Source organism: Rhizobium sp. Leaf384, from assembly GCF_001424065.1.
GTDB lineage: Bacteria > Pseudomonadota > Alphaproteobacteria > Rhizobiales > Rhizobiaceae > Ferranicluibacter.
Genome location: NZ_LMQE01000009.1, coordinates 1 through 57671 on the forward strand (window position 1 = coordinate 1; position 57671 = coordinate 57671).

Below are 57671 nucleotides of genomic sequence, written 5' to 3' on the forward strand. Positions count from 1 at the left end.
GGTTATAGGGCTACCAGGTCATTCTCGTCAACAGCCTCATTCGGAAAAATTCGAGAAAAACGACAAGTCACGGAAAGATAACGGGAATTCCGAGCCCCCCCCCCGCAAACGCGCCGAACCGAAACGAAGACGACGCCCGGAGCAGGCGCTCGGGCGTCGTTTCTGTCGTCGTGACGTTTGGCGTTGCACCGCGGTCCAGGGTCGGGCCGCGGAGCGAGGCGCTTGCCGCTTCAGGCCGCCTGCTTGGCGGCGTTCAGCGGGATCTCGACATCGATCTCCAGGATCGACATGTGCTCGTCCCGGTCCATCTTCACATGCACCTTGTCGCTGTCGATCTGCACGTGCTTTGCGATGACGGCGAGGATTTCCTCGCGCAGGATGGCGACCAGGTCGGAGCCGGCGGCACCGCGTTCGTGCGCGAGCAGAACCTGCAGCCGCTCGCGCGCCATGGGCGCGGACCTCTGTTTGGTGAAAAGACGGAAAATGCTCATGCGGCCCTCCGTGCGAAGATCTTGCCGAACAGGCCACGCTTCTCACCGGGGATCGTCACCGGCAGGGTTTCCCCGGCCAGCCGACGGGCGGCATCGAAATAGGCCATGGCCGGCGGGCACCGCACATCGGCGAGCGTAACCGGCGCGCCGATATTGGAGGCACGCAGCACATCCATGCTTTCGGGGATGATGCCGAGCAGCGGGATCGACAGGATCTCCAGCACGTCCTCGACCTTCAGCATGTCGCCACGCTCGGCGCGGACCGGGTCGTAACGCGTGAGAAGCAGGTGCTTCTCCATGCGTTCGCCGTTTTCGGCCTTCAGCGTTTTGGAGTCGAGCAGACCGATGATGCGATCGCTGTCGCGCACCGACGAGACTTCCGGATTGGTCACGACCACGGCGACATCCGCATGGCGCATGGCGAGCGTCGCGCCGCGCTCGATGCCGGCCGGGCTGTCGCAGATGATCCAGTCGAAATGCTGCTTCAGCTCGGCAATGACGCGTTCGACGCCGTCTTCCGTCAGATTGTCCTTGTCGCGCGTCTGCGACGCGGGCAGCAGGAACAGGGTCTCGAGCCGCTTGTCCCGGATCAGCGCCTGCGGCAGCTTTGCGTCACCCTGGATGACATTGATCAGATCGTAGACGACGCGGCGCTCGGCGCCCATCACCAGATCGAGATTGCGCAGCCCGACATCGAAGTCGACCACGACAACCTTTTCGTTCCTCTGAGCCAGGGCGGCACCGAGGGCGGCCGTGGACGTGGTCTTGCCGACCCCACCCTTGCCTGACGTAACGACGATGACTTTCCCCATCTTGCTCTCCTGTTTTGGCCGTTTGCGGCTCACTTGAGTTTCTCTGCCATGATCGCATCGTCCTCCAGCCACAGCTGGACGGGCTGTCCGCGGAAGCCGGGGGCCATGTCTTCGGCCATTTTGTAGACGCCGTCGATCGCGACCAGTTCGGCCTCGAGCTTCCGGCAGAAGATCCGTGCGGCCGCATTGCCGACGGCGCCCGCCATGGCGCGGCCACGCAGCGCGCCGTAGATATGGATCGAGCCGCCAGCGATGATTTCGGCACCCGAGGCCACCGAACCGACCACGGTCACATCGCCCTCGGTAAAGACGACGGATTGCCCGGACCTGACCGGCTCCCGAATGACGAGCGATTGCAGCGCCGGGCGGGGCTCGTCCGCGCGCGCCTCGGTGGAGTCCGGCACCGGATCGCCGGACGTTTCGGCGTCCGTCGGATCGCTGGTCGCGACCTCGAAGTCGGAAGCCGGGCGTCCGCCCTTCAAGGCCGGCGGCATCCCCGGCGCGATCGCGGACGGACGCGCGCCTTCGATGCCCATGATGCTGACATTGCGCCGCGTAAGTTCGTCGACGAGCGCTTTCAGCTGTGCCCGGTCGAGCTTGAGGTCCGCGACATCGAGGACAGCCGGCCGGCCGAAGAAGAAGCCTGCAGAACGCGCGGCGAGGTCATCCAGCCGGATCAGCCACGCGTCGAGCGGCAGGTCCGGTGAGAGAACGACCGCGAGAAAGGAGCGGCCCTTGATACGGATCGAGCGGGCGTCTGTGGGCACTGTGTCCATCTGGGTTAAGGATTCGTTTACGATGTTTAACGCTGGGTCGGTTAATGAAAGGTTAACAGGACTGGCCTTGCCCAAGGCTTGCGGACGGATCGACAGCGGTCAAAACCGTCTCTTTTAGGAGCGCTGCAAGCCGTCACGGGGTGCAGTCGGGAACATCCCGCGCCGCGGCACGTTCCAGTGCCACGAAAATGTAAAGGATGGAGGATTGATGGTCACGTCAGAGATTGCGACACAGGATCAGGCCGCAGGCCCCCTGACGAACGGCGCCCTCGACCTGCCCGCCCTGACGATCGATGACTACAATATCGAGATTCGCGACAAGGATGGCTTTATCGGCGACAAGGCGACGAAAGCCGAGTTCCGCGCCAAGCTGGACGCCTGGCGCAAGGTCATGCGCGCGGTCGACATCGACCCGATCGGAAAGGTGCCGACGGCCGATCTTCCGAAGCGCGAGATCGACGGCTTTCTTAAAGGCAAGAACGCCCAAGCATCAGCCCTGGTCTGGAGCGCGGTCGAGGATTTCGCGCAGGAGTTCGCGGATGTCGTCACGCGTTTTCTGAAACAGAAGCACTGGTCCGGAACCGAACGAATTGCTGTCGGCGGCGGCTTCCGGCAGAGCCGGTCGGGCGAACTGGCCATTGCGCGCACCGAGATGCTGCTTGCCGAGCGCGGCGTCCATGTTCACCTGGTTCCGATCGTCCATCATTCCGACGACGCAGGCCTGATCGGCGCGGTACATCTGATGCCGGCCTGGATGCTAAAGGGGCACAAGGCGATCTTCGCCGTGGATATCGGCGGGACGAACATGCGGGCGGGCGTGGTCGATCTCGGAAAGGCGAAGTCCGACAACAGGCATTATCTTGAGGAGGCTGCCGTCTGGCAGTCGGAGATCTGGCGGCACGCCGACGATCGCCCGAGCCGGAGCGCAGCCGTCGAGCGGCTCATCGGGATGCTCAAGGACCTGATCGCCCGTGCCAAGGCGGAAAACCTGGCGCCGGCACCCTTGATCGGTATCGGTTGCCCGGGGATCATCAAGGCGGACGGGTCCATCGAGCGCGGAGGACAGAATCTTCCCGGCGGCAATTGGGAAAGCGACAGCTTCAACCTCCCGGCGGCCATCAAGAAAGCCATTCCCGAGATCGACGGCCATCAGACCGTGGTGATGATGCACAATGATGCGGTCGTCCAGGGCCTTTCCCAGATCCCCTTCATGACAGATATTTCCAAATGGGCCGTGCTCACCATCGGCACCGGGCTCGGCAATGCGCATTTCGTCAACAAGGCGAAGGCGAAGGCCTGAAGGAAGATAGTCCGGTGTCGCATTTGTGAAGCGACGCTTCCTCCGTTCCCGTCTACCGTTTAAGAGACAGGACGAGAGGGAGATGCCGCGATGACGCGCCTGACAGCCAAGGATTTCGACCAGGAGCTCCTGGAACTCTACGATTACTATGCTCATGGAAAGATCTCCAAGCGCGAGTTTCTCGACCGCGCCGCCAAATTCGCGATCGGCGGACTGACGGCTGCGGCGATCCTTTCCTCCATGAGCCCGGATTATGCGCTTGCGCAGCAGGTCGCCTTCACCGATCCCGATATCCTTGCCGAATACATCACCTATCCATCGCCCCGGGGACACGGAGAGGTGCGCGGCTACCTCGTCAAGCCGGCGAAACCGCAGGGACGCGTTGCTGCGGTGGTCGTGGTCCATGAGAACCGCGGCCTCAATCCCTATATCGAAGACGTGGCGCGTCGGGTTGCAAAGGCAGGCTTCATAGCCCTGGCGCCCGATGGCCTGAGTTCCGTCGGCGGCTATCCCGGGAATGACGAGAAGGGCCGCGAGTTGCAGAAGACCGTCGACCCGACGAAGCTGATGAACGATTTTTTCGCGGCCGTGGAATTCCTGATGAAGCATAACGCCGCGACCGGGAAGGTCGGAATGACAGGCTTCTGCTATGGCGGCGGCGTCTCCAATGCCGCGGCGGTTGCCTATCCCGAGCTGGCGGCGGCCGTGCCGTTTTACGGTCGGCAGCCGAAGTCCGAGGATGTGCCCAAGATCCAGGCGCCGCTCCTTCTGCATTTTGGGGAGCTGGACAAAGGGGTCAACGAAGGCTGGCCCGCTTACGAGGCCGCCTTGAAGGCAGCCGGCAAGACCTATGAGGCGCATATTTATCCCGGTGCCAACCATGGATTCCATAACGACTCGACGCCGCGTTACGACGAAGCGGCCGCAAAGCTCGCCTGGGATCGGACGATTGCCTGGTTCAACCGATATCTCGCATGAGCCGTGGACGATCATGCCCGGAGCCGAAGGTCAAATACCAACTTTTCGACCGGCGCCCTTTCGACCGGCGCGGGTTCCGGGCAAGCCGCTGGCTTCCGGAACGCCCCCCCCTCGCCGGCACAGGCGGGATGCTCCGGGGACACCGGCGTCAGAATTTCTGGGTCAGCGACACCTTGAAGGTGCGTCCGGCTTCCGAATAGAACGCGGATGCGTTGGCGATGGCCTTGACCTCGAGAGCGTCGAGATAGGTCTTGTCGAACATATTGTAGATGCCACCCTGGAGACGCAGGCCGTTCGCCTGTGCGGGCTCCCACCAGCCCGTAAGGTTGACGACCCCGTAGCCGCCGGGACGGGTGCCAGCCGCCGAATCCGCATCGACGGCAGCCGCGGTGACAAGGCTGAGGTCCGTTCCCCAGATCTTGGTGTTGTATCCCAGGCCAAGAATTGCCTTCAGGGGTGCGACGGAGGCGAGGAGCGCGTGCGTATCGAGATCGGTTCCGCGGGCATAGGCGAGCGATCCATGGAGATCGATGCCCGACGACAGGGTTTTTTGCGCACGAGCTTCGACGCCGGAAATGCGAACGCGCGCGCGATTGAAATATTCGATGGTGCCGACCCGATACCCCGCCTCGGGCGTTGTTTCCGTGTCGATGAAGTTCGTGTAGCGCGTGCTGTAGGCTGAAACGCGCCCGCCGAAATCCTCATCGCCAAAGCTGGCGCCGGCTTCGAAACCGAAGCTTGTCTCCGGATCAAGATCCGGATTGCCGATCTGCCGGTAGAGCGGGGCATTGTCGTAATTGCTGTAGAGCTGGGCGACGTTCGGTGCCTTGAACGCGGTCGCCACCTGGGCGTAGAGCTCGATGTCCGGACGGACCTGCCAAGCCGCGCGCAATTTGGGCGAGAGGCGGACATCGCTCTGTCCGTCGGGCAGATCAGGGCTGCTGCCGATGCTGGTATAGGTCGCGGTCTCCTGCGGATCGTAACGGTACCCGTCGAGGCGTAGGCCGGGTGTCAGGGAGATGTCGCTCTGGCCGATCCCGATGGTGTCCTCGGCAAACAGGCCCACGATCATGCTGTCGGTATCGGGCATGTCAGAGCGGTTGTTGTGAAAGTTTGCGCAGGGAGGGGCAAAGACGATGTCGCAGCTATCGTCGCCCTTCTGGTACTGGGTTGTCCGGGTCAGGTCGAGATTGCCGCCGAAGGTCAGCTGGTGGCTGAACGCGCCGGTATCAAAGCTCGATCGCGCATAGGCGCTCGCGCCATAGGAGCGCGCTTCATTGGTGCTCGATCGCATGTAGAAGCCGGCCGGTGCGGTCAGCCGGGTGCCGTGGGTGCCTTCAACGCGCTCGGCGCGCTGGAGATAAACGGTCGCAAAGGCGCTGTCGATCCACCTTCCGTCGCTTTCGGCATCGAAGACATAGTCGAGCGATAACCGGTCCCGCTTCTTGTCGGAACTCCGGTCATAGTCATCTGGCTGGTAGGTCACGCCCTGGGTTTGACGCAAGTTGGTCGACGTGTTCTGGTCGTAATGCTCCGCCGTCCAACCGATCGTATGGCCGCCTTCGAGCGATTGGCGCATCTTGAAGAGAATGTTGCGTCGGTTGAGATCCTGCGGATCGGCCTCCGTGCGCGTCGGGCCGTAACCTCCGGTATCGCCACCTGTCTTTTCCTCATGTCCGTATTTGTAGGAACTCTGGAAGAGCACGGAGGTGTTGTCGAAGCGTTTGGCAACCGCTGCGGCCCCGGTCAGCGCGCGATCGGCGCCGTCATAGCCGAGCTTGGCCACACCGCCGACCGTCGCACCCGCAGCCATCAGGTCTTCCGGCTCCAGCGTATGCAGAATAACCGCGCCGCCGAGTGCTCCGGAGCCGGCCCGGCTCGAATCGGCACCGCGTAGAATGTCGATCGTACCAAGAGACGCGAAATCATAGGTATCGACCCCGCCAAGAGATCCGCGCACGCCGTCCGACAGGTAGGGAATGGGGATGCCGTCAATGGTCGTGCGGACGCGATCGTTTTCCAGACCGCGAATATTGACGCTCTTCGTTGCCGATACGAAACTGACGCCCGGCTCCGTGGTATCCCCGAGATCGTCGAGATCGTCGATATCTCTCCCGGAGATTTCCTCTTCCGTTGTCCGGGTTGCGAGCGGGGTGTCTTCCGGCGCGCCCTGCCGGACGCGTTTGCCCTTGACGACAATCGCAGGCAGCGCCGTCGGCTCTTGCAACGCGGTAGCGTCCTGCGCCATCCCCCCGTCTTGTGCGGCCACTTTGGTTGAGGGTGCCAGCGAACCGATGGCGATAAGGCAAGAGCAGGCAAGACGAAGGGACCGGACGCTCCGAATGATCATGTCGTTTCCTTTCAGCGGACACGGCAAGCCCATTCGCCGCAGGGTTTCCCGCGGAGATGATATGACATGGCCGACATGTTGAACCGGCAGACGAATGCCTGCCCCCTGCTATGACAGCTATAAAACATGACAATTAGAGTCAATATTAAAAGCTGATGTTCGATCCCTGGTTTCTGGGGGTGACAAAGGGCATGACGGCGGGAGAAAAGCCGGCCTCGACATGGACAAGGCTGTTCCGCCGACTACTTGGAGACCATGCGGTCGCGACATGTTCGACCTGCTGCTCGGCATGGGTCACAATTCTGACTGACGCACCGCCTGGAAGGAACGACACGCATGCCCCTGCCCCCGCTTTCGGATCGAACGGAGACGCTCGTCGTTCTCCAAGGCGTCTCGAAAAGCTATGGGACAGCCGAGGGCCCGCTCATGGTCCTGCAAGCGATAGACCTCACGCTGGACGCAGGGCAAAGCCTTGCGCTCACCGGTGAATCCGGCAGCGGCAAGAGCACGCTGCTGCATCTGGTCGCGGGCCTCGATCATCCCGACGACGGTCGGATCATGGTCGACGGACAGGAAATCGGCGGGCTCGACGACAAGGGGCGGGCCAGCCTGCGTCGGTCGACGGTCGGACTGGTGTTTCAGCAGTTCAACCTGATCCCATCCCTGACCGTTGCGGCAAATCTCGCATTTCATGCGCGCCTTGCTGGCCGGTTCGACGCGGCCTGGCAGCGGCAGCTGACGGAAAGGCTCGGGCTTGACCACCTCCTTGCCCGCTATCCCGAACAATTGTCAGGCGGCCAACAGCAACGCGTGGCGATCGGGCGTACGCTGGCCGCACGGCCGAAACTGGTGCTGGCGGACGAACCGACCGGCAATCTCGACGAAGCAACGGGCGATGCCGTGATGGCCCTCATGCTGTCGCTCGTGGCGGAAACGGGATCCTCGCTTCTGATGGTCACGCATTCCGACCGTCTGGCGCGACGCCTGGATCGCCGCATCCATCTGCGCTCGGGCTGCATCGACGCAACAACGGTTCCCACGGCATGATGCGCCGCACCGCGATGGCAGCGCTCTTGTCGCATTGGCGCAGACGGCCGATGCAGCTGGTCATGCTGCTCCTTGGTCTGTCGCTTGCGACCGCTCTCTGGTCCGGCGTTCAGGCGATTAATGCCGAGGCGCGCGCGAGCTATGATCGCGCAGCTGCGACGCTCGGACAGGACCGTCTTGACCGGATCGTCAGCGGCACGGGCGCGCCGATCACGCAATCCGACTATATCGCGCTGCGCCGCGCGGGATGGCTCGTTTCGCCGGTGGTCGATGGGACGCTCCGCCTCGGTCAAACGCGCCTCAACATCATCGGCATCGATCCTCTTACCATGCCGACCGAGGGGCTGAATGCGGATGTCGCGCGCGACGGAGATCTCGCAGCCTTCCTCACGCCTCCCGGTCTGCTCTACCTGTCTCCCGAAACGGCGGATAAGCTGTCCGGATCCGCCCTACCGCCGGTAAAGCGCACCTCTTCCCTCCCCGCCGGCATCGGCATGACCGATATCGGCGTTGCACAGCAGCTTCTCGGCAAGCCCGGCGAGATCAGCCAGTTGATCGTCGCGCCCGGTCAGCGACGGGATCTACGGGCGATCGGAGAGATCGCGCCGACATTGGTGGTCAAGGCACCGGATGCGCGAGGCGACCTCGCGCGCCTGACCGACAGCTTTCACCTCAACCTGACCGCCTTCGGATTTCTCGCTTTCGCGGTCGGCCTGTTCATCGTCTATTCCGCCATCGGACTGGCTTTCGAACAGCGACGGGCGACCTTCCGCACGCTCCGCTCGCTGGGCCTCCCGGCATCCACCCTGACAGGCCTTCTTCTGGCGGAGCTTGTGGGGTTCGCCATCGTCGCCGGCGTCGCTGGCGTTCTGCTCGGCTATCTCGTCGGTTCCATCCTTCTACCCGGTGTTGCCGCGACCCTGCAGGGACTCTACGGCGCGAGCGTTCCCGGCACGCTGTCGCTGCGACCACAATGGTGGGCGTCCGGTCTCGCGATCGCGCTGTTTGGCACGCTTGCAGCCGCGGCGCAGAGCCTCTGGCGCGTATGGCGCATGCCCCTCCTCGCACCGGCCCAGCCACGCGCGTGGGCGCGCGCATCCGAGTCCGGACTTCGGTTGCAGGCGGCAGCGGCCGCGACGCTGTTTGCCGCGACGATCGCGCTTGCAGGCTTTGGTTCGGGCCTGGTGGTCGGTTTTTCCGTGCTCGGGGGCCTGCTTCTCGGTGCCGCGCTGTTGTTGCCAGTCCTTCTCGCGCTGTTCCTCGCCCTCATGCAGTGGCTGGCCCGGCACCCTATCGCACAATGGTTCTGGGCGGATACCCGCCAGCAGCTGCCCGGCCTGTCGCTGGCCCTCATGGCGCTGCTCCTTGCCCTTTCCGCCAACATCGGCGTTGGCACCATGGTCTCGAGCTTCAGGCTGACCTTCACCGGCTGGCTCGATCAGCGGCTTGCGGCCGAGCTTTATGTGACCGCCCGTAGCGAGCCCGAAGCCGCAGCCCTGCGCGGATGGCTGAAGGGCCGGGTCGATGCGGTTCTGCCGATCTGGAGCGTTTCCGGAGACATCGCCGACGCACCGGTCGAGATCTACGGTGTCGCGGACGATCCGACATATCGTGAAAACTGGCCCCTGCTCGCCCGCACGCCGGAGACCTGGGATCGTGTGGCGAACGGCGCCGGGGCGCTGGTCAACGAACAACTGTCACGGCGGGACGGACTTGAGATCGGCGACAGCCTGATGCTTCCTGGCGGCTGGACCACGACGATTGCCGGCGTCTACTCCGACTACGGCAATCCCCTCCCTCAGGTGATGATCGGTCTTGATGCGCTGACCACCCACTATCCCGACGTCGCGCGCCTTCGCTACGGGATTCGGCTTCCCCCGGAAAACGTCGCCGCTTTCTCGGAGGCTTTGCGCGCGCGCTTCGACCTTCCGCCGGAGAACATCGTCGATCAGGGGAGCCTCAAGCGCCGTTCCCTCGCGGTTTTCGAGCAGACTTTTTCGGTCACCGCCGCCCTCAACGTTCTCACGCTCGGCGTGGCTGGTCTCGCCATGTTTGCCAGCTTGATGACGCTTTCCACAATGCGGCTGCCGCAGCTTGCGCCGATCTGGGCCATGGGACTGACCCGCCGCCAGCTTGTCGTTCTCGAACTCGCAAGAACACTGGTTCTGGCCGTGATCACCCTGATTGCAGCCTTGCCCGTTGGTCTCGGGCTCGCCTGGGTGCTGCTCTCGGTCGTCAACGTCGAAGCTTTCGGCTGGCAGCTTCCGATGCATGTCTTCCCCGCCGACTGGGTGCGGCTTGCGATACTTGCCCTTGGCGCGAGCCTTCTGTCGGCCCTCATTCCCTTGCGCCAGCTGGCCGCCACGGCGCCTTCCGACCTCCTGAAAGTCTTTGCCAATGAACGGTAGGCTCCCCACCGCCAACGTTACCATCCTGCTCCTGATGTCGGTTCTGCTCGGCTTCAGCCAGCCGATGCCGGCCGGCGCACAAGGTTTCGCGGGTCTCGGCACGACGGCCGAAGGCTTCGCCGTGCCAGAACCCGGCAAAAGCTTCGCGTTCCCGCGCGATCATGGCGCGCATCCCGATTTCCGCATCGAATGGTGGTACATCACGGCCAACCTCATGGGCGCCGACGGAAAGGCGTACGGGGTGCAGTGGACGCTCTTCCGGTCCGCGCTGCAGCCGGGGGACCGTGAGGGTTGGAACAGTCCGCAGATCTGGATGGGACATGCCGGTCTGACGACGCCGGACCGGCACTTCGTGGCGGAGCGCATTGCCCGAGGCGGCATCGGTCAGGCCGGCGTCACACCGGAGCCGTTCGACGCCTGGATCGACGACTGGCGCATGCAGGCTGCCGCACCGGCGAAAGGGTCGGAAACGAGCGGGCCGAGCGATGGAATTGCGAATGTCACGCTCAGGGCCACGGGAGCAGAATTCGGCTATGCGCTCGGCCTCACGGCGAAGGGTCCGATCGTGCTGCAGGGGCAAGGCGGATATTCGGTCAAGTCTGCCGCGGGACAGGCGAGCTACTATTATTCCCAACCCTTCTACACCGTCCGCGGCACGATTTCGTTGCCCGGCGGCGATGTCGCGGTCACCGGCCAGGCCTGGCTCGATCGGGAATGGTCGTCGCAGCCCTTGGCAGCGGACCAGACGGGCTGGGACTGGTTCTCGTTGCATTTCGACAGCGGCGAAAAGCTGATGGGCTTTCGTCTTCGCGACAGCGGCGCCGGCTACACATCCGCCACCTGGATCGCGGCAGACGGAACGCCCTCCCCCCTCCCCCCGGGGGCCCTGACGGTCGAGCCCCTCTCCTCTGCGCAGGTTGCGGGGCGGACGGTGCCTGTCGGATGGCGCCTGAGGCTTCCCGCCCGCGGTCTCGACATCACAACCACCGCCGTGAACCCGCAAGCGTGGATGGCGACACGGACGCCCTACTGGGAAGGCCCGATCAGCGTCTCCGGTAGCCATCAGGGGCGCGGCTATCTGGAGATGACCGGTTATTGACGGCAGACGCGGCGACGGGCAATGGACGACGTGGTGGATGTCGTCCTTGATTTCAGGGCATCCGCCGACGAATAGGATTAGACGTTTCAAGGCGTAACGGATAATTTACACGCAATGAACGCAGCGATTTCAGTCGAAAACAGTGCACAGCCGGATTTTCGTTCTCAGGACGCCGCAGGTAGACTCGACGTTGGCGCGCGCGCCGACGAGGAACGGATGAGACGATGACAACTGACCTGGGTTCGACGGCGATGACCGGCGTGAAGGGCCTCGACGACGTGCTGGCAGGCGGCCTCTCACGCCGGCACGTTTTTCTGCTGGAAGGCTCCCCTGGCACGGGCAAGACGACGATCTCCTTGCAGTTCCTGCTGGAGGGCGCGGCCCGCGGAGAGCGCTGTCTCTATATCACGCTGTCGGAAACGGAGGATGAACTCCGCAGCAGCGCCACCTCCCACGGCATGACGATCGGCGAGGACATCACGATTTTCGAACTCGTGCCGCCGGAAAGCCTGCTGGACTCCGAACAGCAGCAGAGCCTGCTTTACTCCTCCGATCTCGAACTCGGCGAAACGACCAAGCTGATCTTCGAAGCCTTCGAGCGCGTGCGCCCGAGCCGGGTCGTCATCGACAGTCTTTCGGAGATCCGTCTCCTGGCGCAGAGTTCCCTGCGCTACCGGCGCCAGATCCTTGCATTGAAGCACTATTTCTCGAAATCGGGCGCGACCGTTCTGCTTCTCGACGATCTTACCGCGGATGTCCTCGACAAGACGGTGCACAGCGTCGTCCATGGTGTCATTCATCTGGAGGAACTGTCCCCGAACTATGGCGCCGAACGTCGCCGCCTGCGCATCATCAAGTATCGCGGCAGGGCCTATCGCGGCGGCTACCACGACTACATCATCGAAACCGGCGGCGTCGTCGTGTTCCCCCGCCTGCGCGCGACGGAACACCGGACGGACTTCGCGCGGACCATGCTCAGCAGCGGCATTCCCGCCTTCGACGGCCTTCTCGGCGGCGGCATTACCCGCGGATCGAGCACGCTCCTCATCGGGCCGGCCGGCACGGGCAAAAGTCTCTTCGGTCTGCAGTTCGTGGACGCAGCGGTCAAGCGCGGCGAAACCGCGGCCATCTTCGTCTTCGACGAGGAACTGGGCCTGCTCTTTGCCCGCACGCGCAGCATGGGCATCGATCTGGAAGCGATGCGCGCTGCCGGACACCTCTACATCGAACAGCTGGATGCCGCAGAACTGTCGCCCGGCGAGTTCGCCCAGCGCGTTCGCGAAAGCGTGACCCGTTCCAACGCGAAAACGGTCCTCATCGACAGCGTCAACGGCTATCAGGCTGCGATGCCGGAGGAAAATGCGCTCATTCTCCACATTCACGAGCTTTTGCAATATCTCAACCGCCAGGGCGCAAACACCTTCCTGACCGTTGCCCAGCACGGCCTGGTCGGCGACATGAAGTCGCCCGTCGACGTCACGTACCTCGCGGATACCGTCATTCTGCTGCGCTATTTCGAGGCGATGGGAAAGGTGCGGCGGGCGGTCTCCGTCATCAAGAAACGGACAGGTCATCACGAGGACACCATCCGCGAATACCGGATCGGGTCGGATGGCTTGAGCCTTGGCGAGCCGCTGGTGGGCTTTCAGGGCGTGCTTCGCGGCGTGCCGGTTCTCGCCAGCGGGGGCCCGTCGCTGATGCCGCCTGCCGATGGGAGTGGCGACAATTACTGATCGCGTTGCGACCGTTCTCGTCCTCGCGCCTGCCGGGCGCGACGCCCAGATAGCAGCATCCCTGCTCGCGGAAGCGGGGATGACATGCCTGTCTGCAGAAAGCATGGCCCAGTTCGTCGAGCGGCTTGGCGAAAACATCGCCTTTGGCGTCCTCACCGAGGAAGCCCTTCGTTCGACGGATCTCAAGGCCCTTTCCGGCTGGATTTCGGCACAGCCGAGCTGGTCGGATCTTCCCTTTATCGTGCTCACACAGCGCGGCGGTGGACCCGAGCGCAATCCTGCGGCCGCCCGGCTCTCCGAGGTGCTCGGCAATGTCAGTTTCATCGAGCGGCCGTTCCATGCGACGACCTTCATCAGCGTCGCCCGAACGGCCATGCGTGGACGACGTCGGCAGTTCGACGCGCAACTTCGGATGCAGGCGCTGGACGACGGCGAGCGGCGATTGGCCACGGCACTCGAGGCCGGAAGGCTCGGCGCCTGGGAGTTCGACCTCGCCACGGAAGCGTTGACGACGTCCGTTACGTGCCGGTCGATTTTCGGGCGCGGCGCTGATGACACGCTGAGCTACGACGAGCTGATCTCGACCATCCACCCGGAAGATCGCGAGCGGATGATCGACGCGGTCCGGCATACGATCGAGACCGGGCAGGATTACGCGATCGAATACAAGGTCGTCTGGCCGGACGGGTCGCTGCACTGGGCGGAGATCCGGGCGCAGGTCTATCGCGATGGTCACGGCCGGCCGGTCAAGCTCGTCGGTGTCTCCGCCGATATCACGGAGCGGCGCCGGCTTGAGGAACAGCAGCGACAGATCAACGAGACGCTGGAAGACCGCGTGACGAAGCGGACGGCAGAACTCGAGGAAGCGCATGCCGCGGTCATGAGCGAGGTTGCGCAGCGCGAGAAAGCCGAGGAGCAACTGCGACAGGCGCTGAAGATGGAGGCCATTGGACAGTTGACGGGGGGTGTTGCGCACGATTTCAACAACCTGTTGATGGCGGTCCTCGGAAACCTCGAACTTCTGCGCAAGCATGTGGATGGCGACGCCAAGGCTGTTCGACTGATCGACGGTGCCGTCCAGGGCGCGCGCCGCGGCGCGTCGCTGACCCAGCGCCTGCTGGCCTTTGCGCGACGGCAGGACCTGCAGGTCGGGCCGGTGGACCTCCACAAGCTGGTGACGGAGATGGAAGATCTTCTGCGCCGTTCCGTCGGCTCCGCCATCACCTTGCAGAGCGAGATTACCGCAGATCTGCCGCCGGCAGAGGCAGACAGCAACCAGCTCGAACTTGCTCTCCTCAACCTCGTCGTCAATGCGCGCGACGCGATGCCGGACGGCGGAACCATCACCATCCGGCTCGACATGGAAGATCGCGCCGTTGCCACCGACGTGCTCTCGGCCGGTCGCTATCTCGTGCTTTCGGTTACCGACACCGGCACCGGGATGGATGCGGAAACGCTGCGCAAGGCCATCGATCCGTTCTTTTCCACCAAGGAACTCGGAAAAGGTACCGGCCTTGGTCTGTCGATGATCCATGGCCTCGCGATCCAGCTGAAGGGCGCGCTGCAGCTGTCGAGCCGGCCTGGCCAAGGCACGACGGCCGTCCTGCGCCTCCCGGTCGCAAAACCAAGCGAAGCGCGCGAAACGGCTTTTCCGCCGGAGGTTCCGTCTGTCGGGCCGTCGCAAGACTCAGGTTCGCTGCGAATCCTCATGGTCGACGACGATGCCCTGATCGCCATGAGCACCGTGGACATGCTGGAAGATCTTGGCCACAGCGTGGTCGAGGCCAATTCCGGTCGTCAGGCCCTCGGTATTCTGGAAGGTGACGACGCCTTCGACCTGATGATCACCGACTTCTCGATGCCGGGCATGAACGGGGCAGAACTGGCCAGGAAGGCACTGGCGATGCGGCCGCATCTGAAGATCCTCATTGCGACGGGATATGCGGAACTGCCTGCGGGAACGGAACTCAACATCCCCAGGCTCGGCAAGCCTTATTCGCAGGATCAGTTGGCAACCGAGATCGGAAAGATCGTCTGCCAATCCTGAAGCGGAAACGAAGCGGCTACCGCTTGATGCGCAGGATCGTCTCGATCTCCACCGTCATGCCGTTGGGCAGCGAGCCCATGCCGATCGCCGACCGCGCATGACGGCCGTCCTCGCCCATCACCTCGATCAGCAGGTCGGAAAACCCGTTGATGACGAACGGATGGTCGGTGAAATCCGGCGTGGCGTTGACCATTCCAAAAACCTTGATGACCTCGACCGCGTCGAGATCCCCCACCGCATGCTGTACCGTCGACAGAACCTGAAGCGCGACGATACGGGCGTGGCCTCGCGCCTCCTCGATCGAGACATCACGCCCGACTTTTCCCGTATGCCAGCCTCCGCCGGCCCGTGCCGCACCTTGCCCCGCCAGATACAGCATGTCGCCCGCTTTCTTAGCCGGCACATAATTACCGCCGGGTGCCAGCGGGGCAGGCAGTACCAGGCCTAGTTCCTCAAGTCGTCGGTAGCAGCTCATGGCCTCCCCTCCCCTCTCTAGACGCTGCTCAGAAGCAGGCTCGTCTCGCTGTTCGACACGCCCTCGATCATCCGGACCTCTCGAAGCACCCGGTCGAAATCCGACAAGGTGGCAGAACGCATGTTCGCCACCAGATCCCAATTTCCGTTGGTCGTATGGAGCGCGTAGATTTCGGGAATGCCCCGAAGGCGGCGGATCACCTGGGTCGTCGATTTTCCGACGACCTCGATCATCATCACGGCATGGATGGTCTGTGCATCGAAATCCTCGCGCAGGCGCACGGTGAAGCCAAGGAGGGTTCCGGTGTCCAGCAGGCGGTCCAGACGGTTCTGGACGGTGCCGCGTGCGACACCCAGCGCGTCCGACAGCTTGGATAGCGATGCCCGTCCATCCACCCTGAGATGGGCAATGATGCGCCGATCAAGATCGTCCGGCACGTAGATCGCCGTGGTCGCGTCCTTGGAATATCTCACAGATCACATTTCCATCTGCATGGGAAGTTGGCGGATTAGACATTGTTGATCGCACTTTGTCATCCCCTCTGTCGCTGACGCAAAGCGCCGCCGAACCACAAGGTCCGGCGGCGGGTCGTTACGCCCGATGGGATCGCAGGCCTATTCGGCGGGCTGAAGATGCGGGTGGTCCACCTCTGCCGACGTCTTCAGCGGTCGGTTTCCAGCCAGCCTGCGCACCAGCACATAGAAGACCGGGGTCATGAAGATCCCGAAGATCGTGACGCCGATCATGCCGGAAAAGACGGCGATCCCCATGGCGGCCCGCATTTCGGCCCCGGCCCCCGTGGAGATGACGAGCGGCACCACGCCCATGATGAACGCCATCGACGTCATCAGAATGGGGCGCAGACGCAGCCGGCTTGCTTCGACAGCCGCCTGCAGGGGCGTCCGCCCTTCGAACTCCAGCTCGCGCGCGAACTCGACGATCAGGATGGCGTTCTTTGCCGACAGTCCGACAAGGACGACGAGGCCGATCTGGGTAAAGATGTTGTTGTCGCCCCCTGTCAGCCACACCCCGGTGAGCGCGGCCAACACGCCCATCGGCACGATCATGATGATGGCAAGGGGCAGTGTGAGGCTCTCATATTGGGCCGCGAGCACGAGATAGACGAGAAGCAAAGCGAGCGGAAAGACCAGAAACCCGGAGCTGCCTGCCAGGATCTGCTGGTAGGTAAGATCGGTCCATTCGAAATCGATTCCGGAGGGCAGCGTTTCCCGCGCGATCTGCTCGATGGCGGCTTGCGCCTGACCGGACGAGAATCCCGGTGCCGGTGCGCCGTTGACATCCGCCGCGAGGAAACCGTTGTACCGGGTCGTTCGCTCCGGCCCCGTGGTGGCATCGACGTTCAGAAGCGCCGACAACGGGATCATCTGGCCCGTCTGCGAGCGGACCTTCAGCTGTCCGATATCCTCTGGCTTTGCCCGATATTTCGCATCCGCCTGGACACGTACGCTGTAGGTCCGTCCGAATGCATTGAAATCGTTGACATAAAGAGAGCCGAGATAGATCTGCAACGCATCGAAGACATCTGTGACCGACACACCGAGTTGTTCGGCCTTTGTACGGTCAAGGTCTGCAAAGAGCTGCGGAACGTTGATCTGGAAGCTGGAGAAGATGCCCGCCAGCTCCGGTGTCTGGTAGGCCTTGCCGATGAAGGCTTTGGTCGCCTCATCCAGGGCCTGATAGCCGTAGCCGGCGCGGTCCTCGATCTGCAGCTTGAAGCCGCCTGTGGATCCAAGACCGTTGACGGGCGGCGGCGGGAACATGGCGATGAAAGCATCCTGGATGCCGGCATATTTCTGGTTCAGCTGCATTGCGATGGCGCCGCCCGAAAGCTCCGGCGTCGTTCGTTTTTCGAAGTCATCCAGAATGGCGAAGACGATCCCGGCATTGGAGCCGATCGTAAACCCGTTGATCGACAGGCCGGGGAAGGCAATCGCATTCTTCACGCCTGGCTGCTGCAGCGCGATGTCGCTCATCTTTTTGATGACGCTCTCGGTTCTATCGAGGGTCGCACCATCGGGAAGTTGGGCGAAACCAATCAGATACTGCTTGTCCTGCGCCGGGACGAACCCGCCGGGAACCGCGTTAAACATGGCATAGGTCGCGCCGGCCAGCGCGAGATAGATAACCATGACCACGCTCTTGCGCGACAGAAGTCCACCAATGCTGCGGCCATACCCGTTGGACGCCGCACCGAAGGCACGGTTGAACCCCCGGAAGAACCAACCGAGCGCCTTGTCCATGGCGATCGTCAGAACGTCCTTCTTGGCATGATGCCCCTTGAGCAGCAGGGCGGCCAGCGCCGGTGACAGCGTCAGCGAGTTGATGGCGGAGATCACGGTGGAGATTGCGATGGTAAGCGCAAACTGACGGTAGAACTGCCCGGAAAGCCCCGTGATGAAGGCCAGCGGTACGAAGACGGCGACCAGCACCAAGGCAATCGCGATGATGGGTCCGGAGACCTCCTGCATCGCGCGATAGGTCGCTTCGCGCGGTGCGAGGCCATTTTCGATGTTGCGCTCGACATTTTCCACAACGACGATCGCGTCGTCCACGACGATGCCGATGGCCAGGACGAGACCAAACAGGGTCAACGCGTTTACCGAGAAGCCGAAGACATACATCACGGCAAAGGTGCCGATGATGGAGACGGGAACGGCAATCAGGGGGATGATCGACGCGCGCCATGTCTGCAGGAACAGGATGACGACGATGACGACGAGGGCGATCGCCTCGAGCAAGGTATCGATCACCTTTTCGATAGACGCGCGAACGAACTCCGTCGTGTCATAAACGATCTCGAACCGAACGCCCTCGGGCATGGCTTTCGCCAGTTCCGCCATGGTCTCCCGAACGTTGTCGGAAATGGCGATGGCGTTGGAGCCCGGCGACTGGAAGACGGGCACAGCCACGGCAGGCTCCCCGTCCAGAAGCGAGCGCAGCGTATAATCGGCGGCGCCGAGCTCGATCCGGGCAACGTCCCGTAGCCGAGTTATCTCGCCATTGCTCCCGCTCTTCACGATGATATTGCCGAATTGCTCGGGCGTTTGCAGACGTCCCTGCGCGTTTACGGAAAGCTGCAGGTCCGTGCCTGGAAGCGTTGGAGACGCCCCGATGATGCCGGCTGCAGCCTGCACGTTCTGCTGGCGGATGGCGGTGGTGATGTCGCTGGCGGCAAGCCCGTATTCGGCGGCCTTCTGGGGGTCGATCCAGACACGCATCGAGTAGTCGCCGGCACCGAAAACCTGAACCTGCCCCACGCCTTCGATACGCGCGAGCCGGTCCTTGATGTTGAGAACCGCGTAATTGCGGAGATAGGTGAGGTCGTAGCGACCGCCGGCAGACACCAGATTGACGACCATCATCAGGTCGGGCGAACTCTTGACTGTCGTGACGCCCAGCGCACGGACTTCTGCGGGCAGACGGGGTTCCGCTTGCGATACCCGGTTTTGGACGAGTTGCTGCGCCTTGTCGGGGTCGGTGCCGAGCTTGAACGTGACCGTCAGCGTCAGGACGCCATCAGCCGTTGCCTGGCTGGACATGTAGAGCATGTCTTCGACGCCATTAATCGACTCTTCCAAGGGGGTCGCGACGGTTTCCGCGATCACCTTCGGATTGGCGCCAGGATATGTCCCGCGGACGACGATCGATGGGGGGACGACATCCGGATATTCGGAAATCGGCAAGGCGCGCATGCCGATCAGGCCTGCGACGACGATAAGAACCGACAGGACGCCGGCAAACACCGGTCTGTCGACGAAAAACCTCGAAATGTTCATGTCATAACCCCTCTCCGGGACTGATCAGGAGACGAATGACCCTGCTCGCGGCAGGGAGACCGCAAGGTCGGGCAATGGTAAAAGCTGTGGGTTTGGGAGGCGACCGATGCCGATGAAACGAGTTGTCGCCTTCCATCAGCATCGGTCTTGCGAGACCGCGGCCGGTCTACTGCTGGGCGACCTTCGCTTCGGTCTGTGGATCGACCAATGCTCCGGGGCGAACCCGTTGAAGCCCGTTGACCACGATCCGGTCTCCTGCGGTGAGGCCCTTTTCAACGATACGCTGGCCATCGACGGCGGTTCCGAGCTCGATCTGGCGGTAGACGATCGTATTCTGAGGATCGACAACGAAGACGAACTTCTTGTCCTGGTCAGTTCCAACAGCCTTTTCGCTGATCATCAGGCGGTTTTCCGGTGCGGGATCACCCATGCGGATGCGCACAAACTGTCCTGGAAGCAGGCGGCCGCCGGGATTGTCAAACACGGCGCGAACACGCACTGTGCCGCTCTGTCCGTTGACCTCGTTGTCGATCCACTGGAGCTGGCCGTGCACGGCTGTCCCCTCCCCCGCTCCCGTAGCGAGTTCCACGGGTATGCGGGACAGGTCCGGCGCGCCTGACGTCTCCTGACCGAGTTGCGCGAGCGTCCGCCCGACCAGATCCTCGGTGACATCGAAACTCGCATAGATCGGATCAATCGAGACGAGCGTCGTCAGGACAGGCGAGCCCGATCCTGCTGCCACCAGATTGCCCTCGGTGATCTCGCGACGCCCGACCCGTCCGGAAATCGGCGCACGAACCTCGGTATAGCCAAGATCCAGTTGGGCAACGTGCAAGGAGGCTTTTGCCGACTGAAGGGCTGCCAATGCTTCCGCCTTTGCGCTGCGGCGCTGGGCAAGGTCGCTGTCGGAAAGCACGTTCTTGGTTGTCAGTCGCTCGCCGCGATCCAGCTCCGTGCTCGCATAGGCAAGCCGTGCTTCTGCCGACGCGACCTGGCCTTCCGCCTGCGCGACCGCCGCCTGATAGGGCTCCGGATCGATCGTCACGAGAAGATCTCCAGCCTTGACCAGAGCGCCTTCGCGAAACGCAACGGACTGTATCGCCCCGGCGACCCTCGGCCGGATCTGTACCCGGCCGACAGCCTCCAGCCGCCCGGAAAACGTCTGCCAGGTCGCGACATTGCGCGCTTCGACGGTCGCAACCGTCACAGGCACCGCCTGCGGAGCCGCTGCCGCAACAGGCTCGGCCGCCACTGCGCCCCCGGTTCGTTCGAAATAGAAGGCTGCCCCCGCAACGGACGCAGCAATGCTCAGGCCGGCGCCCATCAGGGCCCAGCGGTTTGTTCTTGCTGTCATGTTCAACTCCTTGGCCCCGGATGGCGCCGCTTTAAACTGTTGCCCGATCCCCCGATCGCAGCTCATTGACGAAACCCGAAAACTCGGCGCCCACAGCCTCGATCCACGGTCCCGCATATTTCCTGTAGAGTCCCGGCCATCCAAAGCCGACCGGGAGAACCTTTTCTCGGACTCGCACGCCGGCGTCTCGAAGGCGCCCTGCATAGGACCGGACTTCGTCGCGCAGCGGATCATCCTCCGACGTCATGAGAAGCGCCGGAGCCACCCGCATCAGCCGAGAACATTCGCACGGCGCCGCGTACGGGTGCTGCCCACCGCAAACGGCGCGCATATAGTGCTGCCATCCGTCCGCCCATCGCTCGCGCTGGCTGATATCTGCCTCTCGCATCGAAATCGACGTCATGCGCGGATCGATCATCGGTGACAGAAGCATCTGCCCAGCGAGGCGACCCGGAAAGCGATCGCGCGCCTTGAGCGCCACGCCAGCGGCAATATTTCCGCCGGCTTCATCGCCAACGACGAAGACCGGTGATTTCGCGGATCCTCCAAGCAGTCTGCGATGTTCGTCGATATAGCGAAGGACCGAACAGGCATGATCGAGAACCTCCGGGAAACAGAAGTCCGACGCACGTCCATATTCCGCGTCCACGACCACTGCCCCGCTCTCCGCGATCGCCCTGGGAATGGCTCGTTCCTCCTCCAGGCAGGTCGTGTCGAGAAACGCGCCACCCTGCAGACAGAGAACCAAAGGCTGTTGCTTGTTCGACGTGGAGCCCCTGTAAATGCGCGCACCAACGTCCAGACCGCCATCGGTCTGAATCTCGATCCTTTGTGAAGCGCTTTTCATCACGAATGCCGCCCTTCATAGAGCACCTTGCTCCTTCTGGTCTTTATCTAGTATTGTCCCGCAGCTCTGCACAAGCTACGCTAATCGGACATCAATGTTCCGGAATGTCGAACAATTGATCGTAGACTGGAGACCGAGTAATGGATCAGTTGACTGCAATGCGTGTTTTCGTTCGTGTCGTTGAGACCGGTAACTTTACACGTGCTGCGTCCACCTTGAGCATGCCGAAGACGACGGTGACGAACTATGTCCAGAGCCTCGAAGCTCGTCTTCAAGCGACACTTCTCAATCGGACGACGCGTCGGGTCATCGTCACAACGGATGGAGCCCTTTACTACGAGCGCGCCGTTCAAATCCTTTCCGAACTCGATGAACTGGACAGCAGTCTCAGCAACTCCCAATCCCAGCCAAGCGGACGGCTGCGCGTCGAGATGGCTGGTGCGTTTGCTGACCTGGTCGTGATCCCTGCCCTTTGCGACTTCTATCAGAGATATCCTCTGATCAAGCTGGATATCGGCGTCGGTGATCGGCTGGTTGATTATGTGGCCGAGAACGTCGACTGCGCCTTGCGTGGTGGCACGCCGGGTGACCAATCCTTGATCGCGCGCAAGGTTGGCGACATGACCATGAAGCTCTGTGCTGCTCCGCTCTATCTGGAGAAATTCGGCGAGCCTCATGAACCCGAAGATCTCACCCGTGCTCACGTTGCTGTCGGCTATCTCCTGGCGCAGTCCGGACGCATCATGGATCTCGAACTCGAAAACGCTGCGCGCGCGGTCGCGGTGACACCAAACTACATTCTGTCCGTTAACGATGCACGCTCCTACGTCAATGCAGCCATCGGCGGATTGGGCGTCGCGGCAGCCCCGGGCTTCATGATCGATGCGGCTCTGAGTGCTGGTACGCTGAGGCAGGTGTTGCCGGGGTGGAGGGTCAAGCCTATCCCGCTTTATGTCGTTTATCCTCCGCGACGGCACTTGAGCAACAAAGTTCGGGTCTTCGTCGACTGGTTGGCCAAACTCATGCAAACCTTGCCAGCTGACAGGGTTTTGAAGACGGGGAGGCTGTCTTAGCGTATCCGAGGTCAACTGCATGGCGCCAACACGACCGGCGCCGATTGCCCGCCTGCCCCGCGTCCCTTCAAAAGACCCATTACCATCTGCGACGACGAAAACTCTCCAGCCTTCGCCTTTTGCGTCAGATGGCGGAGATATCCACCAGGCGATCGAATATGGTCGCTCCGCTCGAGAATGCAGCTGATCGCCACCGCTGTTGGAACTGTGCCCATAGTTACACACGCATCTTCGTACGCTGACGGGCTGATACCAAACATGCGGCCAACCACATTTGCGGCTGACGCGAGATCTCGCCAGTCACGAATTTCACAGCGAGACGCATAGTCCGAGATAGACGGGCATGTCTTCAGCACGAGAGATAGTGACGTCGCTATTTCAGGCCGAAGCTGATCGACACCTCGCCTTTCGCTATCCTTTTTTCGTTTGGTCGATGCCTCAGAATCAAAAGAAGATTCAGATTCTGATATCTGTATGTGGCGCTCATTTTGGCAGGGATTGGCGCTCAGTTTCTCGGGATTCTTTTGTACATCCAAGGCTTTGATGATGTCATCACGTAAATGCCGGAGCTGGCCGTATGCGTCGACCACATTCTCCATGGTCACGTTTCGGGGAAGTGCGTCGATGATCGACCGGAAAGTCTCGTGATGAAGGTCCCAGTTTCCAGGCGTGCCGTCTGCCCTTGCAAGAGCAATCAGCTTTGCGATGTCCCGTCGGCAGATGGTGAGGTTTTCACGCATTTCCTGTAACTGCAGGCGCTCGATAAGCACGGCTTGCGCCATTGCCTCGATCTCCGATGAACGGGCGAGAAGAGGCGCAAGCGAGAATCCGAAGGCTTCCTTCAGCTCGCCATTGCGATGGCGGCGCGTGTAACGTTTTCCATTGGCGCTGTCTTTGCGCACGATCAGGCCCGCGTCGACTAAGAGCGCCAGATGCCGCCGGATGGTCTGCTCGGCCATTCCGTTGGCCCGCAGCGAGAGTTGCTGGTTGGACGGGAAGACGACAAGGCCTGTCTCTGCCGAGATCTCGTTCTTCGGGTAGAAGGAGAGGAGCGCGTTAAGGAGCGCAAGTGTTCGGTCAGAAATGCCGAACCGCGCTCGGGCTTCGCACAGGGCCCGATACAGCTTCCATTTATCGACCGTGTGCGAGATCTCGCTCGGTGCCGTGCTCTGTCCTGTGAGCATGGCACGCGTCATCGGCCGCCGCCCAAAGGGCGTCGTCACAAGATTCGTGTCCATTTTCGGTGCCTCCAAGTGTAGGGCAAACGATTCCGGTCACCAAAGCGGCGTTCTCACGTTGACAAGTGATTCGAAGGGAGCTATTCGTTTCTCTGCTACAAGACAACAAAGGCTCTCAGGTGGTTCGCCGCTTGGGGGCCTTTCGTTTAACCGATACAGCATCCTTTCCTATTTAATGTTTCGTTATCCCCTCAAACGGGGAAACCCTGTCATGTGACAGGGTTTTCAGGTGTCCGCGTCGTCCTTGCGCGCAAATCTCTCGACCAATCGCGGCATTTCAGCCTGCAGAAAAGCCGAGAAGGCTGCGCCTTTCGGGCCGACATGAACAATGCGTAATTCCTTTGCCGACACTTTTACCCGGGCGATGTCCCGTCCGTCGGCGTCTCTGAGCGAAAGGACCTCGGCGGCACCGTCGTCCGGCTCGGGTTCGCGCGTCTTCAAGGCCGTCAGCGCCAAACGAAAACGGTCGTCCGATCCGATAGCCGACATTCCGTCGGCCCGCAGACGTTTCTCCACCAGGGCCGACCCATTTCCGGATGCCGAGAACAGCTTGGCAAAGTCGCCCCATCGCGGACGACCGACCTTGGGCGCACGTCCAATGAGTTCAATGACGTCGAGCGGTACGGCGCGATAGACACCGCGCATCCGAGCAAGCTCCGCATCATCGATCGCCAGTGCCGATTTGATGTCTCTCGGCTTGATCTGGGCGTCGTCCATGCGCGCAGCAAACAATGCGCGCTCGATCCATGTGAGGTCCTGACGGGCAGCATTCTCGATGCCTTGTGACACGACGAGGTCGCGATCAGACATCTCGACGACCAGCGCGCGTACCGGCAAGCCGAGTTCCTTAGCCGCCTTAAGACGTCTGTGGCCGTAGATGACCTGGTATCGACCGGGTCGCTCGGGATGCGGCCTCACCTGGATCGGGATCTTCTGGCCTTCCGCCTCAAACGTGGCTTTGAAAGCGGCAAAATCCTGCCCATTGTCGTCTGCGAGCCGGTCCGGATAGGGCGACGGATCGATCAGGGAGGCGTCAAGCTCCAAACTGGAGCCGGCGCCGGACTCGACCAGCGCTTTCAGCCGGTCCCGTTCGTCGCGGAGTTCGCCGATGGAACGCTGAGCGGCCCCGATCACACCGGCCCCGACACGGGGGAGAGTGGGGGAGGGGGGCTGGACTGCCGCTGGCTGCGGTTCCGCAGGCTGCGGGTCGGAATCGACGGCTGCCGACAGGATCCCGAAATTTGCAATGATCGATTTTTTGGTCTTGCTCATGTCCTGCCCCAGCTCTGGCGGACAAGATCGAGAATGCTCTCGTTGACCGCATCCATGGCTTCCCGCGCGCGGCGATGCGTATCGCGTCCCACCTGTCCGATCTCCAGCTCGTAGAGGCTTCTCTTGGCGAGCCCTGCCGCTTCGACCGCCGTGCTTTCGACGGCCGTTGCAAGAAGAACATCCGAGCCGAAAAGGTGACGCAGCATTGCAACGACCTGCGACTGGGGCTGGTCGTTCGGGTCATGACGGGTGATCAGATAACGGAAGAAATCCTGGTTCAACTCGGCACCGTTCTCATTCAGCACCTGGATCAGATCGCCCATCATCAGCAGGAACTGGCTCATCGACGCGACATCCAGCATGGCCGGATGCACCGTCACGATCATGCCGGTCGCCGCATAAATGGCGCCGAGCGTCAGAAACCCGAGGGACGGTGGCGTATCGAGGACGACGACGTCATAGTCCGCCTCCACTTCGAGAAGCGCCATTTTCAATCTTTCGAAGAAGATTCCGCCTGCGCCGCCGCCGCGTTGCGCCAGCACGCGTGGCGTATCGTGTTCATACTCCATGACCTCGAGATTGCCGGGTATCAGGTCGATACCGTCGAAATAGGTCTTGCGAATGATGTCGCGGATCGGTCGACGCTGTTCGTCATAGCGCAGGGCAGCGTAGATCGTTTCGTTGGGGCCGACATCAACCTCGGGCTGGGCGCCGAACATGGCGGAAAGCGACGCCTGGGGATCGAGGTCGATCGCAAGAACGCGGTAGCCGTGAAGGGCGAGAAAATGCGCAAGATGCACACTCGTGGTGGTCTTTGCACTGCCGCCCTTGAAGTTCGAAATTGCCAGCACCTGGAGATGTTCGCCATCCCGCCTATGGGGCAGGAACCGCTGCGCATCCGATGGCTTCTGTCCGGCGAAGAAATTACGTAACTCGTTGATCTGATTGAGGGTATAGGCCCGATGGTTGTTCTCAAGGCGGCTCGGTACCGGCCCGCGACCTTCAATGGACAGGAGCTTCAGGGTCGAATCCGGTATAGAGGTCAGCTTTGAAACTTCGTTCGTCAGAAAGAAGCGGAGGTTTTTTTCGGCCTTCGGCGGGTACATCCGGGCGCGCAACTGCTGAAGCTGGTTGGACAGCATTCCGGCGTGGCGCATGATCTTGGCAGCAGCGTCCTCTTGCCCGGCGGTGTCGCGCCGCACGTCATCTCTTAGCGCCATTTGTCCCTCTTGTCGGCCAATATGCGTTTTAGCGGCCATCCGTCGCTAAGCTACGCCATGATTCTTGATCGCCGTCCAGCGAAATAGCGAGAACGGGTGGCACGTCGGCTAACGAAGCCTGGGGATAGCGGCCTGTAAACCCGGTTCAAATGAGACGGTTACGCCACTTGGAGCAACAATAGCCAGACACGGTCTGTCCGGGTTCCCGCCGCCCTGTTGGATATCAAACGCCCATGACACCGCCACTCGGACCCAAGACCGACCCGAATCATTTTTTTTGACCAATCGCTGCAAGCGGTTCGAATCGGGGCACATTTCGTGATAGCTAACATACAGAGGGCGAGAGAGGGAGCCACGTGGTGCTCGCCCGGCCCGCGAGAGATGGATGTGAAGCGAATGGACCCCGCTGCCCTTTCCCCTGTTGCCTTGCGCATGAATGCGGAACTTGCTGCCGCCGATCCCAGTCTGGTTCAAAATGCGGATCTGCTCGCGGCCGTTTTTGCGGGATGCGGAGATTGTATCAAGATCCTCGACCTCAATGGGCACCTCCAGTTCATGAGCGATGGCGGCAAGCAGGTGATGGAGGTCGATGATTTCGACACGATCCGGAGCTGCCCGTGGCCGGATTTCTGGTCCGGGGATGGAAACGCTGCCGCGAAGGCGGCGATCGCCTCGGCGCGAGAGGGCAGGCCATCCCGGTTTTCCGGATCGGCCGTAACCCTCAAGGGAAGCCCGCGGTATTGGGACGTTCAGGTTCTGCCCATCGTCGGGGCCGACGGTGTCCCAACCCATCTCCTGTCGATCTCGAGGGACATCACCGAGACTCGTCTCGCGCGGCAGGAGGCGAGCCACCTCTCGGCCGAGCTCCAGGTCGCGGCCGTGCGGGAAGCGGAAAGCATGCGTCGGCTCTTCGAAAGCGCGCCGAGCTTTCTCTGCACGCTTGAGGGACCCCACCACGTCGTGAAGATCGTCAACAACGCCTTTTCACGGCTGATCGGTCCGCGCCCCTCGGTGGGGCGTCCTTTCCGGTCCGTCTTGCCGGAGCTTGAGAGCCAGCAGGTTCTCACGCTGTTCGATCGCGTCTACGCCACGGGCGAGGCCCTGACAGGTCGCGGCGAACTGATCCGCCTGAAGCGTTTCGACGGCGAGGCCGAGGAGGACTTCTATCTGAACTTCGTCATCCAACCTGTTCGCGATCCGCAGGGTACGGTCACGGGCCTGTTCATCGAAGGACATGATGTCACCGATCTGAAACGCGCCGAGCTTGCGCTTCGCCAGCGGGAGCTGCAGCTGCAGCTCGCACTCGACTCTGCCGAAATGGGCGTTTGGGAAGCCGTGCTTGTCGACGGGCGGATCGTCTCGACGTCGGAGGATGCTCGAGCGTCGCTTCTTCTCGGGCGACTTTCCGGGGAACACCCTGCGTTTGAAACGTTTGCCGCCAGGGTGCACCCGAATGATCGACCGGCCTTCGATCGGGCCATCCGCCAGGCCATCGACCCCTTGGGGGAGGGGCACCTCGATGTGGAATATCGGCTCCTCTCCAGCGAAGACCGTCCCGAACGATGGATCCAGGCGCGGGCACAGGTCGTTTCCGACCCCCAAACGACACGCCTGATCGGCACCGTGCGCGATATCACGGCGATCAAGGATGCTGAGAGCCAGTACACGCTTCTCAACGGCGAGCTCCAGCATCGGATCAAGAACACTCTGGCGATGGTCAGTGCGATCGCATCACAGACCTTGAAGGGTGATGCCATCATGGAGCAGCGCGACACCTTCAACGCGCGCCTGCACACACTTGCGCATGCGCACGACCTTCTCATGGGAGAAGCCCAGGAGAAAGGCAGCATACGCGACGTCATCGAAACGGCTTTGGCGCCCCATCGTGCCGCTGCGGCACAGTTTGACGTTTCCGGTCCCGATCGGTTCTTGTCGCCGAAGCAGACACTGTCTCTCGCCCTTGCCATCCACGAGCTGGCGACCAACGCGGCAAAGTACGGCGCGCTTTCCATGCCGGACGGGAAGGTGCGGGTCACCTGGCAGGAGGATGCGCGGGGAGCGGCCGCCCAGGCATTTGCTCTGCGGTGGGAAGAGCAGGGCGGGCCGACCGTCGTTCAGCCCACCCGATCCGGATTTGGCTCTCGACTGATCACGCGCGTCCTCGCCGCAGACTTCAAAGGTGAGGTGAGGCTCGACTTTGCGCCAAGCGGATTGATCTGCACGCTGGTTTCACGGTTTCCGATCGCGCAGGGGTCGTGATGCGTATAAAAAAGACCGCCTGTCGTTCGACAGGCGGTCCATGACGGGTGTTCCTTAGCCGGCTTTAGACGCGAACGTCGTCCAGATCCCGCTTGGTGCCGGCAACGCCGCCGAACCATGCGGCAACTGCACCGAGGACCAGAGCGATGAAGCCGAGGATGGCGCCGGTCGAGACGGCAGCCGTCGCCGTCTGCGCAGCTTCGATGGCCTTCTGCTTGGCTGCTTCCATGTTCTGACGGTAGGTCTGCTCATACTGCTGAACCTGGGTGCGGGCCTGGTCGACCGGAATGTTCTGCGCACGAGCGAGAGCTTCGGCAGCCCGCGTGCGGGCTTCCTCGGCGGTTGCCTCGTCACCGGTGACAACAGCCTGAACGGCGGAGACGGCCGCGCTCTGCAGCGCCTGCGGGTCGTTGCCCGTCGTGTTGCGGATCTGCTGCTCGATGCCGGCCATCGGATTGGTGACATCGGCGAGTGCCGGTGCTGCGGTCGTGGCAGCCGTCGCTGCCGTGCGGCCAACGCCACCAACAACGCTCGAAAGGCCGCTAAAGGCACCGCCGACGATCGCGCCGACGGAGGTCGTCAGCAGGTAGAGAACGACGAGCGCCGTGACGGCCCAGGCTGTGACACCATGATAGCCACCGGTCGACTTGCTGGCGCGGCCTGAAAGACGGCTGGCGACATAACCACCGACAAAGGATGCAATGATGCCGGAGACGACAAACCAGGCACCGCCGGCCATTGAGAAGGTGCTCGCCTGCGGATTATCGTACTGGGCCGGATCGATGACGGCTGCGCCGATGCCGACGCCGAGGAGATTGAGAAGGAATTGAACGGCAAGTGCCAGTGCGACACCGGCGAAAATGGAACCCCAGGATACTTTGTGCAATGACGCAGTTACTGAAGGCACGCCACCGTAGACGGTTTCGGTCGGACGATAGGAAGAAGCTGGGATTGTCATACTGATCGGGTCCTCTAGAGCCTGTCGCAAACGTGCGAGCGGTCTGAGAACGTGGAGTTTCGTCATAAGTTCCAGACATTAGAAAAATATAATGAGGTCAAGTCTCTTCGGCTGCTCTAGGGTGGCTTCTAACGATGCCGACCACGCTGCCGTCGAGTTGGACCCGTTCTGCGTGGCGGCTTGATGACGCCGCAGAGCGGTCTATCTTCCTGTCAGCCTTGTAAGCCGAGCCCGAGGAATGAACGCATGCGTCCTGTCTGGATCTCTCTTTGTCTTGCAGCGCTTCTTCAAGCTTCTTGTGCCGATGCCGAGGATATCGATCATGGGCGTCGGATCTTCCAGACCTGCGCGTCCTGCCACGTCGTTGACGCGGAAACCAACAAATACGGTCCCTATCTCAAGGGCGTCGTCGGGCGGAAGGCCGGCGCTGTCCCGGACTTTCGATATTCCCAAGCGATGACGGATGCCGGAAATTCCGGTCTCGTCTGGGACGACGAAGCGCTGGCAGCGTTTCTCTACAGCCCGAAACGGAAGGTTCCCGGGACGAGCATGCGGTTCTGGGGCCTCTGGAGCGAGAGCGAGATCCGCGACGTCATCGCTTATCTCAAAACTTTTCCCTGAGGACCCTTTCCGCGAGGACGAGAGCGGACGGCATCACTCCGCGGCCAGCGCAGGGATGTCGCGGGCATCGTCCGGCCGATCCCCGGCGTCTTCCTCCTGCGTAGGCCCGGCCCGCTTGGGGTCGCGCCCGAAGAACAGGGCATAGGCAGCCGGCAGCACGAAGATGGTCAGGACGGTGGCAACAAGGATGCCGCCCATCATGGCGTAGGCGAGGGGACCCCAGAAGACCCCGCGCGAAATCGGGATGAGCGCGAGAACGGCGGTCAGTGCGGTCAGCATGATGGGCCGGAAACGCAGGACCGCGCCGCCGACAATCGCGTCCATCCTGTTCATCCCCGCGGCGATATCCTGGTCGATCTGATCGATGAGGATGATCGAGTTGCGGATAATGATCCCGAGAAGAGCGATCACGCCGAGAATGGCAACGAAGCCGAAAGGTGCGCCGCTGATCAGCAGGGCCGCGCTGGCACCGATGATCCCCAGCGGTCCGGTCGCAAGCACCAGCATCGCCTTCCCGAAGTGTTGCAGCTGGATCATCAGGAGAACGACGATGATCATCAGCATGATCGGAGCTTTCGCCGCAATCGACGCCTGGCTTTCCGCGGCATCTTCGGCACCGCCCTGGATATCCACCGTGTAGCCGGGTGCAAGACCATCGCGCAGATCTTGCATGCCCGCATACATCTGCATGACCACATCGTTCGGCTGCACGCCGTCCGGCAGGGTGCCGCGAACAGTGATCGTGGGCAACCGATCGCGCCGCCATTCGACGCCCTGCTCGAGAACCGGCACCACCTTGGCGATCTGTGACAGCGGGATGAAGCCGCCGAAATCGGTCGGAATGTAGACGGAATTCACCGCCGACAGCAGCTTGCGGCTCTCGTCCGGCTCGCGTGCAACGATCGATACGGTCTCCTCGCCGTTGCGGAAATCTCCAAGGGGCGCCCCGTTGGTCGTGGTCTGAAGCATCTGGCGAATGCGCTGTGAGGTCACGCCGAGCGCGCGGGCGCGATCCTGATCAACGATCAGGCGCATGGCCGGCACCGGCTCGAGCCAGTCGTCATGAACGGCACCGAGCATCGGATTGGCCAGGAAGCGCTTTTTGACCTCGTCCGCAATCCGCCGCACCTCGGCGCGATCCGAGCCGCTCACGCGCATCTGGACGGGCCATCCGGTCGGGGGGCCGAGGAAGAGGCGATCCACCTTCGAACGGATCGAGGGAAAGTCTTTCGCCAGCATGTCGCGAAGCTTCAGGATCAGCCTTTCACGCGCTGGCTCATCCTTGGCCATGACGAGGAGCTGGGCGAAATTCGGGTTGCGCAGCTGCTGGTCGAGCGGAAGGAAGAAGCGGGGCGCGCCTTCGCCGATATAGCTCGCGACGAAACGCTTGTCGGGGTCGTCCAGAAGGCGGGCTTCCAGCGCCTTGGTCTGCGTTTCGACCTCCTTGATGCTGGTGCCCTCCGGGAGCCAGAGATCCACCATGATCTCGGGCCGGGACGATTGCGGAAAGAAGTTCTGCGGGATGAACTGGAACGCCCAGAGGCTGGCCACGAAGGTGCCGAGCGTCAGCGCGATCACGATCAGGCGGTGACGCACGCTCCAGCCTACGGTCGCGCGCAGACGACGGTAGAACCGGGTGTCGAAGACATCATGGTGCCCGCCCGCGTGCGGGCGCTGCTTCAGGATCATGTAGCCGAGCCAGGGTGTAAAATAGACCGCGACGAACCAGGACACCACGAGCGCGATGCCGACGACGTAGAAGAGCGAGCGGACGTATTCACCGGCTGTCGAGGCGGCAAATCCGACCGGAATGAAGCCCGCCGTCGTGATCAGGGTGCCGGTCAGCATGGGAAAGGCCGTCGAGGAATAGGCAAAGCTCGCGGCTTCGATCTTGACGAGCCCTTCGTCCAGTTTGCGCTCCATCAATTCGACGACGATCATGGCGTCGTCGACCAGGAGGCCGAGAGCAATGATGAGCGCGCCGAGGGAGATGCGCTGCAGATCGATGCCGATCTCGTACATGATGGCAAACGTGGCGGCGAGCACCAGAGGAATGGCGATCGCGATGACCAGCCCCGAGCGCCAGCCGATCGACAGGAACGAGACGACGAGGACGATGATCAGCGCTTCCGCGAGCGCCTTCATGAACTCGCCGACCGCTTCATTCACCACTTCCGGCTGATTGGAAATCTGTTCCACGTCGACGCCGTAGGGCAGCGCCTGCTCGAAGCGCGCATAGGTCGCCTCGACGGCCTTGCCGACATCGATGACGTTGAAGCCCTTCGCCATGACGACGCCGAGTTGCACGCTGTCCTGTCCGTTGACCCGGTATTTGCGCGAGAAAGGATCTTCCAGCCCGGACGTCACCTGAGCGATATCGCCAAGCCGCGTGACCTGGTTTCCGGCGCGCAGACGCAGGTTCTCGATGTCCTCGACCTTGCCAACGTCGCCTTCCACGGAGATGCGCACCGAGCGGTCGCCGGTATCGACGGTGCCGGCAGGGTCGATCGCATTCTGCCCGGCAAGCGTATCTCTGAGGTCGTTCAGCGTCAGCCCACGTTCGGCAAGCGCCTTCGACGACACGTCGATGAAGATCTTTTCCGGCTGGTCGCCGATGATCACCGCTTTTTCCACGCCGGGCGTGGAAAGCAGCATGTCACGTGCCTTGATCGCGTAACGTTTCAGCTCGGGATAGCTGTAGCCATTGCCCATCAAAGCGTGGAGCGTGATGAATGTATCGCCGAACTCGTCGTTGAAGAAAGGACCGACGATACCGGCGGGCAGCTCGGAGCGGATATCGCCGACCTTCTTGCGGACTTGATAGAACGCGTCGGCCACCTGCGCGGCATTCGTGTCGCCCTTCACCTGCAGTGTGATGATCGTGCTTCCGGCGCGGCTGTAGGAACGGACGAAATCGAGATGCGGGGTTTCCTGGAGCTTGCGCTCGATCTTGTTGACCACCTGATCCTGCATGTCCTCGATGGAGGCTCCCGGCCAGAGCGCCTGGATGACCATGACGCGGAAGGTAAAATCCGGGTCTTCCTTCTGGCCCATGTTCATCAGGCCGAACACGCCGGAAAGAATGATCAGTCCGAACAGGAACCGGGCGATGCTCGGATGCCCGATCGCCCAACGCGAGAGATTGAACCGTTGACGGCCATCGCCCGCGGGCGGCGGCGCAGCGGTGTTCCCGGATGTGGCCGTCTTCAGACCGGAATGTGGACCTTGGGGCGTCATGACGTCGTTCCGTTTCGGTAGGTGCGCGCGGAAATTGGGACGAGGCGCGCGTCGGCAGGGTTCGGGAGGGTCGATCACATTCCGGAAGGGTCAGCGGGTCGCCGAAGCCGCTCCGGCAAGGCTCGCCTCGCGCGGCAGGGCGTCATCCGGCAGTTTCACCTTCAGGTCCTCGCGCATGAACTGCGTGCCCGCCGTCACCACGATATCGCCGGGTTTCAGGCCGTCTGCGATGCGGACGGAAACGCCGTTGAAGTCGGCGATCGAAACCGGGCGCGCATGCACGGTTTCCTTTGCGGCATCGACAAGCCAGACCAGCGTTCGGTCGCCGTCCTTGGCAAGCGCGCTCAGCGGAAGGGAAGCGAGGGCAGGGCCCGTTTCCTGCGCCGCGGCAATCGACGCGGTCATGCCCAGACGCACGCGGTCGTTGTCCGGCAGGCTGACGCGGACGGCGAAGGTGCGGGATTGCAGATCGGCGCTGCCGGCGATTTCCCGGACTTTTCCGGGCAGGGTCAGGCCGGCGCTCGACCAGAGCGTGACGTCCACGGTCTTGCCAGGCGTGAAGGCGAAGATGTCCGTTTCAGGGACGGCGACCAGAACTTCTTTCTCCCCATCGGCCGCGACGGTCAGGATCGGCGTCCCAACCGCGACCACTTGTCCGACCTCGGCGCTGACGGCCGTGACGATCCCATCCCGGTCGGCGGCAAGAGAGCCGTAGGCGACCTGATTTCGTGCCTGCTCGAGCGTCGAACGTGCGGAATCGCGTGTGGAAACCGCCTGATCATAGGTCAACTGGGCCTGTTCGAGCTGAGACTTCGAGGAGACGTTGGACGCAAACAACTCGTTCGCACGCGTGCGGGCAAGGTTCGCCGTCTCGACCTGGCGCTCTGCGGCGGAGAGGCTGGCCTCGGCGGCGCGAACGGACAGCGTGAAGTCCGTGGTATCGAGCCGCGTGAGGATCTGCCCCTTCTTGACGTGATCGCCGACATCGACGTGGCGCTCCGTCACCTTTCCGGCAACGCGGAAGCCGAGGGCCGTTTCCGTGCGCGCTCGGACGGAGCCGGAGAAGTCCAGCGTGCGCATCGTCTGTTCGTGCGCCACCGTCATGACGCGAACCGGCCGGACGACCTCCGGCTTGACCTCGGCCTTCTCGTCGGAGCACGCCGCAAGGAACACGCTCGATGCGGCGAGAAGGGCAAGCACGAGCGCATGACGCACTGCGCGGGCGAATGGTCTCGACATGGTGATCGTCCTTGAGGGGGAGGGGCGCTTGGCCGGATGTTCCGTGCTGCGATGACCCAAAGAGAGGTTCATGGCTTCAGCGCCTCGATCGCGAAAGCCACCAGATCTTCCGGCTGGGCACGATTTTCCTTGGCGACGCATTGCGCGACCATCTGCGGATGGCAGAGCATGACGGTGGCGGCACCGAAGCATTTTGCCGCGACATGCGGATCCTGTTCGCGGAATTCGCCGGACGCGATCCCCTCGGCGATGATCTCCGCCATCAGATCGTTGACGCGGTCGATGTGCCGTTCGATGACGTGCCAGTCCCGCTCGATGGCAACGATGACCATCTCATGGACTTTCTCTTCGTCCAGCATCGTTTCCATGGTCAGGCTGTGTTGTTCGAGCGTGTAACGGCGCAGGCGTTCGCTGGCACTCAGCGGCAAGGCTGCGATGCGTTGCGCCAGATCGTAGCTGGCGCCCAGCATGCGGCTGCAGAGCGCCTGATGGATCTCCACCTTCGATGCGAAGAAGCGGTAGATATTGGCCGTGGACATGCCGAGGTCACGGGCGATGTCGGCGACGGTCGTCTTCCCGTATCCGTAATGCCGGAAGAGCTTCTCCGCGGCATCGAGAATGCGCATGACACCGTCTTGCCGTGCTGCTTCCGTCGTATCCATGTCCATTCGAGCATCACCTTACGACTGACGAATTTTGTATTTCGTCAGTCGTAACGCGAAAAGAAGCCACCGTCAATGCGTCCCGGACATCGACGATGACACGGTTGGACCTACCTTGATAAGCGTGGCAGACTAGAGAGCGACGCCGCGATCGTCGAAACGGTACAGGAACGCGTCTTGCGGTTTGACCCGGACGCCCTGCCCGACGGGAAGCACCAGACCGCCATGGGTTCTGATCTGCAGGCGGGGCGCGCCTTCGACCTCCACGACAAGATAGGTGTCGCTTCCGAGGTATTCGGCAGAAACGACCCGTCCATACCACCCGTGGTCGGCCGTTCCGGCACCGGTGCCGCTTGTCGCCTGGATGTCGAAATGTTCCGGCCGTACGCCGAGGGTCGATGCTCGGTATCCGTCTGCCAGCGGCCCCGTGATCAGGTTCATCTGCGGCGAGCCGATGAAGGTGGCCACGAAGAGATTGGCAGGCTTGCGATAGAGATCGAGCGGATGCCCGACCTGTTCGACCTTTCCGCCATTCATGACCACGATCTTGTCCGCCATCGTCATGGCTTCGACCTGATCATGCGTGACATAGACCGTCGTGGTCGCAAGTCGTTGTTGCAACTCGCGGATTTCGCCGCGCATCTGAACGCGCAGCTTGGCATCGAGATTGGACAGGGGTTCATCGAAGAGAAAAATTTTCGGGGCGCGGACGATGGCGCGTCCCATGGCGACGCGTTGGCGCTGCCCGCCGGACAGCGCGACCGGCTTTCGGTCGAGATAGCGTGTCAGATCGAGGATTTCGGCGGCGGACGCAACGCGCTGGCCGATCTCGCCCTTCGCAAGGCCCGCTAGTCGCAAAGCAAAACCCATGTTGGATGCGACCGTCATGTGCGGGTAAAGCGCGTAGTTTTGAAAGACCATGGCGATGTCGCGGTCTCGCGGGGCAAGATCGTTGACGCGTGTGCCCTGGATCCGGATATCACCGGATGTGATGGCCTCCAGCCCGGCGATCGTCCGCAGCAAGGTAGATTTTCCGCAGCCGGACGGGCCAACCAGCGAGAGGAACTCGCCGTCCTCGGCCCTCACGGAAATGCCGTGCAGCACCTCCAGAACGCCGTAGGATTTCCGGATGTCTTCAAGTTCCAAACGCCCCATCATCATCCTCCCGAGAGTGTGGCTTGACACAAAACAAAAGTGATTTAATCTAATTTCCACGGCCTGGGAAGATCGTTGTTGGAGGCGATGGGGCCGGTAGGGAGCAGAGGCGGCCGGCGACATGCGTGTGGCAGTCGCCCTCCGCGAGACGAGGATGTAAACGCTGCCGCCGCTTCGGACATCGCCACGGCGAGACGATTGTCGGCCGCATGAAAACGTTTGGGGAGGACATTTGAAATGAACACCAGAATTCTCACGCTCCTGTCGGCCGCCGCCATGGCGCTGCCGGTTTCCGCCTTCGGGCAGGATACGATCACCGGCGATACTGGCGGTCCGCCGGACGCGCCGAACAAGCTCGTCTTCCGCATGACCTCGGATGGTCCGCGCAACAACGACCCGGTTCTTGCCGAAGGTTACAGCAAGCTGTTCAACGCGTTCGTCGCCAATCATGCAGGTTGGCAGGTCGAACTGCAGATGATGTCCGGCGACATCAGCCAGGAACAGGCCCGCATGCTCGAACAGGCCAAGTCCGGCAACGCGCCCGATTGCGCAGCGGTCGACAGCTTTGTTCTCCCGCTGTTCAAGAAGTCCGGCGTGCTGCAGTCGTTCTCGCCGTATTTCAAGAAGGAGGAGATCGACCAGCTGTTTCCCTTCATCCGCGACGGCGTAACGGGTGCAGACGGGCAGATTTACGCATGGTGGTGGTCGACTGACCTTCGGGTGCTCTACCGCAACACCGAGATCATCCCGGATGCGCCCGAGACGTGGGACGAGACGAAGAAGGCAGCGCTGGCCTCGGTCGAGAAGGGCATGGAGGGCATTCTCTTCAACGGCGGCCGCTACGAAGGCACGACGTTCGACTGGCTCGCGAATTTCTGGGGCCAGGGCGGAAAGCTGGTGGACGATGCCGGCAAGCCGATCTTCGGCGAAGGCGAAAACCGGGAAAAGTTCATCAAGGCCGTCAACTACTATCGTGACCTTGTCGAATCCGGTGCGGCCCCGAAGCGCGTGGCGACCATCGGCAACTACGACGACTTCAACGCGGCCGCAGCGGCCGGTACGTCGGCCCTGTTTGTCGGCGGCAACTGGCAGTACAACCAGCTGAAAACGGTTCTCGAGCCCGAAGAGCTGGCCAAATGGACCTTCTCGAGGCTGCCCGGACCGACGAAGGACGAGCGTTCCACGGGCACAGGTGGCTGGACCGTCGCTGCCTTTTCGAAGGATCCGGCCAAGGTCGAGATGTGCGCCAACCTCGCGCGGGAGATCTACATGGGGCCTGCCAACGAACTGCAGGAGCAGCTGCCGACCCGCGCCGACTTCTATTCCACCTACAAGATCTTCTCGAGCGACACCAACAAGGCGTTCGGCGAAGCGCTGAAGGTCGGTCAGGCCCGTCCCGGTGCACCGGTATACCCGGAGATTTCCAACCAGATCCAGATCATGATGGGCAAGGTGCTGACCGGTGCGGAAGCCACGGATGCGGCCGTGGACGAAGCCTTCAAGGCATCGACGGCCGCCTTCGGCCGCCTCTAGCACCCGGCACGGCGCGAGAGTGATCTCGCGCCGTGCATCTCACGCGCAAGGCTGGACCGATCATGACAGTGCGGAATGCAACCTTCGAACGCCCCATGGCCGCCGGTCTCGCGCGCAGCAGCCGGCACGATGCTCCGCGGGTGGCGCCCTGGGTGCTGCCGCTGATCCTTGTGCTCGGCCTGTTCTACCTCTACCCTGTCTTCGACGTCATGCGGCTCGCCTTCATGCGGGCGACGCTGCTGGCAAACGACGGCACCTACACGCTTTCCACGCTGATCGACACCCTGTCGCGGCCGGAGCTGGCGCAGATTTTGTGGGTCACCTTCGTCTTCACCGCTTCGAGCGTCGTCGCCCAGCAGGTGCTCGGCCTTGTCATCGCCCTCGTGGTGGTGCGCGGGGAGGGGCGCGGCCTGTTCGGAACGACGATCGTGCGCACGACCGCGCTGGTCGCCTGGGTGGTGCCGGGCATCGCGGGCGGCATCATCTGGAAGATGCTCTTCAACGAAGCGCCGTTCGGCGGGCTCAACAGCATCCTGCGTCTTCTCGGGGCGGCACCGGTGCAATGGCTGTCGGATCCGGATCTCGTCATGTGGTCGGTCGTGCTGTCGAACGTCTGGCGCGGGACCGCCTTCTCCATGGTCGTCATGTATGCGGCGCTGAAGGCCATCGACCCTGTTCTTTATGAGGCCGCCTCCGTCGATGGCGCCAACGCCCGCCAGAGGCTGCTCCACGTGACCCTGCCGCAGCTGCGTGCCGCCATTCTCGTCAACATGATCCTGATCACGATCCAGACGCTGAACACGTTCGATGCGATCATCTCGCTGACCGGCGGCGGCCCCGGCCGGGCGACGGAAGTGCTCTCGCTCTATACGTTCAACATCGTGTTCCGGAACTACGACCTGTCGGTCGGTGCCGTGCTGTCGATCCTGATGCTCGCGATCAGCCTGGGTCTTGCTCTCGTCTATGCCGTGTTCCTTCCGAAGGGAGACGAATGATGTCGGCCGCGTCCCGCGAGAGGCTGGGCGATGCGCTCAGCTACCTGTTCATGCTGGTGATCTTCGTCTTCTTCGCATGGCCCCTGCTCTGGCTTCTGTCGCTGGCCCTGCGCACCCGCAAGGAAGTGTTTCTCGGCGTCAGCCGGTTCATCCCGAAGGCGCCGACCCTCGACAACTTCGCCATGATCCTCTCATCGGACAAGTTCCTCGGTTACCTCTGGAACGCACTGAAACTGTCCTCCCTGAGCGCCATCGGTTGCCTCGTCGTGGCGCTGCCGGCGGCCTACGCGTTCTCGCGCTTCAGGTTTCGCGGCAAGGGCGCCTGGATGATGGCCATCCTGTCCGTGCAGATGATCTCTCCGCTCGTCATCATGGTGCCGCTCTACCGCTACATGGCCGCGATCGGGCTGACCGACAGTCACTTCGGCGTCGTCATGGTCTACATCGCGCTCGCTGTTCCCACGGTCACATGGATTCTCAAGGGATCGATCGACGGGATCCCCAAGAGCCTCGACGAGGCCGCACTGATCGATGGCTGCAATCGGTGGGGCGTGTTCGTGCGCGTCATCCTGCCGCTCTCCACGCCCGGCATCGCGTCCGCCTTCATCATCTCGGTCATCGCCGGCTGGTCGCAGTTCCTCGTGCCGTTCCTGCTCATCACCCGCGAAGCCCTCACGCCGATCGGGGTCGGCATCTTCCAGTATGCCGGGACCCAGAACGATAGTTCGATCCAGTTGCTTGCCGCTGCCTGCCTCGTTTCCGTGGTGCCGGCGATCATCGCCTTCCTTTCCCTGCAGCGCCTGATCCTTGGCGCCATGACCGCCGGTGCGGTCAAGGGTTGATCCTTTCATGACACAGACCAGGACTTGAAGATCATGACACTGACACTTGCCCAACGTCTCGAGCGCTTCCAGGTGCGCATGGCCGAACTTGAATTCTGGCGCGTCCACAAGACCGTCCAGATCGAGGGCTGGCGTTGCAACGACACGCCGATCGCGCTGGGCGAAGCCTGGCCCCAGGTCCGCGGCACGCAGCGCTTTGCAGGCTTCGCCGTCGTGCCGGCCGGCTGGCCGCTGGAGGATACACGCCTCTACGTCGACCTCGGCGGCGAAAGCCTGATCACGATCGCCTCGGAGGATGGCACGGCGAAGACGGTCGGGCTCGATCCGTACCATCGCGAATTCGGCGTGCCCGCGACACGCTTCACCGTGACATCGGAAACCGTTGCCCGTCTGCCGTTCGGCGAACCCGTCCGCAAGCCGCATCTCGAATGCGCCGAGCTTCTTTGGCTGGAGCCGTCGGTCGACAGGCTTTGGCTGCTCGTCCGCCAGATCGCGGAGGCCATCACCGTTCTCGAAGGCCACGACGTGGTGCCGCATCTGCTGGACGCCGGCGAGGAGGCGCTTCGTTCGCTCGACTGGCCGTCAGCGACGGCCGACTACGTCTCGCGGACGTCGATGGCGCCGATGCAGCAGAAGATCTGGCAGCTGCCGGACCTGAAGTCCGAGCCGGCCGGCCTCGACGACCATCACCGCGCGAGCGTGACCAAGGCCTATGACGCCCTGATGGCGCGCCTTGCCGCGCTCCGCGAGCGTTTTCCGCCGCAAGGGAAGATCGCGCTGACGGGCCATGCGCATATCGATCTGGCCTGGCTCTGGCCCTACGACGAGACGCGCCGAAAGATCCGGCGCACCTTCCACACGGCTCTTTCGCTGATGGAGGGGTCCAACGATTTCCGTTTCAACCAGTCGACCGCACATTACTACGCGCAGATCGCGGAAGACGACCCGGATCTACTGGAGCGCGTCAAAGAGCAGGTGAAAGCCGGAAAGTGGGAGACCGTGGGCGGCCTTTGGATCGAGCCTGACACCAACATGCCAACCGGCGAAAGCCTGTCGCGACAGGTGCTCTATGGACAGCGCTATTTCGAAAAGACCTTCGGCCTGCGCCACACCGTCTGCTGGCTGCCGGACTGCTTCGGTTTCACGGGCGCGCTGCCGCAGATCCTGCGCCAGGGCGGCATGAAGAGCTTCTTCACGATCAAGGTCAACTGGTCGGAGACGAACCGGTTTCCCGCGGATCTCTTCTGGTGGGAAGGTACCGACGGCAGCCGCGTTCTCGCGCACACATTCGACAACCCGATGCAGGGCTATAACGGCTTCGTACGGCCGGACTGCTTCGTCCCGACCTGGAAGAACTTTCGCCAGAAGGACAAGCACGAAACGACGCTGCTGTGCGTCGGCTACGGCGACGGCGGCGGCGGCGTGACGCCGGAAATGGTCACGCGCGAAGAGCAGCTGCGCGTCTTCCCGGCAATCCCGCAAGCGGCATGGACCCGCGTCGAGGACTTCTTCGATGGCGCGCACGAGACGGCGTCCCGAAAGGCTCTGCACGTCTGGCAGGGCGAAATCTATCTCGAGCTTCACCGCGCGACGCTGACGAGTCAGAGTGCGGTGAAACGCCTCCACCGCAAGGCCGAACGGACCCTGATCACGGCGGAAACCGTTGCAGGTCTCGCCCATCTGATGGGGGCGGATCGTCCCGCATCCATGGAGCTGACCTGGCGCGTCGTCCTGAAGAACGAGTTCCACGACATTCTGCCCGGTTCCTCGATCGCCGAGGTCTATGTGGATGCCGTCCGCGAACTCGATGGCGCCATCGCCGAGGGAACCGGCGCGCTCGATCAGGCGATGTCCGCCCTTGCGCGTCGCCTGCCGGCCGCGTCCGGTGGGGAAAGCGGCGCCGTGCTCGTCGTCAACCCGTCCTTGTCGTCGCGCGCGATCCGCTTGAACATGCCGGACGGACCTGTGTCGGCCGAAGGGTCGGTGCCCCCGCTCGGCATTGCCGTCCTTCCGGCCTCGGCCCTCGCACCGGCACCGGGCCTCAAGGTCACGAAGAACACGCTGGAGAATGCGACCCTCAAGGTGACGCTCGCCGAAGATGGATCGATCGAAAGCATCCTGCACAAGCCGACGGGCCGGGAAGCCATCGAAGGGCGCGGCAACAGGCTGTATGCCTATACGGCCGATAAGCCGCGAAACTGGGATGCGTGGGATGTCGAGAACGACTACGTCGACAAGGCAGAGGAGATCACCGGTTTCGACGCGATCGAAATTGTCGAGACCGGTCCGCACCGTGCCGCGATCCGCATCAAACGGACGTGGCGCCATTCCAGCATCGTGCAGACTCTAAGCCTTGGGGCGAATGCGCGGCGTCTCGATATCCATACGGAGATCGACTGGCATGACCGACGCGTCATGCTGCGAAGCCTCAGCGAGCTTGCCGTGAAAAGCCGGACGGCGACCTGCGAATGCGCCTATGGCGTGCTCGAGCGGCCGACCGGATCCAACACCTCCTGGGACGAAGCCATGTTCGAGGCCCCGGCGCACCGCTTCGTCGATCTGTCCGAACCCGATTTCGGTGTCGCGCTGATCAATGACGCGAAGTATGGGCACAGCATGCGTGGCAGCGTGCTGGGCCTCTCGCTCCTGCGCTCGCCGATCTATCCGGACCCGATGGCGGACGAGGGATATCAGGCCTTTACCTATTCCCTGATGCCGCATGCAGGCACCTGGTATGAAGGCGGCGTGCGCGAGGAAGCCGAGGAGCTGAACCAGCCGCTCGTGGTTCTTCCGGTAACGGATCGCGCGGTCGGTGCCTGGCAGCCGCTTGCACCGAACGGGATCGACGCGGCACTTTCCGGACTGAAGCCGAGCGAGGACGGCGACGATCTCGTGCTGCGCGTTTTCGAGCCGGCAGGCCGTCGTGGCGAGTTCTCGGTCACGCTGCCCGACGGCTGGGCACTGAGCGCACCGGTGACCATTCTCGAAGAGCCGATGGACGATGTCCCCGCCACCGGCCTCTTGCCTTTCGAGGTCAAAAGCTGGCGTCTCACACGAAGCTGATCGATCGAGCCTTTCTCCCCCGGCCTCTTTGGCCTACCTTGGCCCGCATGTCGCAAGACGTGCGGGCCTTTTTCACCCCTGCAAGACCAGGGCGAATGTCCGTTTCCGTCGAGGCGAGAGCCGTGCGGCGCGGGGCGTTCGTTCGAGCATGAAGAGAGGTGTCGTGTGACCTTTGCCGGATCCAATGGCGAGCAGGCGGCGGCGCAGAACCGCGCCACGATCCTGAGTGATATTTATCGCGAAGCTCCGATCTCGCGCACGGAACTCGCACACCGCTCCCGGCTCACAAAACAGACCGTGACGCGGATCGTCGATCGCCTGCTCGATGAAGGGGTCGTCATGGAGGCGCGGCGACGTCAGGGCCTGCGCGGGCAGCCGGCCATCGAGCTGGAGATCGATCCCGAAGGCGTCTTCTCGATCGGCGCCAACATCGATCGCGACCATCTGACCGTCGTTGCGGTGGACGCGACCGGTGCCGTGCGCGGGCGCATTCACCACGAGGAACGCTTCCTGATGCCGGAGACCTTCGTCGCGCTGATGGGAGACGCGGTTTCGTCCTTCCTGCGGCGAAAGGTCATCCAGGAGCCGCGGCTGGCCGGGATCGGCCTCGCCATCCCCGACTGGCTCGGCGAAGTGCCGGTCATTGGCCGCCCGGACACCTATGCCCGGTGGAGCGGCTTCGACGTGCGGGGCGCGCTTGCCGGCATCACCAGCCATCCTGTCTTCATCGATAACGACGCCAACGCCGCGGCTCTCGGCGAGATCGAATATGGCTTCGGTACCGAAATCAGCAGTTTCTTCTACATCTTCGTCAACGCCTGCCTTGGCGGCAGTCTCGTCATCGACGGCATGCGCCACAAGGGTGCAAGCGGTCTCGGCGGCGAAATCGGGTGGCTGCCTGTCGTGATCGACGAGGGGCCTTGCTCCGGCAAGACGCAGCCGCTCGGCGAGATGTTTTCGCTTTTCATTCTCTACGATCATCTGCGGCAGCACGGCGTTTCCGTTTCCACGCCGACGGAGCTGGCCGCCCTGACAGGCACGGCGCGCGGGCTCGTCAGCGCCTGGCTGCGCAGGATCAGCATCACGCTGGCCGAGGCCATCATCGACATCGGCATGATCGTCGATCCCGATGCCGTGCTGATCGGCGGGCGTCTCCCGGTCCGGATGATCGATGAGCTCCTGGTCTACACCCGCGAGGAGATCACCCGCCGCGGCGTGACGCCGCCCTCCCTGCATCGCGCCGCGGGATCGGACGATGCCGCGGCGCTGGGGGCGGCAACCATGCCGCTTGCCCATCGGCTGTGCCTGCCGACCGCGGAGGCGGCGCAACGGGAGCGCGTCCCGCTGTCGGCTCATCCAAACGGCGTCAGGCTGACCGCGCGAGCAACAGCTCCATGATCGGCGTCATCGCGGCCCCGATCCCGATGCCGCCGCCGTCCAGCGAGACGCGCCGGATGGGCGGAATCCAGGGTGCGGCCACGAAGGTGCGTGCCTGATCGGTGCGTTGAACCTGCATGCAGGCCATGAGGCGATCGAGCACGATATCCGGAAGCGCTCCGCCGAGGAGCAGGGCGCCGGGCGAGACGAAGCCGGCGATGGCGACGACCGCTTCCAGCAGGCGCCCGGCCACGGTTTCGATCCAGTCGGAAAGCGCCGGCGGTCCGGCGTCTCGCGCGCGCTGATACGCCCGGATGTTGGCCACTTCGGTCAGGCTCGGGTGCAGCCGTCCTGGACGCATGTCGCCGATCTGGCCTGCCCGCCCGTTCATCCCGCGAAACGTCTTGCCGCCGATGAAGAGTCCGGCCCGAACCGTCTCGTCGATCAGCACCACCACCAGCCCCCCTTCCGGCTCGCCGAGCCCGAGCAGGCGTTCGCCGGTCAGACAGGCCTCCGTATCCGGCATCAAGAAGACGGGGCGCCCCGGCAGAAGTCGTTCCACCGTTTCCGTTTCAGGGGCACAGTCCGGGGCAAAGGCGAAGCCGAGGCCGACGGGTGCACGCTCCTCGGCTTTGGCGAGCACCGCCTTCACCGCTTCGGGCAGCTTTGCCCCGATGTCGGACCCCGAAAGGACCTCGCGCGCGAGGACCGCGCCTAGGAGATCGACAAGCACCACCTCGGCCGCGTCGACGGACAGGCTGACGCCCAGCCCGCATGCGCCCCCGGGCTGCAGCGTGAATTCCGCGGCATGATAGCGCCCGGTCCCGGCGCGCTTGCGCTTCAGGACCAGGCCCTGTGCATCGAGCCGGTTCATGATGCCCGTTACGGCTGGTTCGGTCAGGCCGAGACGGTTGGACAGCTCCTGCCGGGTCAGCGGCCCAAAGGTCCTGAGGAGGCTCAGCGCGACCCGCGAATTGTGATCGGCAATGTCTCCGGGGCTCATGCCCGGCCCCGGCCCGATCCCGGGCTCCTCCGCTATAAGGCTCCGTGACGTCGTGCGCGTCAACCGCTGTCCCGGCCTCATGGGTCTCGGCCTCCCATGTCGACCGGTGTCAGCCCGTGCGCACACGACCGCCGTTTCCCGTTCCTGCTGTCGTCAGGCATCTGGTGCATGTTCCTCGCGCCCGTGAAATGTCCGCTCCCGCGCCGAGGCATGCGTTCGCCGGACATGACGCTTGAGCCGTCTCGACCCTGCAACGTCTGGCGTTCCCTCGCAAGAGTGGAAGCGCGATGTGCCCGCAAATGACGAGGGAGCCTAAGCGATCGAACCGATCGCCGTACCGGCGGAGAGGTAGGCGCCCTGTTCGGCAACGATGCGCAAGCGACCCGAGCGATGGGCTGTGACCTGTGTTTCCATCTTCATGGCCTCGAGAATGGCGATCAGCTCGCCTTCCTGGACCTCATCGCCGTCAACCGCCTTCCATACCTGCAGCGTCCCGGAGATAGGGGCGATGACCTCCGTGACATCGACCGTGGCTGGGGTTCCCACCGCTGGTGTGCCCGGTGTCCCACCGGCCCCGCCGAGCCCTGCAAGCAGCGCTGTCGGCAGGCCGACGGCGTGGAGGCGGCCGTCGATCTCGATATGTGTGCGCATCATGCCGGCTGGCGTCGGCACAACGGGGCGGGGAGCCGCCTCGGGAAGGGCGGCAAAATCCGTCTCGATCCAGCGCGTATGCACCTTGAAGCCGTCTTCGCCCCGGAAATCGGCGGTCTCGATGGCAGCGCGGTGGAAGGGCAGGACAGTGGCGATGCCCTCGATGCGAAATTCGGCCAGGGCCCGACGGGCGCGTGCCAGGGCCTGCTCCCGGTTCGCGCCGGTGACGATCAGCTTCGATGTCAGGGAATCAAAGGTCCCTGGCACCGTCGATCCAGTGACGACGCCACTGTCGAGGCGGATGCCGGGACCTGAAGGCGGACGAAACTCGGTGATGGTGCCGGGCGTCGGCAGGAAACCGCGGCCGGGATCCTCCGCATTGATCCGAAACTCGATGGAATGGCCCCGCGGCGCCGGTGTCTCCAGAACGCCGAGCGGAAGCCCATCGGCAACACGGAACTGCTCAACCACGAGGTCGATACCCGTCGTTTCCTCCGTCACCGGATGTTCGACCTGCAGGCGCGTATTGACCTCGAGAAACGAGATGGTGCCGTCAATGCCGAGCAGGAATTCGACGGTGCCCGCACCGGTATAGCCGGCGGCCTTGCAGATGCTGGCCGCGGACCGATGGATCTCGTTCCGTTGCGCGTCGCTGAGGAAGGGGGCAGGGGCCTCCTCGACGAGCTTCTGGTTGCGACGCTGCAGGGAGCAGTCACGCGTCCCCAGCACGACGACATTTCCGTGGCGATCGGCCAGCACCTGCGCTTCGATATGGCGAGGCCTGTCGAGGAAGCGCTCGAGGAAACACTCGCCGCGCCCGAAGGCGGCAGTCGCCTCCCGCACGGCGGAGTCGTAGAGATCCGGAATGTCCTCGCGTTTCCACGCGACCTTGAGGCCGCGCCCGCCACCGCCATGGGCCGCCTTGATGGCGACGGGAAGGCCATGAGCGTCGGCAAAGGCGATGACCTCTGCTGCGGTTTCGACCGGGCCGTCGCTGCCGGCCACGAGCGGGGCCCCGACACGGGTTGCGATGCGCCGCGCCTCGACCTTGTCGCCGAGCGCTTCGATGACGTGAGGATCGGGGCCGATCCAGATGAGGTCTGCCTGTTGCACAGCCCGCGCGAACTCGGCTCGCTCCGAGAGGAATCCGTATCCGGGATGCACAGCATCCGCGCCGGACCGCTTGGCGATGGCGATCAGCTTGTCGATGTCGAGATAGCTGTCGGCAGGCCGGTTGCCATCAAGGCCATAGGCCTCGTCCGCCAGGCGCACGTGCAGCGCATCGATATCGCAATCGGCATAGACAGCGACCGAGCCGACGCCGTAGTCGCGGCAGGCACGAATGATCCGGACGGCGATTTCGCCCCGATTGGCGATCAGAACTTTCTTCATGCGTATCCTCCCTCTGAGGTGGCCGATGGCAAGGGCACGAGCAGGCGCATCAGGCCTTGGCCGGCACGATGTCTGCGAACGGCGCGATCGGCCGGAACTGGATGCGGGCATTGACCGGGATCTGGCCGGCCAGGTCGAGATGATAGTCGGCAACCGTCGCAATGACGGGATAGCCGCCGGTCAGGGGATGATCGGCGAGGAACAGGACGGGCTGCCCGCTATGCGGCACCTGGATCGCTCCGGTGGCGGTCCCCTCGCTCGGCAGCTCCGCCTTGTCCCGACGTTCTAGCGGGGTATCGCCCGCCAGGCGAATGCCGACCCGGTTGGATTGCGGCGTCACGTGGAAGACCTGGGACGACAGCGCATCGAGGCCCGCTTCGGTGAACCAGTCGCTGCGCGGCCCCAGCACCACGTCCAGCGTGACGATGTCGTTCGCTGCGGGGTGAACGAAGGCTGCCGTTTCCTCGATCGACACCGCTTCAAGCCCCGCCATATCGGTGCCGGCCTTGAGAACGGCCCCCTTGATCACGGGATCCGGGCCGACGATGGCGAGCGTATCGGTCGAGGTGCTGCCGAGAATGGGTGTCACGTCGAAGCCGCCACGCACCGAAAGATAGCTGCGCATACCTCTGGCAGGTTCGCCCAAGGTCACGACATCGCCGGGCTCCAGCGAGATCGGACGGTATGTCTCGGCCTGCTGCACGCGCCCCTCGACATCCCGGATTTCGATCGGACAGGGAGCACCGGTGATGCCGATGACCGTGCGGCCGGAAACCGAGACGGAAAAGCCGCCGAGCGTCAGTTCGAGACAGGTTTTACCAGGCGGATTGCCCACCACGCGGTTGGCGGCGCGGTAGGCGCCCTGGTCGAGCGCGCCGGCTGAGGAGACGCCTTGCCCGGTCTGGCCGAAGCGGCCCGCGTCCTGGAAAAGCGCCGGCATGGGCGCGGCAAGGACGGTGAAGGACACGCCGCCTGCATCGGCATTCGAGGCGACGACCGTTTTCGGGGAGATCGGTGAAGCCACGCTGTAGGAGCGTTTCGCCAGATCGTAGAACTGCACGTGGTAGCCTGGTTGGAAGAGCGCGGGCGGATCGCGCGACAGGTCCCACATCTTTTCGGGCGTCACGCCGATGATCTGCCAGCCTCCGGGGCTTTCCTGCGGATAGACCCCGCTGAAAGCGCCTGCGAGCGCCACCGACCCGGCCGGAATACGGGTGCGAGGGCTCTGGCGACGCGGTACCTGCAGAGCGGGGTCTCCGCCGACGAGATAGCCGAAACCGGGCGCAAAGCCGCAGAAGGCCACGGTGAACGCGCTGTCCACATGCCGACGGATGACCTCGTCGACGGAGAGGCCCGTGAGCTCGGCGACGTCAGCCAGATCTTCGCCTTCGTACCGCACGGGGATGTCAACGCGCTTGTCGGACGGTGCGATACGCGCCGAGAGATCCCGCGTTGCGACCTCTCGCGCCAGTGCCTGGGGCGTCGAGGAGCTTGCCTGGAAACGGATCATCAACGTGCGGGCGGCCGGCACCAGGTCCACAATGCCGGATACCGGCTCGGCCTCCAGCGAGGCAAACAGCGCTAGCGTTTCCTGGAGATCGGCAAGCTCGACAAGCAGTGTGGTCAGGCTGACGGGAAGAAAGCGCATCGTGATCCTCAGGCGTGGTAGGCCGAATCCGGAATATCGGTGATGAACATGTGCCCCGGCGCGTGGGTGATGGCAAAAGGCACGCCGGAGGCCATGACGGCCGCCTGGGGCGTCACGCCGCAGGCCCAGAATACGGGAACTTCGCCGGGCTCGATCCGCACGGCGTCGCCGAATTCCGGCTTTGCGAGGTTGGCAATACCGATCTCCTCCGGCGCGCCGACATGGACCGGTGCGCCATGCACGGCCGGAAAGCGACCGGAGATGGTTGCGGCATCCGCAACACGACCGGCCTGGATGGGCCGCATGGAGACGACGAGATTGCCGTGGAGGCGTCCGGCCGGGCGACAGGGTCGATTGGTCAGATACATCGGCACGTTGGAGCTGTCGGTGATGTGGCGGATCTCGATGCCGGCTTCGGCCATCGGCGTCTCGAAGGTGAAGCTGCACCCGATCAAAAAGCTGACGAGATCAGGATGCTCGGCCCAGGCGGCCCGGGCGTCTGCGGTTTCTTCCGCAAGCTTGCCGTCCCGCCAGATGCGGTAGAGCGGCACGTCGGTCCGAAGGTCCGCGTCGGGCGCGAGCAGGGTGCTGTGTGATCCGGGGTCCGACACGTCGAGAACCGGACAAGCTTTCGGGTTGCGTTGGGCGTAGAGCAGAAAATCGAACGCCCAATCGCGCGGCAGCACGATCATGTTGGCCTGCGTGAAGCCGGGCGCGACACCGGATGTGGGCGCGACACTGCCGGCGCGGTAACGCGCGCGGGCCTCCCGGGCGCAGGTTGCGTCGACATGGCGTAGATGTTCGATGGCAATCACGAGGATCTCCCGGTGTTTTCGACGCCCGGCAGGAAGGATCTCACCGAAAGTCCCTCTGCTTCGAAGGCGCGTCGGATTTCGCGGGCGATGGAAACGGCGCCGGGGCTGTCCCCATGAACGCAGATCGATTGCGCCTCGATGCGGATGGTGGAGCCGTCGATGGCGGTCAGCGTGCCGTCACGGGCCAGCTGGACCATGCGCTGCGCAATGGTTTCCGGGTCGTGAAGCACGGCGCCCGCCTCCCTGCGGGACACGAGCCGGCCTTCCGGCGTGTAAGCGCGGTCGGCAAAGGCCTCGGTGACGACGGCAAGTCCGGCGCGGCGCGCGAGATCGAGGATCGGCGTGCCGGCAAGCCCCATCAGGACGAGGCCGTCATCGATCGCCTTGATGCCGTCGATGACGGCCTGTCCCTGCTTCGGGTCGTTGGCGATCTTGTTATAGAGGGCGCCATGCGGCTTGACGTAGCTGACCCTGGTTCCGGCGGCCGCAGCCATGCCCTTCAGGGCGCCGATCTGATAGATGACGTCGGCGATGAGTTCGTCCGATGTGACGTCCATGTCGCGCCGGCCGAAGCCGACGCGGTCGGGATACGAGACGTGCGCGCCGATGGCGACGCCGTGGTGAGCAGCGGCGCGGACAGTGCGCAGGATCCCCCCGGGATCGCCGGCATGAAAGCCGCAGGCGATGTTGGCACTGGAGACGATGGCAAGCATGGCCGTATCGTCACCCATATCCCAGGCGCCGTAGCTTTCGCCGAGGTCGCTGTTGAGATCGATGGCTTTCATGTCGCGCTCCTACCCTTGGTCGTTGGCTCGTCACCGAGATGGTGTGTGTCCGGACGCAAACCGCGTCGCGTCCGGGTGGTTCTGGTGCCCTATGCGGTCAACAGCGCGAAAATCGGGCCGATCGAGCGGTACCCCATGTACCAGGTAAGGGCGCAGGCCAGCACACCCAGCACGAGAAGCCAGCGCGGATAGCGGTAGCCGCCCATCAGGTCCGAGCGTGCCCAGGCCGCATAGATGAAGATCGACAGGCCGATGGGAAGGATGAGCCCGTTAAGCCCGCCGACGAACACGAGCATCTGCGCGGGTGGTGTCGTGATGAGGACATAGGCCAGCAGCGACACGCCGATGAAGATGACCGTTGCAATGTTGCGGCTGCGCTCGGAGATGTCCTTCTTGAAGACCGTGATGAAGGATACGGACGTGTAGGCCGCTCCGATGACCGAGGTGATGGCGGCGAACCAGAGCACGGCGCCGAAAATGCGGTAACCGACATCGCCGGCGGCCGCCTGGAACGCCTGGGCCGCAGGATTCGCGCCCTTTCCGGAGATATCGATGACGGCCCCGCTGGCCACCACGCCGAGGATAGCGAGGAACAGCACGTAGCGCATGAGACCCGTCACGGCGATGCCGGTCAGAGCTGCGCGATTGACCGCGCCGAGATTCTCGATGCCGACCGTGCCCTTGTCGAGCAGGCGATGCGCGCCGGAATAGGTGATATAGCCGCCGACCGTGCCGCCGACGATGGTGGTGATCGTGGCGAAATCGATCGTGCTCGGAAGAAACGTCTGAAACAGCGCGTCGCCGACCGGCGGTGCCGAGACCACGGCGACATAGAGCGTGAGCACGATCATGAGAATGCCGGCCACGACGATGAGCCGATCGATCGCAACGCCGGCCTTCTTGGACAGGAAGATGGCAATGGCGATCAGGGCGCTGATCGCGCCGCCCCACTTCGGATCCGCACCGAGCATCGCGTTCAGGCCGAGGCCGGCGCCGCCGATGTTGCCGACATTGAAGAACAGTCCGCCGACGATCACGAGAATGGCGAGCAGATAGCCGGTGCCGGGGACTGCGGCGTTGGCGATATCGGAGGCGCGCATCTTCGTCAGCGTGACGATCCGCCAGATGTTCAGCTGGACGACGAAATCGATGACGATGGAGGCGAGAATGGCGAACGCAAAGGCAGCGCCGAGCTTCGTCGTGAAGGTCGCCGTCTGGGTGATGAAGCCCGGACCGATCGCGGAGGTGGCCATCAGGAAGATGGCGGCAACCAGCGCCGCTCTGCGAGACTTTGTCGACATGCTACCGGCTGCGGGATTGCCCTGCGACGGTGCGGGAGACGATATGGGTGTTTCGGCCATGTTACCCTCTTTGTTGTCCGCGTCGCCCTATGAGCCCAGGGTCGTGCGGCTGTTTTATCGGAGTAAGGTCGCCGCGTTTCACAACCCTGTCAATATCGTTCAACGATTTTATTGCATCGTTCTACGTTGATGCTCGAATTCGTGGCAGAATGCTCTGCGAGCAAGCAGAAAAACGAGGCGTTGCCGGTCTTTTCAGCAAGAGGATAGGACATTTGCCCGCTCGGGATCCGTGGATGTCTTGACCGTCTGTCGCGTCCCGTCCCGGCATGCCGTCGAAATCGTGTGACGAGGCGCTCAGACCGATCGCAGGAGGTTTCCCTTGGACATGATCCGCGATATCGCTGCGATGACGGCGCGCACGCAACGCATGGGGTGCCTGGGGGACCGCGTTTTCAATGGCAGAACAGGACATGATATCGGCGCTGGCGCCGCGCCTTGCAGAGAAGATCCGGGACAGGCTGATCGCCGGTGAACTGAAGCCGGGGCAACGCCTGTCGGAAGCGGCGCTGAGCGCGGATTTCGCCGTCTCGCGCAACTCGCTTCGGGAGGCCTTCCGTCTCCTCACGAAGGAAGGCCTGCTGCGGCACGAGCCCAATCGCGGCATGTTCGTCGCCACGCCCAGCATGGCGTCGATCCTGGATATCTACAGGGTCCGGCGCATGATCGAGTGTCAGGCGCTGGCCGGGGCCTACCCGCACCACCCCGCGGTCGCGCGCATGCGGCGGGCCGTCGAAGCTGCCAAAGTCGCGCGCGACGCCGAGCACTGGGGCAGCGTGGGAAGCCAGAACATGGTGTTTCACGCCGGTATCGTCGAGCTGGCCGACAGCGAGCGGCTGAATGCGTTCTATGCCCAGATTGCCGCAGAGCTTCGTCTGAGTTTCGGCCTGCTTGCCGACCCCGAACTTCTCCATGCGCCGTATGTCGATCTCAACGCCGCGATCCTCGACCATCTCGAAGCCGGACGGACGCAGGAGGCGGCCGACCTGCTCGAGGCCTACCTCACCCAGTCGGAGCGCACCGTCCTCGCCGCATTTTCAAGGATCGGCTGACGCGCGCTTTAGCCATCGGTGCGGCGGCCGTCCGCGTCGAAGAGATGTAGGGCCTGCCGGTTTGCGGCGACAGGCACCATGTCGTCCATCAGGATGCGAGACCGGCCCGCAACGCGGAAGATGATCGGCTGGCCGTTCGTCAGATGCCCGTGAACGTAGCTTTCCGCACCGACGAGCTCGACCGCCGCGACCTTTACATCCGCGCGGAAGGCATCGCCCGTCCGGCCATCCTCGGAGAGGTGGAGATCCTCCGGACGGATACCGAGTGTCGCGCTTTTCGCCGGCAACGTGATGCCCGGATCAAGACTCCAGGCATCGCTCGAGACACCGGGCAGCAGGTTCATGGAGGGGGAGCCGATGAAGGTGGCCACGAAGGTGGTTGCCGGCCTTTCGTAAAGTTCGATCGGCGTTCCCACTTGCTCGATCACGCCGCCGTTCAGAACGACGAGCCGGTCGGCGAGCGTCATCGCCTCCATCTGGTCGTGCGTGACGTAAACGCTGGTCGTCTTCAGGGATTTCTGCAGCCGTTTGATCTCGACGCGCATCTGGACACGCAGTTTCGCATCGAGGTTCGACAGCGGCTCGTCGAACAGGAAGGCCGCGGGTTCGCGCACGATCGCGCGGCCCATGGCGACGCGCTGGCGCTGGCCGCCCGAGAGCTGCCGCGGCTTGCGCTCCAGAAAACCTTCGATTTCAAGAGCCTTTGCGGCCGCCGCAATGCGCCGGTCGATTTCGGCCGGGGGTGTGTTACGGTTCTTCAGGCCATAGGCCAGGTTCTGGCGTACCGACATGTGCGGATAGAGCGCGTAGTTCTGGAAGACCATGGCGATGTCGCGTTCGGAGGGTTCCAGCGTGTTGACCACGCGTCCGCCGATCGAGATCTCGCCGCCGGTGATGCTCTCCAGGCCCGCGATCATGCGCAGCAGCGTAGATTTCCCGCAGCCGGAAGGTCCGACGAGGACGAGGAATTCGCCATCGGCGATATCCAGCGAGATGCCCTTGATGGCATCGACATTGCCATATTTTTTGCGGACGTCGTTGAGAACGATATTGGCCATTATTTTTCCGTCTCCACGAGACCTTTGACGAACCAGCGCTGCATGAGCACCACGACGAGAATGGGGGGAATGATGGCGAGGATCGCCGTGACCATCACGTAGTTCCACGGCGTGGACGCGTCCGTAAAGTCCACCATGCGCCGCAGGCCGATGATGACCGTGTTCATCTTTGCGTCGTTCGTGACCAGCAGCGGCCAGAGATACTGCGTCCATCCGTAGATGAAGAGGATGACGAACAGGGCCGCGATGTTGGTGCTCGACAGCGGCAGAAGGATATCCCGCATGAAACGGAACGGGCCCGCATTGTCGATGCGCGCCGCTTCGACGAGTTCTCCCGGAATGGTCAGGAAGAACTGCCGGAAAAGGAACGTTGCCGTCGCCGACGCCATCAGGGGCAGGGTCAATCCTGCATAGGTGTCGATCAGTCCGAGATCGACGATCACCTTGTAGGTCGGCAGGATGCGCACCTCGACCGGCAGCATCAGCGTGACGAAGATCATCCAGAAGAACGCCATGCGGAACGGAAATCGAAAGAAGACGATGGCAAAGGCAGAAAGGAACGAGATGACGATCTTGCCGACCGCGATTGCCATGGCGACCACGAAGGAATTGAAGAGCAGCCGTTCGAGGCTCACGCCGACGACGCGTTCGACGCCACCCGTCAGCGCTTCCGTGTAGTTCTCGACGAAGTGGCCGCCCGGCAGCAGCGACATGGGCGGGCGGATGATCGCCTCCGACGTCGCCGTGGACGCGATGAACGTGTAATAGATCGGGAAGGCGACGATGATGATGCCGAGCATCAGGATGGCGTGGCCGACAAGGTTGGCGATGGGGCGTTTTTCGATCATCTCAAGGCCTCAACCATAGTGCACGCGCTTCTCGACGAAGCGGAACTGGAACGCCGTGAGCGCGATCACGATCACCATGAGGATGACGGACTGGGCGGCCGAGGAGCCCAGGTTCAGATTGACGAAGCCGTCATTGTAGACCTTGTACACCAGCGTCTCTGTTGCCTTTGCAGGTCCGCCGCCGGTCACGGAATGGATGATGCCGAACGTGTCGAAGAACGCGTAGACGGTGTTGACCACGAGCAGAAAAAACGTGGTCGGCGCCAGCAGCGGAAAGACGATCGTCCAGAACCGTCGCGCGCCGCGCGCGCCGTCGATCGATGCTGCTTCGATCAGGCTTTTCGGAATGGCCTGCAGCCCGGCGACGAAAAAGAGGAAATTGTAGCTGATCTGTTTCCATGCGGCAGCGACGACGACCAGTGCCATCGCCTGCTCGCCGTTCAGCAAGGGGTCCCATCCAAAGCCGTTGCGACGCAACAGGTAGGCGAATGTCCCCATGGCCGGATTGAACATGAAGAGCCAGAGCATGCCGGCCACGGCCGGCGCAACGGCATAGGGCCAGATCAGCAGAGTCCGATAGAAGGTCTGGCCGCGCACCACCTTGTCGGCAGCCGTCGCCAGCAACAGCGCGACGCCCATGGAGACAAGCGCGGTCAGAATGCTGAAGACCACGGTGACCTGCAGGGCGTGGATATAGTTCGGATCCGACAGCACGGCACGAAAATTGGCAAGGCCGACGAAGCCGCTTTTCAGGCCGAACGGATCCTCGCGCATGACGGACTGGTAGAGCGCCTGGCTTGCGGGCCAGAAGAAAAAGATCACCGTGAGAACGATCTGCGGGGCGACCAGCAGGTACGGCAGGATCTTGTTGGGAAAGGCGACGTTGTGCACCGGGTGCTCCTCGGGACGGCAGTCGGGCGGCGTACCGACCCGTCAAAAGGGGTCGGTACGCCGGTGAGGACAGGTCAGTTGCCGATGGCTTCCGCGATCGCCGCATTGCCGCGTTCGACAGCCTTGTCGAGGGCAGCCTTCGCATCCTGCTTTCCGGCCAGCATCGCTTCGAATTCCTCGTTCATGATGTCGCGAACCTGCGGCAGGTTGACGAGACGCACGCCCTTGGAGTTTTCGGTCGGTGCCTTGCCCATCATCTGCAGGATCGGCGTCTCGCGGCCCGGATTCTTGTCGTAGAACCCAGATTTCTTGGTGTCTTCATAGGCGGCATTGGTGACCGGCATGTAGCCGGAGACCTGGTGGAGCCTTGCCTGGATCTTGGTCTGGGAGAGGAAATTGAAGAACTGCGCGATGCCCGCATATTCCGCGTCGCTCTTTCCGCCGAACACCCAAAGGCTCGCGCCGCCCGGGATCGTGTTCTGCGGCCCATGGCCTTCGTAATAGGGGAGTTGGCCGATCCCGTACTTGACGCCCGACTTGACGATGTCGCCGAGGCCGCCGGACGATTCCGTCAGGATCGCGCATTCGCCGGACATGAACAACTGCTTGGCTTCCGATGTCCGACCGCCGTACCGGAAGGTGCCATCTTTCGCGAGATCGGCAATCGCCTGGAAGTGCTCGACGAACAGCGGCGCGTTGAACTCGAGCTTGACGTCGTTGCCGCCAAGGCCGTTCTCGTTGGTGCCGTATGGCACATTGTTCCACGCTGCGAGATTTTCGGTCTGGATCCAGGTGAGCCAGGTGGAGGTGAAGCCGCAGGATGCGGCACCGCTCGCCTTGATTTTCTTGGCAGCAGCAAACACGTCCGGCCAGGTCTTCGGCGGCGCTTCGGCGTCCAGGCCGGCCTTCGCGAAGATATCCTTGTTGTAGTAGAGGATCGGCGAGGACGAGTTGTAGGGGAAGGACAGCATCGTGCCGTCGGGCTTGGAGTAGTAGGCCGCGATACCGGCCAGATATTGCGACTTGTCGAAGGTGAAGCCGCCCTTCTGCAGCACCTCGGCGGCCGGCATGATCGCACCCTCGGCGCCCATCATCACGCCGCTGCCCGCGTCGAACACCTGGATGATGGCGGGTGGCTGCTTGGAGCGGAACGCGGCGATGCCGGCGTTCAACGTCTCGGGATAGGTGCCCTTGAAAACCGGCGTAATGGTATAGTCCGACTGGCTTTCGTTGAACTCCTTGGCAAGCTGGTTGACGACCTCGTTGTTCGCCCCCGTCATCGCATGCCACCATTGCAGGTCGGTCGCAGCCGATGCGGCAAGCGGTCCGGTAGCCGACAAAGCAAGAGCCGCTGCCGTTACCTTCAGGGTCGATGCCTTCAGGAATGTCTTGAACATGAACGTCCTCCCGGTTTGGCAAAGCAGGACAAGCCGCTTCGCGATCTCAGCGCGACGATCCTCCTCGACCGTCACCAAGCGGTTACATATGCCGGGCTTTTTCCGGGGCGGCAACCGACAATCGATCATCGTCCACGATCATGCATCGGCCAGCAGTACCCGCCGCCGAAGTATAAAACGGTCGGAGCAGCTCAGAAATCCGGTTAATACTTCGTTAACGATTCAAGATTGGCTCAATATTAAATAAAACTGGAACAAATCTGGTCTTTGTCCATTTCAGCTGCAGTCTCAACGTCAAATGGGTAGTGCGTCATGACCGAGAACACAGTCCGCCGGTGGCAGAGCCGTCCGATCATCGACTATCCCGTCGTGATCATCGAAGATCATCTTTTGCTGGCGCTCGATCTGGAAGACGCTGTGTCAGCCGCAGGCCTGAATGCAGGCGTCGTCGGTTTTGCCAGCAGGAAGAAGCACGCTATTCGCATTGGCGGTCTGGCCGCGATCGCTTTCGTCGA

Annotated in this window: 44 protein-coding genes (1 of these 44 running past the window's edge); 17 read left to right on the forward strand and 27 right to left on the reverse strand. The window is 62.9% G+C overall.

Going from position 1 to position 57671, the window contains the following annotated elements; translation table 11 throughout:
- Positions 1–230: 230 nt before the first annotated feature.
- From minE to minC, 3 genes are read right to left on the reverse strand one after another with little or no spacing between them, the layout of a single operon-like run.
- Positions 231–491: a cell division topological specificity factor MinE gene (gene minE / locus ASG25_RS19475; RefSeq protein WP_062478188.1), complete on the reverse strand. Its 261-nt coding sequence runs from the start codon at positions 489–491 to the stop codon at positions 231–233.
- Positions 488–1303, reverse strand: coding sequence for a septum site-determining protein MinD (minD, locus tag ASG25_RS19480; RefSeq protein ID WP_062478191.1), 816 nt, complete (start codon positions 1301–1303; stop codon positions 488–490). The genes minE and minD overlap by 4 nt, the downstream gene beginning before the upstream one ends.
- Positions 1304–1332: 29 nt before the next feature.
- Positions 1333–2079 carry a septum site-determining protein MinC gene (gene minC / locus ASG25_RS19485; RefSeq protein WP_062478193.1) on the reverse strand — a complete coding sequence of 249 codons (747 nt, stop codon included), beginning with the start codon at positions 2077–2079 and terminating at the stop codon, positions 1333–1335.
- A 208-nt stretch (positions 2080–2287) separates the two neighbouring features.
- Here minC and ASG25_RS19490 point away from each other — a divergent pair, with 208 nt between their 5' ends.
- A complete protein-coding gene (locus ASG25_RS19490; RefSeq protein ID WP_062478196.1) occupies positions 2288–3379 on the forward strand; it encodes an ROK family protein in 1092 nt (363 codons plus the stop codon).
- 90 nt (positions 3380–3469) lie between these two features.
- Positions 3470–4357, forward strand: coding sequence for a YghX family hydrolase (yghX, locus tag ASG25_RS19495; protein WP_062478199.1), 888 nt, complete (start codon positions 3470–3472; stop codon positions 4355–4357).
- Positions 4358–4505: 148 nt separating this feature from the next.
- On the opposite strand, the gene ASG25_RS19500 is transcribed toward yghX, so the two are convergent.
- Complete coding sequence (locus tag ASG25_RS19500; protein WP_244479450.1) at positions 4506–6605, reverse strand: TonB-dependent hemoglobin/transferrin/lactoferrin family receptor; 2100 nt, start codon at positions 6603–6605, stop codon at positions 4506–4508.
- A gap of 438 nt (positions 6606–7043) precedes the next feature.
- On the opposite strand from ASG25_RS19500, the gene ASG25_RS19505 reads away from it, so the two are divergent.
- The 5 genes from ASG25_RS19505 (at position 7044) to ASG25_RS19525 (ending at position 15041) form a co-directional block, all read left to right on the forward strand.
- A complete protein-coding gene (locus ASG25_RS19505; protein WP_062478204.1) occupies positions 7044–7754 on the forward strand; it encodes an ABC transporter ATP-binding protein in 711 nt (236 codons plus the stop codon).
- Positions 7754–10162 carry an FtsX-like permease family protein gene (locus ASG25_RS19510; protein ID WP_062478822.1) on the forward strand — a complete coding sequence of 803 codons (2409 nt, stop codon included), beginning with the start codon at positions 7754–7756 and terminating at the stop codon, positions 10160–10162. Before ASG25_RS19505 ends, ASG25_RS19510 begins: the two co-directional genes overlap by 1 nt.
- Before the next feature lie 34 nt (positions 10163–10196).
- Positions 10197–11261 carry a lipocalin-like domain-containing protein gene (locus tag ASG25_RS19515; protein WP_244479461.1) on the forward strand — a complete coding sequence of 355 codons (1065 nt, stop codon included), beginning with the start codon at positions 10197–10199 and terminating at the stop codon, positions 11259–11261.
- A 224-nt stretch (positions 11262–11485) separates the two neighbouring features.
- Positions 11486–12994 carry an ATPase domain-containing protein gene (locus tag ASG25_RS19520; RefSeq protein WP_062478209.1) on the forward strand — a complete coding sequence of 503 codons (1509 nt, stop codon included), beginning with the start codon at positions 11486–11488 and terminating at the stop codon, positions 12992–12994.
- Positions 12972–15041, forward strand: a complete 2070-nt coding sequence (locus tag ASG25_RS19525; protein ID WP_082480389.1) for a PAS domain-containing sensor histidine kinase — start codon at positions 12972–12974, stop codon at positions 15039–15041. Before ASG25_RS19520 ends, ASG25_RS19525 begins: the two co-directional genes overlap by 23 nt.
- A 16-nt stretch (positions 15042–15057) precedes the next feature.
- Here ASG25_RS19525 and ASG25_RS19530 read toward each other — a convergent pair whose 3' ends face one another.
- The 5 genes from ASG25_RS19530 to ASG25_RS19550 all read right to left on the reverse strand — a co-directional run bounded on the left by ASG25_RS19530 (position 15058) and on the right by ASG25_RS19550 (position 21514).
- Positions 15058–15516 (reverse strand): RidA family protein, encoded by a 459-nt coding sequence (locus ASG25_RS19530; protein ID WP_062478212.1) that lies wholly within the window; start codon positions 15514–15516, stop codon positions 15058–15060.
- A 17-nt stretch (positions 15517–15533) separates the two neighbouring features.
- Positions 15534–15989: an Lrp/AsnC family transcriptional regulator gene (locus ASG25_RS19535; RefSeq protein ID WP_062478215.1), complete on the reverse strand. Its 456-nt coding sequence runs from the start codon at positions 15987–15989 to the stop codon at positions 15534–15536.
- A 141-nt stretch (positions 15990–16130) separates the two neighbouring features.
- Complete coding sequence (locus ASG25_RS19540) at positions 16131–19313, reverse strand: efflux RND transporter permease subunit (protein WP_062478218.1); 3183 nt, start codon at positions 19311–19313, stop codon at positions 16131–16133.
- Between the two features lie 166 nt (positions 19314–19479).
- Positions 19480–20667, reverse strand: a complete 1188-nt coding sequence (locus ASG25_RS19545) for an efflux RND transporter periplasmic adaptor subunit (RefSeq protein ID WP_062478221.1) — start codon at positions 20665–20667, stop codon at positions 19480–19482.
- A gap of 31 nt (positions 20668–20698) precedes the next feature.
- Positions 20699–21514, reverse strand: a complete 816-nt coding sequence (locus tag ASG25_RS19550) for an alpha/beta hydrolase fold domain-containing protein (RefSeq protein WP_244479451.1) — start codon at positions 21512–21514, stop codon at positions 20699–20701.
- A 140-nt stretch (positions 21515–21654) separates the two neighbouring features.
- On the opposite strand from ASG25_RS19550, the gene ASG25_RS19555 reads away from it, so the two are divergent.
- Complete coding sequence (locus tag ASG25_RS19555) at positions 21655–22587, forward strand: LysR family transcriptional regulator (protein ID WP_062478224.1); 933 nt, start codon at positions 21655–21657, stop codon at positions 22585–22587.
- Positions 22588–22598: 11 nt separating this feature from the next.
- Here ASG25_RS19555 and repC read toward each other — a convergent pair whose 3' ends face one another.
- The 3 genes from repC to repA all read right to left on the reverse strand — a co-directional run bounded on the left by repC (position 22599) and on the right by repA (position 26317).
- Positions 22599–23825 carry a plasmid replication protein RepC gene (repC, locus tag ASG25_RS19560; protein WP_062478227.1) on the reverse strand — a complete coding sequence of 409 codons (1227 nt, stop codon included), beginning with the start codon at positions 23823–23825 and terminating at the stop codon, positions 22599–22601.
- Between the two features lie 225 nt (positions 23826–24050).
- Positions 24051–25097, reverse strand: a complete 1047-nt coding sequence (repB, locus tag ASG25_RS19565) for a plasmid partitioning protein RepB (protein WP_062478230.1) — start codon at positions 25095–25097, stop codon at positions 24051–24053.
- Entirely contained in the window at positions 25094–26317 is a 1224-nt protein-coding gene (gene repA / locus ASG25_RS19570) for a plasmid partitioning protein RepA (protein WP_062478233.1), read from the reverse strand. Before repA ends, repB begins: the two co-directional genes overlap by 4 nt.
- Before the next feature lie 396 nt (positions 26318–26713).
- On the opposite strand from repA, the gene ASG25_RS19575 reads away from it, so the two are divergent.
- Positions 26714–28576 carry a PAS domain-containing protein gene (locus tag ASG25_RS19575; protein WP_062478236.1) on the forward strand — a complete coding sequence of 621 codons (1863 nt, stop codon included), beginning with the start codon at positions 26714–26716 and terminating at the stop codon, positions 28574–28576.
- A gap of 64 nt (positions 28577–28640) precedes the next feature.
- On the opposite strand, the gene ASG25_RS19580 is transcribed toward ASG25_RS19575, so the two are convergent.
- On the reverse strand, positions 28641–29534 hold the full coding sequence (locus ASG25_RS19580) for a hypothetical protein (RefSeq protein ID WP_062478239.1): 894 nt from the start codon (positions 29532–29534) through the stop codon (positions 28641–28643).
- 246 nt (positions 29535–29780) lie between these two features.
- On the opposite strand from ASG25_RS19580, the gene ASG25_RS19585 reads away from it, so the two are divergent.
- The gene (locus tag ASG25_RS19585; protein WP_062478242.1) at positions 29781–30155 is read left to right on the forward strand and encodes a cytochrome c family protein; all 375 of its coding nucleotides are present in this window, start codon (positions 29781–29783) and stop codon (positions 30153–30155) included.
- 33 nt (positions 30156–30188) lie between these two features.
- On the opposite strand, the gene ASG25_RS19590 is transcribed toward ASG25_RS19585, so the two are convergent.
- The 4 genes from ASG25_RS19590 to ugpC form a co-directional block, all read right to left on the reverse strand.
- Entirely contained in the window at positions 30189–33392 is a 3204-nt protein-coding gene (locus ASG25_RS19590) for an efflux RND transporter permease subunit (protein ID WP_082480393.1), read from the reverse strand.
- Between the two features lie 90 nt (positions 33393–33482).
- Complete coding sequence (locus tag ASG25_RS19595; protein ID WP_062478244.1) at positions 33483–34631, reverse strand: efflux RND transporter periplasmic adaptor subunit; 1149 nt, start codon at positions 34629–34631, stop codon at positions 33483–33485.
- Positions 34632–34699: 68 nt separating this feature from the next.
- Positions 34700–35299, reverse strand: a complete 600-nt coding sequence (locus ASG25_RS19600; RefSeq protein ID WP_062478247.1) for a TetR family transcriptional regulator — start codon at positions 35297–35299, stop codon at positions 34700–34702.
- Between the two features lie 126 nt (positions 35300–35425).
- Positions 35426–36448: a sn-glycerol-3-phosphate ABC transporter ATP-binding protein UgpC gene (gene ugpC, locus ASG25_RS19605; protein WP_062478250.1), complete on the reverse strand. Its 1023-nt coding sequence runs from the start codon at positions 36446–36448 to the stop codon at positions 35426–35428.
- A 237-nt stretch (positions 36449–36685) separates the two neighbouring features.
- Between ugpC and ASG25_RS19610 the strand changes: the two genes are divergently transcribed.
- The 5 genes from ASG25_RS19610 (at position 36686) to ASG25_RS19630 (ending at position 44279) form a co-directional block, all read left to right on the forward strand.
- Positions 36686–37981: an extracellular solute-binding protein gene (locus ASG25_RS19610; protein WP_062478253.1), complete on the forward strand. Its 1296-nt coding sequence runs from the start codon at positions 36686–36688 to the stop codon at positions 37979–37981.
- 95 nt (positions 37982–38076) lie between these two features.
- Positions 38077–38976 (forward strand): sugar ABC transporter permease, encoded by a 900-nt coding sequence (locus ASG25_RS19615; protein WP_062478832.1) that lies wholly within the window; start codon positions 38077–38079, stop codon positions 38974–38976.
- Positions 38976–39818: a carbohydrate ABC transporter permease gene (locus ASG25_RS19620; RefSeq protein WP_062478256.1), complete on the forward strand. Its 843-nt coding sequence runs from the start codon at positions 38976–38978 to the stop codon at positions 39816–39818. Before ASG25_RS19615 ends, ASG25_RS19620 begins: the two co-directional genes overlap by 1 nt.
- Positions 39819–39851: 33 nt before the next feature.
- Positions 39852–42881: a glycoside hydrolase family 38 C-terminal domain-containing protein gene (locus tag ASG25_RS19625; RefSeq protein WP_062478835.1), complete on the forward strand. Its 3030-nt coding sequence runs from the start codon at positions 39852–39854 to the stop codon at positions 42879–42881.
- A 165-nt stretch (positions 42882–43046) separates the two neighbouring features.
- Complete coding sequence (locus ASG25_RS19630; RefSeq protein ID WP_062478258.1) at positions 43047–44279, forward strand: ROK family transcriptional regulator; 1233 nt, start codon at positions 43047–43049, stop codon at positions 44277–44279.
- Here the strand turns inward: ASG25_RS19630 and ASG25_RS19635 are convergent.
- The 6 genes from ASG25_RS19635 to ASG25_RS19660 all read right to left on the reverse strand — a co-directional run bounded on the left by ASG25_RS19635 (position 44248) and on the right by ASG25_RS19660 (position 51853).
- On the reverse strand, positions 44248–45261 hold the full coding sequence (locus tag ASG25_RS19635; protein WP_062478261.1) for an ROK family transcriptional regulator: 1014 nt from the start codon (positions 45259–45261) through the stop codon (positions 44248–44250). The two genes, ASG25_RS19630 and ASG25_RS19635, sit on opposite strands and share 32 nt — an antisense overlap.
- A gap of 312 nt (positions 45262–45573) precedes the next feature.
- Positions 45574–47304, reverse strand: a complete 1731-nt coding sequence (locus ASG25_RS19640; RefSeq protein WP_062478264.1) for a biotin carboxylase N-terminal domain-containing protein — start codon at positions 47302–47304, stop codon at positions 45574–45576.
- 49 nt (positions 47305–47353) lie between these two features.
- Entirely contained in the window at positions 47354–48952 is a 1599-nt protein-coding gene (locus tag ASG25_RS19645; RefSeq protein ID WP_062478266.1) for a 5-oxoprolinase/urea amidolyase family protein, read from the reverse strand.
- A gap of 8 nt (positions 48953–48960) precedes the next feature.
- Entirely contained in the window at positions 48961–49767 is an 807-nt protein-coding gene (locus tag ASG25_RS19650; protein ID WP_062478269.1) for a putative hydro-lyase, read from the reverse strand.
- Positions 49764–50552: a 5-oxoprolinase subunit PxpA gene (locus tag ASG25_RS19655; protein ID WP_062478273.1), complete on the reverse strand. Its 789-nt coding sequence runs from the start codon at positions 50550–50552 to the stop codon at positions 49764–49766. The genes ASG25_RS19650 and ASG25_RS19655 overlap by 4 nt, the downstream gene beginning before the upstream one ends.
- 89 nt (positions 50553–50641) lie before the next feature.
- Positions 50642–51853 (reverse strand): NRAMP family divalent metal transporter, encoded by a 1212-nt coding sequence (locus tag ASG25_RS19660; protein ID WP_062478847.1) that lies wholly within the window; start codon positions 51851–51853, stop codon positions 50642–50644.
- A gap of 455 nt (positions 51854–52308) precedes the next feature.
- On the opposite strand from ASG25_RS19660, the gene ASG25_RS19665 reads away from it, so the two are divergent.
- A complete protein-coding gene (locus ASG25_RS19665; protein WP_062478276.1) occupies positions 52309–52962 on the forward strand; it encodes a GntR family transcriptional regulator in 654 nt (217 codons plus the stop codon).
- An 8-nt stretch (positions 52963–52970) separates the two neighbouring features.
- Here ASG25_RS19665 and ASG25_RS19670 read toward each other — a convergent pair whose 3' ends face one another.
- The 4 genes from ASG25_RS19670 to ugpB all read right to left on the reverse strand — a co-directional run bounded on the left by ASG25_RS19670 (position 52971) and on the right by ugpB (position 57156).
- Entirely contained in the window at positions 52971–54020 is a 1050-nt protein-coding gene (locus tag ASG25_RS19670) for a sn-glycerol-3-phosphate import ATP-binding protein UgpC (RefSeq protein ID WP_062478278.1), read from the reverse strand.
- Positions 54020–54868, reverse strand: a complete 849-nt coding sequence (gene ugpE, locus ASG25_RS19675; protein ID WP_062478281.1) for a sn-glycerol-3-phosphate ABC transporter permease UgpE — start codon at positions 54866–54868, stop codon at positions 54020–54022. The genes ASG25_RS19670 and ugpE overlap by 1 nt, the downstream gene beginning before the upstream one ends.
- A gap of 9 nt (positions 54869–54877) precedes the next feature.
- The gene (gene ugpA / locus ASG25_RS19680; RefSeq protein ID WP_062478284.1) at positions 54878–55759 is read right to left on the reverse strand and encodes a sn-glycerol-3-phosphate ABC transporter permease UgpA; all 882 of its coding nucleotides are present in this window, start codon (positions 55757–55759) and stop codon (positions 54878–54880) included.
- A 74-nt stretch (positions 55760–55833) separates the two neighbouring features.
- On the reverse strand, positions 55834–57156 hold the full coding sequence (ugpB, locus tag ASG25_RS19685) for a sn-glycerol-3-phosphate ABC transporter substrate-binding protein UgpB (protein WP_062478850.1): 1323 nt from the start codon (positions 57154–57156) through the stop codon (positions 55834–55836).
- A gap of 312 nt (positions 57157–57468) precedes the next feature.
- On the opposite strand from ugpB, the gene ASG25_RS19690 reads away from it, so the two are divergent.
- Positions 57469–57671, forward strand: the 5' end (the start) of a protein-coding gene (locus ASG25_RS19690; RefSeq protein WP_062478286.1) for a response regulator. Its footprint extends 247 nt past the window's final position; only the first 203 of its 450 coding nucleotides appear in the window; the start codon lies at positions 57469–57471; its stop codon lies beyond the right edge, outside the window.

Coding starts and splice junctions, on each gene's coding strand:
- ASG25_RS19625 (WP_062478835.1), top strand. CDS start 39,852: ATGACACTGACACTTGCCCAACGTCTCGAGCGCTTCCAGGTGCGCATG.
- minE (WP_062478188.1), bottom strand. CDS start 491: ATGAGCATTTTCCGTCTTTTCACCAAACAGAGGTCCGCGCCCATGGCG.
- ASG25_RS19520 (WP_062478209.1), top strand. CDS start 11,486: ATGACAACTGACCTGGGTTCGACGGCGATGACCGGCGTGAAGGGCCTC.
- ASG25_RS19600 (WP_062478247.1), bottom strand. CDS start 35,299: ATGGACATGGATACGACGGAAGCAGCACGGCAAGACGGTGTCATGCGC.
- ASG25_RS19575 (WP_062478236.1), top strand. CDS start 26,714: ATGGACCCCGCTGCCCTTTCCCCTGTTGCCTTGCGCATGAATGCGGAA.
- ASG25_RS19610 (WP_062478253.1), top strand. CDS start 36,686: ATGAACACCAGAATTCTCACGCTCCTGTCGGCCGCCGCCATGGCGCTG.
- ASG25_RS19505 (WP_062478204.1), top strand. CDS start 7,044: ATGCCCCTGCCCCCGCTTTCGGATCGAACGGAGACGCTCGTCGTTCTC.
- ugpB (WP_062478850.1), bottom strand. CDS start 57,156: ATGTTCAAGACATTCCTGAAGGCATCGACCCTGAAGGTAACGGCAGCG.
- ASG25_RS19545 (WP_062478221.1), bottom strand. CDS start 20,667: ATGACAGCAAGAACAAACCGCTGGGCCCTGATGGGCGCCGGCCTGAGC.
- yghX (WP_062478199.1), top strand. CDS start 3,470: ATGACGCGCCTGACAGCCAAGGATTTCGACCAGGAGCTCCTGGAACTC.
- ASG25_RS19540 (WP_062478218.1), bottom strand. CDS start 19,313: ATGAACATTTCGAGGTTTTTCGTCGACAGACCGGTGTTTGCCGGCGTC.
- ASG25_RS19550 (WP_244479451.1), bottom strand. CDS start 21,514: ATGAAAAGCGCTTCACAAAGGATCGAGATTCAGACCGATGGCGGTCTG.
- ugpE (WP_062478281.1), bottom strand. CDS start 54,868: ATGATCGAAAAACGCCCCATCGCCAACCTTGTCGGCCACGCCATCCTG.
- ugpC (WP_062478250.1), bottom strand. CDS start 36,448: ATGGGGCGTTTGGAACTTGAAGACATCCGGAAATCCTACGGCGTTCTG.
- ASG25_RS19525 (WP_082480389.1), top strand. CDS start 12,972: ATGGGAGTGGCGACAATTACTGATCGCGTTGCGACCGTTCTCGTCCTC.
- ASG25_RS19510 (WP_062478822.1), top strand. CDS start 7,754: ATGCGCCGCACCGCGATGGCAGCGCTCTTGTCGCATTGGCGCAGACGG.
- ASG25_RS19585 (WP_062478242.1), top strand. CDS start 29,781: ATGCGTCCTGTCTGGATCTCTCTTTGTCTTGCAGCGCTTCTTCAAGCT.
- ASG25_RS19590 (WP_082480393.1), bottom strand. CDS start 33,392: ATGACGCCCCAAGGTCCACATTCCGGTCTGAAGACGGCCACATCCGGG.
- repC (WP_062478227.1), bottom strand. CDS start 23,825: ATGGACACGAATCTTGTGACGACGCCCTTTGGGCGGCGGCCGATGACG.
- minD (WP_062478191.1), bottom strand. CDS start 1,303: ATGGGGAAAGTCATCGTCGTTACGTCAGGCAAGGGTGGGGTCGGCAAG.
- ASG25_RS19500 (WP_244479450.1), bottom strand. CDS start 6,605: ATGGCGCAGGACGCTACCGCGTTGCAAGAGCCGACGGCGCTGCCTGCG.
- repA (WP_062478233.1), bottom strand. CDS start 26,317: ATGGCGCTAAGAGATGACGTGCGGCGCGACACCGCCGGGCAAGAGGAC.
- ASG25_RS19640 (WP_062478264.1), bottom strand. CDS start 47,304: ATGAAGAAAGTTCTGATCGCCAATCGGGGCGAAATCGCCGTCCGGATC.
- ASG25_RS19670 (WP_062478278.1), bottom strand. CDS start 54,020: ATGGCCAATATCGTTCTCAACGACGTCCGCAAAAAATATGGCAATGTC.
- ASG25_RS19530 (WP_062478212.1), bottom strand. CDS start 15,516: ATGAGCTGCTACCGACGACTTGAGGAACTAGGCCTGGTACTGCCTGCC.
- ASG25_RS19635 (WP_062478261.1), bottom strand. CDS start 45,261: ATGAGCCCCGGAGACATTGCCGATCACAATTCGCGGGTCGCGCTGAGC.
- ASG25_RS19655 (WP_062478273.1), bottom strand. CDS start 50,552: ATGAAAGCCATCGATCTCAACAGCGACCTCGGCGAAAGCTACGGCGCC.
- ASG25_RS19580 (WP_062478239.1), bottom strand. CDS start 29,534: ATGACAATCCCAGCTTCTTCCTATCGTCCGACCGAAACCGTCTACGGT.
- ASG25_RS19660 (WP_062478847.1), bottom strand. CDS start 51,853: ATGTCGACAAAGTCTCGCAGAGCGGCGCTGGTTGCCGCCATCTTCCTG.
- ASG25_RS19665 (WP_062478276.1), top strand. CDS start 52,309: ATGGCAGAACAGGACATGATATCGGCGCTGGCGCCGCGCCTTGCAGAG.
- ASG25_RS19595 (WP_062478244.1), bottom strand. CDS start 34,631: ATGTCGAGACCATTCGCCCGCGCAGTGCGTCATGCGCTCGTGCTTGCC.
- ASG25_RS19615 (WP_062478832.1), top strand. CDS start 38,077: ATGGCCGCCGGTCTCGCGCGCAGCAGCCGGCACGATGCTCCGCGGGTG.
- minC (WP_062478193.1), bottom strand. CDS start 2,079: ATGGACACAGTGCCCACAGACGCCCGCTCGATCCGTATCAAGGGCCGC.
- ASG25_RS19555 (WP_062478224.1), top strand. CDS start 21,655: ATGGATCAGTTGACTGCAATGCGTGTTTTCGTTCGTGTCGTTGAGACC.
- ASG25_RS19515 (WP_244479461.1), top strand. CDS start 10,197: ATGTCGGTTCTGCTCGGCTTCAGCCAGCCGATGCCGGCCGGCGCACAA.
- ASG25_RS19620 (WP_062478256.1), top strand. CDS start 38,976: ATGTCGGCCGCGTCCCGCGAGAGGCTGGGCGATGCGCTCAGCTACCTG.
- repB (WP_062478230.1), bottom strand. CDS start 25,097: ATGAGCAAGACCAAAAAATCGATCATTGCAAATTTCGGGATCCTGTCG.
- ASG25_RS19645 (WP_062478266.1), bottom strand. CDS start 48,952: ATGCGCTTTCTTCCCGTCAGCCTGACCACACTGCTTGTCGAGCTTGCC.
- ASG25_RS19490 (WP_062478196.1), top strand. CDS start 2,288: ATGGTCACGTCAGAGATTGCGACACAGGATCAGGCCGCAGGCCCCCTG.